Below are 57,671 nucleotides of genomic sequence, written 5' to 3'. Positions count from 1 at the left end.
TATAATTAACTTTTTCAAATATTCTTCTTCTTGACTTGTAAGTGATTCTAATGATTTCAGCACTATTTTTAATATTTGACTTTTTTTATAAAACTGAAATCTTAATAGTCTTATTTCTTTATTTTCTAAAATTTCATTCTTATTAATTTCTTTTGTTAATTGTTTTATAAAGTCTTGACTAATAAGAACCACTCTCCTCTCTAAAGAATAAATAGAGGGATTTTCATCCCCCTATACTTATTCTTATATTATAATGCTTAATTTATAAATCACAAAATATCCTTTTTATCTTCTAAACTAAATATTATTTATTTCTTCCATCAAAGCATTTATTAACTCTTCTTCTTTAACTTTTTTAATTATTTCGCCTTTTTTAAAGATGATTCCTTCACCTTTACCTCCAGCAATTCCAATATCTGCTTCTCTTGCTTCTCCAGGACCATTTACAACGCATCCCATAACAGCAACTTTAATATCTTTATTGCAATTTTCTAATCTTTTTTCAACTTCATTTGCTATCTTAATAAGATTAATTTGAGTTCTTCCACATGTAGGACAAGATACAAAGTTTACTCCACCTTTTTTTAATCCTAATGACTTAAGTATTTCTATTGCAACTTTAATTTCATCAACAGGATCACTAGTTAAAGACACTCTTATAGTATCACCTATTCCCTCAGCTAAAAGAGTTCCTATACCTATGCTTGATTTAATTGTACCTTTAGTTACAGTTCCTGATTCTGTAACCCCTAAATGAAGAGGATAATCACATTTATCTCCTATTAATCTATAACAATCTATCATCATCCTTACATCTGATGATTTTATTGAAATAACTATATCGTTAAAATCTAATCTTTCTAAAATCTTAACATGTCTTAGAGCACTTTCAACTAAACCTTGTGCTGTAGGTTTTCCATCTCTTTCTAATATATCTTTTTCTAAAGATCCAGAGTTAACACCTATTCTTATAGGTATGTTTTTTTCTTTACATTTTTCTGCAACTATCTTTACTTTTTCTTCACTTCCAATATTGCCTGGATTAATTCTTAAAGCAGATACACCACTTTCTATTGATTCAACTGCTAATCTATAATCAAAATGTATATCTGCAACTACTGGTATCGGTGATTTAGTTGTTATTTCCTTTAGTGCTTTTGCTGCATCCATATCTAATACTGCACATCTCACTATATCACAGCCAACTTTGTACAGTTCATTTATTTGATTTAATGTATCTTCCACATTTCTTGTATCAGTAGTAGTCATTGATTGAATAGTTATTGGTGCATCTCCACCAACATAAGTATTTCCGACTTTAACTTTCTTTGAAATTCTTCTTTCCATATTTTCATCTCCTAAAACTTAACAGGGAATATGATATCTTTAATAGTTACTAAAATCATAAGACCTATAAGTAACATAAATCCTACATAATTTAAATTTTCAACTATCTTATTTGGAACTTTTCTTCTTGTTATTAATTCAATTAATAGTATTACTGTCCAACCTCCATCTAAAGCTGGGAATGGTAACATATTAAACACAGCTAAACTAACACTTATAAAACCAACAAAATACATTAGATCCCAAATACCACTTTCAGCAGTTTTAGCTGACATTTTAATTATTGTAAGTGGACCTCCCACATCTGTCTTTAAATTTGATTTTCCTGTAAATATCATTTTAAGACCTTTAAATGTTTGAGACACTAAAGAAGCTGTTTGATTAACACTATGTTTCAAGCTAGCACCTATACTTGGATTAGTTTCTACTCCAAAACCTATACCTACGATATATTCATTTTCTTTATTTAATTTTGGCGTTATAGTTAAATTTTTAATTTCTTCTCCTCTTTTTACTGTAAGATCAACAGGCTCACCTTTTGCCATAATTATTCCAACTCTAATATCATCCGCTGTAAAAACTCGTGAACCATCTATTTTTAAAAATTTATCGCCTTCTTGTAAGCCTGCTTCTATTGCTGGATGATCCGGAAGAACAGTTGCTATCTCTGGCACTTTGTATCCAAATTTTCCTGCAATACACGCAAATATTACTATTGCCAATATATAATTCATTGCAGCTCCAGCTATTATAATACTTATCCTTCTAAGAGGCGATTTTTCTGAAAAACTCCTCTCATCTTGAACTGCCTCTTCTTCACCCATCATATTTACAAAACCACCAATAGGAAATAGACGTAATGAATATGTTGTTTCTTTTCCTTTTTTAGAAATCACCTTAGGGCCCATTCCTATAGCAAATTCCTCTACTCTTACTCCATTTAATTTTGCTAATGTAAAATGGCCAAGTTCATGTACAATTATTAAAACACTAAACGCTAAAATAGCCCCTAATATAGCTACTAGATTCATATTTTTTCATCCTTTCCTATTTCATATCTACTACATATTTTTTAACTTTTCTATCTATTTTAATTATATTCTCTAAAGTTAAAGGCTTTTTACTTTCTTCTTCAAATGCATTCATACAATTTTCTATAATATTAAAAATATCTAAAAACTCAATTTTTTCGTCTAAAAATAATGATACTGCCGCTTCATTAGCACCATTTAATATAGTTGGCATAAGTCCACCTTGTTTACCTGCTTTAAACGCTAATTTTAATGGCTTAAAAGTTTCTAAATCCGGTTTTTCAAAAGTTAACTGTGATACTTCATAAAAATCTAATGTTTTTGCTATTAAATTTTTTCTTTCTGTATAATTAAGAGCATATTGTATTGGCAGTCTCATATCTGCTGCTCCAAGTTGTGCTATTATACTTCCATCACAATATTCAACCATAGAATGTACTATGCTTTGAGGATGAATAACAACTTGTATATTATCATAATCACACTCAAAAAGCCAATGTGCCTCTATTACTTCAAGACCTTTGTTCATTAAAGTAGCTGAGTCAATAGAAATCTTTCTTCCCATATTCCACTTAGGATGATTTAAAGCATCATCGACACTTATATCATTTAAATCACATAATTTCTTACCTCTGAAAGGTCCACCTGATGCTGTAAGTATTATTTTATTTAAAGTATTTAAATCATTTCCTCTTAAAGATTGATAAATAGCACTGTGCTCTGAATCAACAGGAAGTATTTTAACATTATTTTTTTTAGCTTCACTCATAACAAGTTCACCTGCAACAACTAATGTCTCTTTATTTGCAAGTGCTATATCTTTTTTTGCCTTTATCGCTTCTAATGTTGGCTCTAAGCCTATCATACCAACTAAAGATGTCAAAACTATGTCAATTTCTTCTAGAGATGCTATTTTATTAAGACCCTTCATTTGAGATAAAACTATTGTTGGCTTATTTCTTTCTTTGCAGTATTTTTCTAATTTCTCTGCAGAAGTCTTATCCATCATACCTACATATTTAGGATTAAATTCTTCAATAATTTCAATCATTTTATTTACTGAAGAATTAGCAGTTGCTCCAATTAGTTTTAATTCTCCATTTGATTTTTTTATTACATCTAAGGCTTGAGTTCCTATTGAACCTGTAACCCCTAATATAGATAGCTTTTTCATTTCTTTCCTCCTAAAGTACATTATAAAATGCTACTAATTTTTATAAATTGTTTAACTAGAACTATATACTATTTCTTTTGCCAAAATACTGTACATAGGTCCAACTAGTATTCCTAAAATCCCAAATACTTCTACCCCAATATATATAGAAATTAATACAATTAAAGGATGTATATCTAGTTTATCACTTAAAAATTTTGCTTCTAAAATTTCTCTTATGACTTGAACTAATATATATAAACACATAAGTCCAAATGCAGTAAGATAATCTTTCATTACAATATTGTATATTATAATTGGAATAAATACAATTATAGTTCCTACATAAGGTAACACATCTAAAATACCACAAAGTATTCCTAATATAAAATAATTAGATACATTTAATATAAAGAATCCTCCTATAATCTCAAGTGTTGATATCAAAACTAAACTTATTTCTATCAAACACATTTGACTAAAATTTTCTTTTTGTTTTTTTATTTTTTTAATCATTTCACTTGGAAATAACATTAAAACTAAACTTTTTATTTTTTCCCCATCTACTAATATAAAGAAAGCACATATATTTCCTATAAAATAAGCTATTATTCCTTCACCTGTAGTTAGTGCCCCTCTTCTTATACTTTCTTGATTTATTATGGATATTACACTCTTACCCAAATCAAGCTTTTTTAATTGCAAATCAAGTTCTAATGAAATATCTTGTATAATTCTATTTATTGTGTTTACATTACTCAAATATATCTTTTGAAATACATTGAATATTTCATTTCCTAAATATAATATAATTAATATTAAAAATATATTAACTAAAACAATACTTAGAGCTCCTGAAATCTTATACGGAATATTTAATTTTATCATAAGCTTATATAGTGGAGCAGCTATTATCGATATAAATATCATTGCTAAAAAAGGTTTAAAATAATATTTTATAATATATGTAATTATAACTGTTATAAAAAGTAATACTGTTAAAGATATTATTTTTTTATATTTCTCAAAAATACTATACACCACCCTAAAATCACTTTTTATAATATATGCCCTAAGTAACAATTTAATTATTATTTATCTTTAACAAAATCTATATTTTTAAATTTTACAACAAAAAAATCTGCAGACTTAAATTTAAATCTACAGATTTTTTAATAAATATTAAATTCCAACTATAAAAGTTAAGTAATAAAATACAACTGTTGATGAAAAAATTATACTATCAAATCTGTCTAATATTCCACCATGACCAGGTATTAAATTGCTGTAATCTTTTATTCCTACATATCTTTTTATTGAAGAGGCTACTAAGTCTCCAAACTGGCTAAACACACCACACAAAGCTCCTATAATAAAATAATGATATAAAGGCATAACATATACATATTTATTAACTATAATTCCAAATATACCACAACATAAAATTGCGCCTAAAAGACCTCCGATAGATCCTTCAATTGTTTTCTTTGGAGAAACCTTTGGACAAAGTTTATGTTTACCTAAAAATTTTCCTGAGTAATATGCACTTGTATCTGTCATCCATGATCCTATAAATATAAGCCAAACTAAAAATTCTCCATGATGTTTTGCATTAACTAAATATACAAAGCTAAATAAAATACCAGCATATATAAAACCTAAAAATGTTAAAGAAACATCTATAAATGTATAATCTAAATTTATTACTGGAATAATCAACAATATAAACATGGCAAGAACTACTACATACATCATTATATTAAAATCATTATTTAAAAAATAATACATAATTAATAATGCATATCCAAAAACTGATATTGGATTAAAGTCCTTCTTTTTTAAAGCATTGTAGAATTCCCAAAGTCCCATTGCTGATAATAAAATAACAAATGATTTAAGATAAATTCCTCCAAGAAAAATAAATATTATAAATGGAGCAATCATAAGTGCACCTAAGTATCTATTATTAGATTTCAAAAACAGTCACCCCTTTACTTTACTCCACCAAATCTTCTATCTCTATTTTGATAGTCCAATATGGCTTTTTGTAAATCTTCTTCTTTAAAATCTGGCCAAGCTATATCTGAATACCAAAATTCTGAATAAGCACATTGCCATAATAAAAAGTTACTAATTCTTTGTTCACCAGAAGGTCTAATAATCAAATCTGGGTCAGGCATTCCTTTAGTATATATGTAATTTGATATCAAATCTTCACTAATATCTTCTTTTTTTATTTTATCGTCTTCTAAATCATCTATAATTAATTTCATAGCTCTAACTAATTCATCTCTACCACCATAATTTAGTGCCAGATTTAAATTTATTTCAGTATTATTATTTGTTATTTCTATAGCTTTATTTAATTCTTCCTTACATTCTGCTGGGAATTTTAACATATCACCCAATACATTGATTTTAACACCATTTTTGTTAAGTTCTGCAACTTCTCGCTTAAGATAAACTACTAGTAGCTGCATTAATGCACCTACTTCTTCTTTAGGTCTTTTCCAATTTTCAGTTGAGAAAGCATATAAAGTTAAATATTTTATTCCTAATCTTTTAGACTCTTTTACAATTTTTCTTATTGTTTCAACGCCTGCTTTATGTCCCATACTTCTTGGTAATTTTCTTTTTTTAGCCCAACGACCGTTTCCATCCATTATTATTGCAATGTGCTGCGGTATTTTATTCATATCTAGTACAACTTCATTTGTCGAATCTTTTTTTGACTTAAATATACTTAACAAATTTCCCATCCCCTCTCTCTGTTTATAATATAAATCAGCTTAAATATCAATTAAATGAACAAATTAAGGAAAAAAACCTGCTAAATAGCAGGTTTTGAGATTAAATAGCTAGAATCTCTTTTTCTTTATCAACTATTATCTTGTCTATATCTTTTATAATAGCATCTGTCTTCTTTTGAACATCATCTTCGCCTTTTTTAATTTGGTCTTCAGATACGTCTCCATCTTTCTTTAATGCTTTAATTTTATCATTAGCATCTCTTCTAATTGATCTAATTGCTACTTTAGATTCTTCCCCAGTTTTTTTAACTTTTTTAACAAGATCCTTTCTTGTTTCTTCTGTTAATTCTGGAATAACTAATCTTATTATTGAACCATCATTTGAAGGATTTAAACCTAAGTCCGATTTTAAAATCGCTTTTTCAATTTCTTTTAATAATTGCTTTTCCCAAGGTGTTATCATTAATACTCTTGGTTCAGGTGAAGAAATATTTGCTGCTTGTGATAATGGGCACATGCTTCCATAATAATCGATTTGAATTTTATCAAGCATACTTGGATTAGCTCTTCCTGCTTTCATAGTTCCTAACTCTGATTTTAATACAGTTACAGTTTTTTGCATTTTTTCTTCTGCATTCTTAATGATGTCCTTAATCATGATTATCCTCCTATTTTTTAGTTACTAATGTTCCGATATTTTCGCCAGTTATTGCTCTTTTAATATTACCTGGCTCATCTAAACCAAATACAAGTATTGGAATATTATTATCCATGCATAATGAAGTTGCTGTAGAATCCATAACTTGTAATCCTTGATCTAAAACATCTATATATGATAGTGTATCATATTTTTTTGCTTCTGGAAACTTCATAGGATCTTTATCATAAACTCCATCAACTTTTTTTGCTAGAAGTATTACTTCTGCTTCTATTTCTGCTGCTCTTAAAGCTGCAGTAGTATCAGTTGAGAAATATGGATTTCCTGTTCCTGCTGCAAAAATAACAACTCTACCTTTTTCTAAGTGTCTCATTGCTCTTCTTCTAATAAAAGGTTCTGCAACTTCTTTCATTTCTATAGCAGTTTGAACTCTAGTTTTTACGCCTACTTGTTCTAAAGAATCTTGTAGTGCTAATGCATTTATACAAGTAGCCATCATTCCCATGTAATCAGCTGTTGTTCTATCCATACCTTCGCCGCTTCTTCCACGCCAGATATTTCCTCCACCTACAACTGTTCCAACTTCTACTCCCATATCAACTAGTTCTTTAATTTCTAGAGCTATTCTTTTAGCTACATTAAAGTCAAGTCCAAAACCACTTACTCCAGCTAAAGCTTCACCTGAAAGTTTTAAAATTACTCTTTTATATTTACAATTTGTCATTTAAAACTACCTCCTAAATGTGGCATTAGAAGAAAACAATGCCTTATATTCTATTATTTTCTTTAAAAAAAGAGAACACAGAGTGTCCTCTTTAGTTTTTTATATTTTACTATTTTCCTAATTGTTTAGCAACTTCTTCTGCAAAGTTTTCTTCAACTTTTTCGATTCCTTCGCCTCTTTCGAATCTTACGAATCTATTTACTTTGATTGCAGAACCAGCTTCTTTAGCTTTTTCATCTATAAACTTAGTTATAGTCTTATCGCCATCTTTAACCCAAAGTTGTTCAAGAAGACAAACTTCTTTGTAGTACTTTTGGATTCTTCCCATAACCATCTTTTCAACTATCTTTTCTGGCTTTCCTTCATTTAAAGCTTGAACTCTATAGATTTCTTTTTCTTTTTCTATAGAATCTTGATCAACTTCTTCTTTAGATAAGAATAATGGGTTTGCAGCAGCTATTTGCATACAAAGTTCTTTTGCAACTTCTTCAACAGCTGGTGACTCTACATCACAAGCTACTTCTACTAAAACACCAATTCTTCCACCACCATGGATATAGCTTTTAACTACTCCATTATCTACTGCAAATTTAACAAATCTTCTAACAGTCATGTTTTCACCAAGTCTAGCGATTAATCCTGTTAAAGCTTCTTGTATTGTAGCTTCTCCGTCAAATTTTTCATTAACAAATTCTTCTACTGTTGTAACATTTGTTGATGTTGCTATTTTAGCTAAAGCTTCAGCAAAAGCAATGAAATCTTCATTTGCTGCAACGAAATCTGTTTCACAGTTAAGTTCAACGATAGCTCCGCTCTTTTTATCTTCTGAAATATATGTTTTAACTAAACCTTCAGCAGCAACTCTTCCTGATTTCTTAGCTGCAGCCGCAAGTCCTTTTTCTCTTAATACTTCAACAGCTTTTTCGATGTCACCATCTGTTTCTGTTAATGCTTTTTTGCAGTCCATCATTCCTGCGCCAGTTCTTTCTCTTAATTCTTTAACTGATTTTGCAGATATCATTATTAAATTCCTCCTCGATTATATATTGCATTTTATTAATCTATTATATTCATAATAAATTAACTATTTAGAAGAATTATTAAAAACTTAATATAAAGTATTAAATTTTTAATAATTATGGCTTCTAAGTTAGAAGACAAAACAAAATTGTTTTGTCTTCTATTAAAATAGTATATATAAACTATTCAGCTAATTCTTCGCCTTGTCTTCCTTCCATGATAGCATCAGCCATTTTAGCAGTTATTAATTTAACAGCTCTTATAGCATCATCATTACCAGGAATTACGTAATCAACTTCTTCTGGATCACAGTTAGTATCTACTATAGCAACTACAGGGATTCCAAGAATCTTAGCTTCTGATATAGCATTCTTTTCTTTTCTTGGATCAACTACGAACATAGCACCTATGTTGTCACAATCTAAGTTTTTGATACCACCAAGATTTTTTTCTAATTTTTCTAATTCACCCTTTAATTTGATAACTTCCTTCTTTGGAAGAACATCAAATGTTCCATCTTCTTGCATTGTTTCTATTTCAGAAAGTCTTCTTATTCTTTTCTTGATAGTAGAGAAGTTTGTTAACATTCCACCTAACCATCTATTGTTTACAAAGTGCATGCTGCTTCTTATTGCTTCATCTTTGATAGCTTCTTGAGCTTGTTTCTTTGTTCCAACGAATAATATATCTTTTCCTTCTGTAGCTACTTCTTTAATGAAGTTATAAGCTTCTTCAGCTTTTCTAACTGTTTTTTGAAGGTCTATGATATATATACCATTTCTTTCTGTGAAAATGTAAGGAGCCATCTTAGGGTTCCATCTTCTTGTTTGGTGTCCAAAGTGTACACCTGCTTCTAATAATTGTTTCATTGATATTACTGACATTTTGTTACCTCCTTGGTTTTTACCTCCATCATCTTCTTCTTGCAAATAATCCCTTAATAGGGCACCTAATTTACAAATTGGATGATGTGTGTATTTTGTTACCTTAAACAGTATAACATAAGGTATTTAACCTATCAACAAAAAAATTACTTTTTCTCTAAAAATAAATAGAAGAAACCAAATTTCTTGGTTTCTTCTATTTATAGCTCGTCTAATTTTGAAATAAAACTACTATTTTATTTTTTTTAATTCATCTAATAATTTTTCGTTTAATACTCTAATATAAGTACCTTTCATGCCTAACGATCTAGATTCAATAACACCAGCACTTTCAAATTTCCTTAAAGCATTTACTATAACACTTCTGGTTATTCCTACTTTATCAGCAATTTTAGAAGCAACTAATAAGCCTTCATTTCCATTTAATTCTTCAAAAATATGTTCTACTGCTTCTAATTCAGAATAAGAAAGAGTTCCTATAGCTAATTGAACAACAGCTTTTTTCCTAGTTTGCTCTGCTAAATCTTCTTGCATTGCTCTAAGCATTTCCATTCCAACTATTGTTGCACTATACTCAACTAAAACTAAATCATCATCAGTAAATTCTTTTCCAAATCTAGCTAATATTAATGTACCTAATCTTTCTCTACTACCTATTATTGGAATTATAGTTGAAATTTTATCTTTTGCCTTACAATCACCAATTTCTGCAAATACACATCTACCTTGATTATATAAGTTTGCTAATGTTTCATTACTTTCTAAAAGGGTAAGATTATAATCTTCCGGAAATTTTTTATCTTCTATAACTTTCTTTTTCATAGCTTCACATTCAAAGCCTGGAGAAAAAGTATATCCTAAAACTTTACCTCTTTTGCTTACTATATAAGCATTACATTCAAGAACTTCGCTTAAAAGTGTACATATATCTTGAAAAGCAACTGGCTCAGTCCCTGTCTTTTGCAAGATTTTATTTAGTCTTCTTGTTTTATTTAATAGAGATGACATTTCTTATCCTCCTTGTTAACCTCACAATAATCTCTGATTATACAAACAGAATATAATCTTTTTTTAGAAAATTCTTAATTTAATGAATTTTCTCTCATGTCTTGTTGATTTTAGTCTAACATATAAACTAGTGCTTTACAACAGTATTTTTTTTTATTTCGACACAATAGAACTGTTAAAATTCATAATTAAAATTATTCGCTTTTATCTTCTTTAAGTTCTTTAGTATAATCACACTCTCCATTAGAACACTTGATATATTTTCCTTTAGTTTTTGAATATTTAAGTACCATATAAGAATCACACTTGGGACATTTTTCCTTTACTGGTTCATACCAACTAACAAAAGTACATTCTGGATATCCTGAACATCCAAAGAATTTCTTTCCTCTTTTGCTTTTCTTAACAACTATAGTTTTTCCGCATTCAGGACATGGTACATCTAATTCTTCTACTATAGGTTTAGCATTCTTACATTCTGGGTATCCAGGGCATGCTAAGAACTCACCATATCGTCCTCTTTTTATTACCATCATGCGACCACATTTATCACACTTAACATCACTAACTTTATCTTCTATTACAACCTTTGATATTTCTTTTTCGGCTTTTTCTATTGCTACCTTTAGAGGTGTGAAGAATTCTTCTACTATTTTAGTCCAACTTTCACTTCCTTCTTCAACATTATCAAGCTTTTTCTCCATATCAGCTGTAAAATCTGCATCCACTATTTGAGTAAAGTATTCACTAACTATATTGTTTACTATAAATCCTAGTTCTGTTGGAATTAAGTTTTTCTTTTCACGAATAACATATGACCTGCCAACTAATGTAGATATTGTTGGTACATACGTACTAGGTCTTCCTATTCCTTTTTCTTCTAGCAATTTAACAAAAGATGCTTCTGTATATCTTGGTTGAGGCTGTGTAAAATGTTGTTTTTCATCTATAGATACAACTTTTAATTCTTCCCCTTCTTCTAAAACAGGTAATGTAACAGACTTTTCATCATCTTCATTTAAATACTCGTATATTTTCATGAATCCATCAAAATTTATTGTTGATCCTGATGCTTTAAATTTATATTCTCCATTTAGTATATCTATAGAATTTGTATTAAGTACACATGATGACATTTGACTTGCTACAAATCTATTCCAAATTAATGAATATAGTTTATATTGTTCTGAAGTTAAATTTTCTTTTGCTACTTCTGGTGTAATTTCTACGTATGTAGGTCTAATAGCTTCATGCGCATCTTGAATATTTTTCTTTCCTTTATATATTCTAGGAGCACTTGGCAAATACTCTTTACCATAAGTATTTTCAATAAATGTTTTTGCATTTTCTTGAGCTTCTTGAGATATTCTCATAGAATCTGTTCTCATATAAGTAATTAAACCAACAGTTCCATATCCCTTAATTTCTATACCTTCATAAAGAGCCTGTGCAATTGACATAGTTCTCTTAGTCATAAAATTCAACTTTTTGCTAGCATCTTGTTGAAGTGTACTTGTTGTAAATGGTGGTAATGGATTTTTAACCTTATTACCTTTTTTTATAGCCTTTATAATAAACTTATCATTTTCAAGTTCTTGTTTTATTTTATTAGCTTCTTCTTCTGTGTTAACTTCAATTTTTTTACTCTTATAAGTTGAAAGTCTTATTGGGAATTTCTTTCTATCTTTTCTTAATACACAATCAACAGACCAATATTCTTTAGGTATGAATGCTTTTATTTCTTCTTCTCTATCACAAATTAATTTTAATGCTGCTGATTGAACTCTACCTGCACTAAGACCCCATTTTACATTTTTCCATAAAATTGGGCTTATCTCATATCCAACAAGTCTATCTAATATTCTTCTAGCCTGCTGAGCATCAACTAAATCTAAATCTATACTTCTAGCTTGTTTTATAGCACCCTTTACTGCAGTTTTAGTAATTTCATTAAAAACTATTCTGCATTTTTCATTTTCAGGTATCTTTAAAATATTAGCTAAATGCCATGATATAGCTTCTCCCTCACGGTCGGGGTCAGTTGCCAAATATATTTTATCAGATTTTTTAGCTGCTTTTTTTAACTTATCTAATAATTCACCCTTACCTCTGATTGTTATATACTTGGGTGTATAATTATTCTCTATATCAACACCTAATTTGCTTTTAGGTAAATCTCTTACATGACCCATAGAAGCTTCTACAATGTAATTTTTCCCTAAATATTTACCAATTGTTTTTGCTTTTGCTGGCGACTCAACGATTACAAGTTTTTGACCCATATTTATAACTTCATAAAAAATTTTATGAAGTACTCACCCCCTAAATTTGTTTTAAATTATTTTTATATAGTAATTACCAGGAAGGCAAATTATCTCATTCTTTATTTGCATTTCAAATAATAACGCATATAAAGCCCCTCTGTCAACACAACTATTCTTAAATATGTCATCTATATGAATTGGTTCATCTGTAATCATATCTAATATTTCTCTTTTTTCTGGTCTAATTTTCATCGTTTCAATATTTATGTGATTTGTATTAAAGAATTTGTTTAAATCCTCTTTACTACTTAAAACATCACATCCATCTTTGATCAACATATTAGAACCTTTTGCTCCTTCATATAAAATAGAACCAGGCACAACCAATACATCTTTGTTTTGTTCTTGAGCTATTCTAGCAGTTATTAATGATCCACTTTTTTCACTTGCTTCTGCAACTATAACAACATCACTTAAACCACTTATTATTCTATTTCTTAATGGAAAATTATGCTTTAGAGGTTTAGTTCCTAATGGAAATTCTGAAATAATCAACCCATCTTCAATGGCTTTTGAAAATAGACCTTTATTTTCTGATGGATATACAACATCTATACCACATCCTAAAACTATAATAGTTTTTCCTCCATTTTCTAAAGCACATTTATGAGCTATGGAATCCACACCTCTTGCACCACCACTTATAAGCGTTATATTATTAGTAATAATCTCCTTTGTCAAGAGCTTTGTTACTGCTAATGCATAATTTGAACATTTTCTTGCTCCTACAATAGCTATAGATTTACCATTTATCAAATCAATATTTCCTTTATAAAATAAATAACATGGTGCTGGTGAAAGTTGCTTCAATCTCTCTTTGTATAAAGGATTAGAGTATGTTATATATCCTATACCTTCTTTATTTAATTTATTGTTTACAGATATAATTTCATAAACCAAATCATTCTTTTCAAAATTTCCAAGTTTTTTTTGTAATTTTTTATTTCTTTTTAATATATTTTCAAAATTGTTATATATATTTTCTTCTGTTTCATACTCATCTATCAAATTCATTTTTTCCTTATTGCTTATATCTAATAATATAAACCATAATTCATAGTTTAACATTTAGATTCTCCTTATATTTACTATATAATCTCTCCATCTATATTTCTTCTATAATTAAACGCTTCAATTATATGTTGCTCTAAAATTTCCTTACTGCAATCTATATCTGCTATTGTTTGTGCTAATTTAATAACTTTACTATATCCTCTCATTGATACACTAGATGTATTATAATAATGCTTTAAAATATCACTACATCCTTTACTCATCTTGCATATGTCAAATATATCTTTTCCTTTTATATCTGAATTATATTTATATCTTGTATTTTTAAATCTTTCTTCTTGAATCTCTCTAGCTTTAAGAACTTTTTCTTTCATAACTTTAGAATTGTATGAATCCTTTCTCTTTTCAATATCATCATATTTAAGTCTTGGAACAAAATTTAAGATATCCATTCTATCTAATAAAGCAGTAGAAAATTTTCTGAAATATTTTTTTGCATTATACCTAGAATATAAACCACCTTCTAATATGCTTTCATCTTTTTCTTCAATAGGATTAAATGCTCCAATAAGTAAAAAGTTGGCTGGCATTGTATAGTTCCCACTGATTCTGTCTATATTTATTTCTTTTTCTTCTAATGGCTCTCTTAATGATTCTAAAGCATCCTTTTTGAACTCTAATACCTCATCAAGAAAAAGCACTCCATTATGCGCTAAAGTTACTTCTCCAGCCTTTACTTCTTTTCCTCCTCCAATCAAAGCACTTTTAGTTGTAGTATGATGTGGAGATCTAAAAGGACGATTTATTAAAGTATTTTTTTCCATAAGACCAGATGCACTATATATTTTAGCTATTTCTAATAATTCTTTTTTAGATAGTGGTGGTAATATTGATGTTATAGCTTTAGCAAGCATTGTTTTACCACATCCTGGTTCTCCATATAATAAAATATTATGTTTCCCTGCCGCTGAAATCTCCAGGGCTCTCTTTGATGAGTATTGTCCTATTATTTCACCAAAATCCAAACTCTCTAAAATATCTTTTCTTTCAATATCACTTTTAGAAATTCTGCACGGTAATAAGTCTTTGTATGTGACATATGATATTACTTCTTTCAAACTTCTAAATGGATAATATTCGCCTTCATCGAAATAATAACTCTCTTCTAAATTTTCATAAGGAAATATAAACTTATTTTTTCTTTCTTTTATTCCTTCAATTATTATAGGTATACTTCCTTTTACTGCTTTTAATTCTCCTGATAACGATAATTCTCCAAAAATTATATAATCGTTTACTTTATTGCATTCTATTTGATTAGATGCCATAAGTATTCCTAATGCTATAGGCAAATCTAAAAGAGATCCTATCTTTCTTGTATCTGCTGGTGCTAGATTAATAGTTATTCTTCCTAGCGGAAAATCATATCCGCTATTTAAAATTGCTGATCTCACACGCTCTTTAGATTCTTTAACAGAAGTATCTGCAAGACCAACAATAGAAAATGATGGTAAGCCTTTTGATATATCAACTTCTACTTCTATTAATAATCCTTCTAAGCCATTTTGTGTGGCACTTATTATTTTTATAGACATATTAAATCACCCATTAACATTATAGACATATAAACTTTTATTAATCCTTTTAATAAAAATGATTTATTTTTTTAATTCATGTCAATAATCTTTACTATATTTTGTATATTATTATTCTTAACATAATTTTTATATTACATTTAATAAAAATTTATATATTTAAGGAGCTTATATTAATGAAAAAATTTAATAAAGACATAGGAACTTATTGCGAAAAATTATCATGTAACTACCTAATAAAGAATAATTTTAAAATACTTGAATGTAACTTTAAAAATTTTCTAGGAGAAATAGATATTATATGTATAAAAAATTCTATATTAATAATAATAGAAGTTAAAGGTAGATATAATTATGAATTTGGAGTTCCAAGAGAATCCGTATCTATAAACAAACAAAAAAACATTATAAAAGTTACAAAATCCTATATAAATTATAAAAAACTTTACAATTTTAATGTACGTTTTGATGTTATAGAAGTATATCTTAATAAACTTGATTCATCTTATAAGATTAATCATATAAAAGATGCTTTTAGAACTTAAAAATACCTTGTAAAATAATTGCCCCATTATTTTACAAGGTATTTGTCATAATATATTATTTAAAAAACTATTTCTATGTATTTCACATTTTCCATATTTTTTTAATCCATTTATATGTTTTTGAGTTCCATAACCCATATTATTTTCAAAATCATAATGTGGGTATTTAATTGAATATTCCTTCATCATATTATCTCTGTATACTTTTGCCAATATAGATGCAGCTGCAATACTTGCACTTTTAGTATCGCCCTTTATTACAAATTTATTATCTATATCTATATTCTTTACTAAGTATCCATCTGATAATACTAATTCTGGTCTTACGCTTAAATTATTGCACGAATCTAAAAAAACATTATTATTAGCAAATGCTATTCCTCTTTCATCTATTTCTTTGTTTGATGAAAGAGATATCTGATATGCCAATGCTTTTTCTTTAATTATCTCTGATAATTCTTCTCTTTTTGTATAATTTAATTTTTTAGAATCATTTAAATATAATATTAAATCTTCATCAATAACATTTAGATCTAAAATCACTGCACATGCTACAATAGGTCCTGCTAATGGTCCTCTTCCAACTTCATCAACACCTGCTATATATTTGAACTTTCCAAAAGATTTATCAAAGTCATACATAGATTTTACTCTATACATTTCTTTTATATATGAATCCAAGTGTTTTTGCATGCTCTTTCCTAAAGATGATACATTTTTTCTTTTATCATCTAATAATTTATTAATTATCATCTTTAATTCTTCAGACTTATAGCTATCTGAAATTGATATTTCTGAAGTTTTTTCTTTTATAATTTTATATGATAATTTATCTATATCTAAATCAAGTAAACTATTCATTTATTTTACCTGGACGTTCTAATGAAATTTTTCCTATTCTTCCAGCTCTAAATTCATCTAATAGTATAACAGCTATTCTATTGTAATTAATTTCTCCGCCTGAAACTAATGTACCTCTTTTTTTAGCTATTGCATTTAAAGTTTCTAATGGATCTTCAGAAACTTCATCTATTTTATATCTTTCCTTTAAATTATCTTTATAAAAGCTTTGTAATCTTTCAACAAGCTTATATGAAAGTTCTTCTATATCCATTATTTCATCTTTTATAGCACCTGTAAAAGCTAAATTTAATGCTGTTTCTTCATCTTCAAATCTAGGCCATAATACACCTGGTGTATCTAAAAGTTCTATGCCTATTGATGTTTTTATCCATTGCTTGCTTTTAGTAACTCCTGGTTTATCTCCTGTTTTAGCAATACTATTTCTAGCCATTTTATTTATAAATGTAGACTTACCAACATTAGGAATTCCAACAACCATAACTCTAGTTGTTATATTTACCATGCCCTTTGCTCTTAATCTATCATGTTTTTCTTTAAGTAAAGATAATAGCATTGGTTTTATTGCTTTTAATCCGTCTCCTTTTAAACAATTCACCTCTAATACTTTAACATCATCTTTAGTTAAATGTTTAATCCATTCTTTTGTTACTTTGCCTTCTGTTAAATCACTTTTATTTAAAAGTATTATTCTTGGCTTACCTTGTAATAAACTATCTATATCCGGATTAGCAGAACTTCTTGGTATTCTAGCATCTCTTATTTCAATAACCGCATCTACTAATTTTAAATTTTCTTTTATTTCTCTTTGAGTTTTTTTCATATGTCCTGGAAACCAGTTAATTGCCATTTCATTTCCTCCTTATGCTTATTTTTTTCTATATTAAAAGAAAAGAAGCTTAAGCTTCTAATTAATTTATTATAGAAAAAAAGAGGACTGAATCAGTCCACCTTTTAATCTAATTATCTAGTTAATAATTCTTTAACCTTTGCAGCCTTACCAACTCTATCTCTTAAGTAGTAAAGTTTAGCTCTTCTTACTTTACCTCTTCTTGAGATTTCAATCTTTTCGATTATTGGTGCATGCATTGGGAATGTTCTTTCAACACCGCATCCATAAGCAACTCTTCTTACAGTGAAAGTTTCTCTTAATCCACCGTTTTGTTTCTTAATTACAGTACCTTCAAACATTTGTACTCTTTCTCTTGTACCTTCTGTAACCTTAACATAAACTTTTACATTGTCACCAATTTTAAAGTTTGGTAGGTCAGTTCTTAATTGTTCAGCTTCAATAGCTCTTATTATTTCGTTCATTGTGCATTCCCTCCTTAAAGATAATTTGACGTTCTTAACAAAATATATATGCATGACAGAGGAACGCCCGTACTAGCACGTTTTTAATCATAACATATTTTTTTATTTGTTTCAATAAATTTTATTTGTTTTTTCTTCCCAAAAGTTTTTTATCTTCTTTTGTTAAAATAACATTTTTATATAAATCAGGTCTTCTCTTTTTAGTTAGGTCCAAAGATTGTAGTCTTCTCCATTTTCTTATGTTCTCATGATGGCCTGATAAAAGTATTTCTGGAACATGCTCCCCCTCAAACTCATATGGCCTAGTATATTGAGGATATTCTAATAAATCATCAGAAAAAGATTCATCCATAAAACTTTCTTCTTTTCCCAGTACCCCTGGTATCAATCGTAAAATAGCATCTATCACTGGAATTGCCGCCATTTCTCCTCCTGTAAGAATAAAATCACCTAATGATACTTCCATATCAATATGCTTATATACACGTTCATCTATTCCTTCATAATGCCCGCATAAAAATATCAAATTTTCTTCTTTTGAAAGATTCATTGCCATTTTTTGATTAAATGTTTTCCCTCTAGGTCCTAAGAAAACTACTTTACCATTATTACTTTCCTTAGCTTTTCTTATAGTATCTATAATTGGTTGAGGTGCCATGACCATTCCAGCGCCTCCACCATAAGGATAATCATCTACCTTTTTATGTTTATCTAACGTATAATCACGTATATTAAATAATTCTAATTCTACTATATTATTTTCCTGAGCTCTACCAATTATACTATGATTAAAAATTGAAAACATTTCCGGAAAAAGAGTAAGTATACTAATCTTCATCTTGCCACTGCCTAACTGGTTTTATTACTATTTTTTTATTATCTATATCAATATTTAAAACAATATCTTTTAAAACAGGAATTAATAATTCTTTAGGTTCCTTTATCCAATATACATCATTGCTTGGCGTACTAATAACATCAAATATTTTTCCAAGTTCCATATTATCAGTGTCATATACCATACAACCTACTAAATCAACAACATAATGAGTGTCTGCCTCTAATGCAGGAGCACTGCTTCTAAATATCTCAATATATTTTTGTTTATAAGTTTCAGCATCATTCATAGTGTCTATTCCTTCTATTTTTAAAATAACTCTATCTTTTTGGAATTTAACACTTTGTATATTTCTTTCTTTTCCATCAATTAAAACGTTTTTTAATTTTTTAAACTTATTAACATCCTCAGTTAATGGATATACTTTTACTTCACCTTTAATTCCATGAGTATTTATGATCTGCCCTACTTTAAATATCTCTTCCAAAAAATTCACATCCTTTACATAATATTTTATTTTAAATATTTAAAAAGAGTTAGGTGTAACCCTAACTCTTTTTTTTTAAATGATTTCTACTATAACTCGTTTATTTTGTTTAATGGCTACGGCTTTTACAACAGTTCTAATTGCTTTGGCTATTCTCCCTTGTTTGCCGATAACTCTACCCATATCTTCAGGAGCTACTTTTAGCTCTAAGATTATTGATTGTTCCCCAATTATCTCATTGATACTAACGGCTTCTGGATTATCAACTAGAGATTTAGCTATAAACTCAACTAATTCTTTCATAAACCTCTATAATTAATATGTACTAATTATAGAACTCACCTCCACAAAATTACTTGCTAAGACCTGCTTGAGTGAAAAGCTTCTTAACTACATCTGTTGGTTGTGCACCATCTTGTAACCATTTATTAGCTTTTTCTTCATTGATTTTAACTTCAGCTGGTTCAGTTATTGGATTGTAGTAACCAATTTCTTCGATGAATCTACCATCTCTTGGGCTTCTTGAATCAGCAACAACTATTCTATAGAAAGGTGCTTTTTTAGCTCCCATTCTTCTTAATCTAATTTTAACTGCCATTTTAATTTCACCTCCTTCAAAAGATATTATTTATTTAAAAAGGTAGTTTTCCAAACAAACCTTTTTTAGACTGCTTTTGAAGCGACTTCATTTGCTTCATATTTTTCTTCATCATATCATAACTTTTTACAAGTTTATTAACTTCTTGTATTGTTGTACCTGCTCCTCTTGCAATTCTTTTTTTTCTTGAGCTTGCAGTATTACCTGATGTAAGTAAATGAGGATTATTTCTTTCTTTTTCTGTCATAGAATGAATAACAGATTTTGTTTTGTTAATTGCATCTTCACCTTTAGATAAATCTACATTTTGAAATTCTTTAGAATTCATTCCTGGAATCATTTCTAAAATTTTATTTAGAGGTCCAAGTTTTTTCATTTGCTCTATAGCTGTTAAATAATCATTAAAATTAAATTCTTGATTTAACATTCTTTTACCTAAATCAGCTGCTTCTTTTTCATCAATAGCTGATTGAGCTTTTTCTATAAGAGACAATACATCTCCCATACCAAGAATTCTTGATGACATTCTATCAGGATGGAATACTTCAAAATCACTTAGTTTTTCGCCAGTACCTATATACTTTATTGGCTTTTCAGTGATGCTTCTTATTGAAAGAGCTGCTCCACCTCTTGTATCACCATCTAGTTTGGTAAGTATTACACCTGTTACATCTAAGTCCTTATTAAAACTTTCTGCAACATTTACTGCATCTTGACCTGTCATTGAGTCAACAACTAAAAGTATTTCAGATGGATTAACATTTTCTTTTATATCTTGAAGTTCTTGCATTAAAGCTTCATCAATATGAAGTCTTCCTGCTGTATCTATTATTATAATATTATTCCCATTATCTTTTCCATGAGCTATTCCAGCCTTTGCAATATCAACAGGATTAACTTTATCTCCCATTGAAAATACCGGAATTTCAATTTGCTTTCCAACAATCTCTAATTGTTTTATAGCTGCTGGTCTGTAAATATCACATGCAACTAATAATGGTTTCTTATTGTTTTTCCTAAGTTCAAGTGCAAGTTTACCACACATTGTAGTTTTACCGGCTCCTTGCAGACCTACTAACATAATTACTGTTGTTCCTGAGCTAGAGTAATTTATTTTACTCTCACTTCCACCCATAAGATTAGTAAGTTCTTCGTTAACTATTTTTATAACTTGTTGTCCTGGCGTTAAGCTTTCAAGAACTTCATTCCCAACACATTTTGAACTAACAGTTGAGATAAATCCTTTAACAACTTTATAGTTAACATCTGCTTCTAATAAGGCAAGCTTTACTTCTCTCATGGCTTCCTTTATATCTTTTTCAGTTAACTTTCCTTTACCTTTTAACTTTCTGAAAGTCTCCTGTAATTTTTCGCCTAAACCTTCAAAAGCCATGTTTAATTACCTCCCTATAAATTTTCTAGTTTTTCTTTAAACATTAAGTAATCTTTATCACTAACAGAATACTTCTCTTTTAGTTCTTCTAAAAAATTCATAATATATTTTTCTCTTCTCATACTCTTTTGAAGTAAGTTAAGCTTACTTTCATATGATAGAAGCTGTTTATCGCATCTTTTTATTAAATCATGAATTGCTTGACGACTTGTTTTGTTTAATTCTGCTATTTCAGCTAATGACAAATCATCATCATAATATAATGCCATAACGCTACGTTGTTTCTCTGTTAATAATGAACTGTATAAATCCATTAACATTGAAATTTCAACTCGGTCTTCCATAAGATCACCTTACCCACAAAAGAGATTTTAACAGGATTTTATATAGCTGTCAAGTATTTTTACTTAACAGTCATATTTTTTTTATTTTATTATTAAATTATTGCCTCTGCAAAACTTTCAGCATCAAATTTTTGAAGATCATCAATACCTTCTCCAACACCTATATATCTAACAGGTATATTTAAACTTTGTTTTATTGAAATTACAACTCCCCCCTTTGCAGTACCATCTAATTTAGTTAGGATTATTCCATCAATAGGACATACCTCCATAAATTGCTTTGCTTGTATTACTGCATTTTGACCTGTTGTAGCATCTAATACTAATAAAGTTTCTTTTTTAACTCCATCTAACTCTCTGTCAATAATTCTATTAATTTTTTCTAATTCATTCATTAAATTTTTCTTATTATGAAGTCTTCCTGCTGTGTCGCATATCAATAAATCTGTATTTCTTGCTTTCGATGCTTCTATAGCATCAAATACAACCGCTGCGGGATCTGATCCTTCTTGATGTTTTATCAAATCAACCTCTGCTCTTCTACTCCACACTTCTAATTGATCTATTGCTGCTGCTCTAAATGTATCTGCAGCAATAAGTAATACTTTTTTGCCATCTCTCTTATTTTTTGCTGCAAGTTTACCAATAGATGTAGTTTTTCCAACTCCATTAACTCCTATTACAAGCATTACTTTCTTTTCATCATCATTATCTTCATAATTGCCTTCTAATAATATTTCCTTTATGACTTCTTTTAATGCAGGTTTCACTTCTTGAGGATCATTAATCTTTTCTTTACGAATTTTTTTTCTTAATCTCTCAATAATATCCATTGTAGTGTCCATACCTATATCAGATGTTATTAATATTTCTTCTAATTCCTCATATAAATCTTCATCTATTGTTATAGCTATTTTTAAAGCTTCATTTATTTTATCAGTTAGTCCATCTCTTGTCTTAGTTAATCCATCTTTTAGTTTATTAAATAAATTTCCAAACAAATTTAATTCCTCCTAAAATTTTAAGTTTATATATTTCTATTATCTAATAACATCTGTAATATTTCCACCCTTATAATTATAAATTAATCACTTCTTAAGTATATAATAATGATTTAAATTTATAAATAATAAGTTTAAAGTTTTATATAAAAACATTCTTTTAAGCAAAAACACTATCTTTTATTAAGCAACCTTAGCTGGCAGTTAAATCTACTGATACAACTTTAGATACACCTTTTTCCTCCATAGTAACACCATAAATTACATCACTTACTTCCATGGTACCCTTTCTATGAGTTATAACTATGAATTGAGTGTTTTTAGAAAATTTAGTTAAGAATTCTGCATATCTATATACATTTGCATCATCTAATGCAGCTTCTATTTCATCTAATATACAAAATGGTGTTGGCTTCATCTTTAGTATTGAGAATAGTAATGCTATAGCAGATAAAACTTTTTCTCCTCCTGATAGCAAGTTTATGTTTTGAAGCTTTTTACCTGGTGGTTCAACATTTATATCAATATTAGCAGTTAACTCATCACCATCACACAAAATCAATTCAGCACTACCACCCTTAAATAACTCTCTAAAAGTTTCATTAAAAGTTACATTTAACATTTTAAAATTTTCTTTAAATAGATCTTTTATTTTAATAGTCATTTCGTAAATTACAGAATTTAATTCTTCTTTAGCACATTCTAAATCTTTTTCTTGAGAAGACATAAAATCAAATTTTTCTTTAACTTCTTCATATTCTTGAATAGATGCTAAATTTACTGTCCCAAGTGCTGTTATTTGCATCTTTAATTTCTTAGTTAATTCTTTAATTTCTTCTTCATTTTCAATTTCTTCTGCTATATCTAAAGCTTCTACATATGTCAATTCTAATTCTTCATTTAATTTTTTATAATAATTATCTTTTTCAATCTCTTTTTTAGCTTTAATAACTTCTTGTTTATTTATATCTCGTTCCTTTAAATTTATCATCTCAAACATATTAGTTATTAAGTTATCTTGTTTTAAAGAACTTTCTTTTAATTTTTCTTTTTCTAATTCCTTATATTTTAACTGTTTTTCTAGCGCCTCTATTTTAACATTATTTTCATTAGTAGCAGTCAATTTACTTTTTATATCATTTTCTAAATTTATAAGATTTTCATTACTATTATTATTTTCAATTAAAAGCGCTTTTTCTTTCACTCTTAATTCATTTAATTCTTTTTCTAATCTAATAAATTGATTTTTTTCATTTTGAATAGTTTCATCTAATGTTGCCTTATTAATTTTTATTTCCGTAATCTTATTTGTATTCTCATCTATCTCGTTATTCTTTTCTTTAATAGATTTTTCTAATTTTAAATATCTATCTTTATTGAATGTATTTTTATCTTCGATAACTTTAATTTCAGACTTTTTGTTTTCAAGATCAGAATTTAATTTATCTATATCTTTTTCAACTCTTTGGAATTCGTTTTTAGTTATCTCTAGATTATCTTTAAATTTATTAGTATCATTTTTTAATCTCTCAGCTTCACCTTGTTTTTTAGTTATTTCAATATTTTTATAGTGAACCTCATCTCTTTTATTTAATATTTCCTCATCTAATTTTTTTACGTCTTCTCTTACTTTTAAAATTTCTTTTTCTACAATAACACAACTTTTTTTAGTTGTATCAATTTTTAATAATATCTCTTCAATTTCCCTTTTTCTTCCTAATACATTACTGTGTTTAGTATATATACTTCCTCCAGTAAGTGCACCTCCAGGGCTTATAACTTCTCCCTCTAATGTAACTATTTTATACCTGTAATTCCCATTTTTAGCTATCTGCAATGCTGAATTCATATCTTTTGCTATTATTGTTCTACCTAGTACATGATCCAATATATTTGTATATGTTGATTCATAAGAAACAATTTCACTAGCAATACCAAGATATCCTTCAATTTTAGTAATACTATTATCTAAAATCAGCTTTTTACCTTTTATTATATTTAAAGGTAAAAATGTTGCTCTACCTAAATGATGTTCTTTTAAATATTTTATTAATTTTTTAGCATTTTCTTCATTTTCAGTAATAATATTAGAAATTATTGAACCTAACGATATCTCTATTGCTATCTCGTATTTCTTATCAACTTTAAAAACTTCACCAAGAATTTTAGTATTTTTAACACTATTAATTAATCCTTTATTAATAGCTTCCATTAAATACTTAACAGATTTATTATAACCCTCATATTGTTTTTCTAAATTTTCTAATATGTTTTTATTAGCCTCTAACTTAGTTACCAAATTATTCAAATTAGTTAATTCTTTTTGCTTATTAGTTAATTTAGTCATCAATGAAGTCATAGAACTTTTATCTTTACTTATTTCTTCTTCTAATAAACCTATCTCTTTTTTATCATTAATTATCTTATTTAATAAGTTTTGATAAGTAACTCCATTTATAGCTACGTTATGCTTTATAAATTCATATGATTTTTCTAATTCAGATTTTTTCTCTTCTTTTAATAAAATTTCTTTATTTATTAAAGTTATAGAGTTCTTTGTTTCAGAATTACTTCTTAATAATTCAAATTCATCTTCTTTAAGTTTAGAAAGCTCTTTTTCCATATCATCTTGTTTTTTTGAAAGAGTTAATTTTATTTTTTCTAGACTAATAATAGCTTCATTTTTTTCCTTTTGATCTTTTAAATAATTTTCCAAATAACTATTTAAATTAGTTTTAGCTTCTTCTAATTCTTTAATCTTTAATATTACAATTTCTATTTCTTCATCGTTCTTTGAAATTTTTTCTTTCAAATTTTTAATTCTTTCCTTATTTAATTCTATATCCTTAGAATTTTCACTAATTAATTCTTTTAATTTATAATAAGCAGTTTTATCTTGTTCTGTTTCTTTTTCTAATAAATTAATGTTCTCTTCTAAAAATTTCAATTCTTCCTTAAGTAAATTTAATTCTCTTTTTTTTTCATTAATAAACGTAGTCTTATTTTCTAATTCATTATCAAATTCTTTTAACTCTTCTTCTTTTATTTTTATATACTTAACTAATAATGAAACTTCGTTCTTCCTTAAATCTTCAGAAATTAAATTAAATTTCAAAGCCTTTTCTCTATCTATTCTCAATGGTTCTATACGATCACTATATGTAGATATTATGTCTCGTATTCTAACCAAATTACTATCTGTATTAGCTAACTTTTTTTCTGCCTCTTCTTTTCTACTTTTAAATTTAACTATACCTGCTGCTTCTTCTAAGAGTGCTCTTCTCTCTTCTGGTCTTCCACTTAATATAGATTCTATCTTTCCTTGTCCTATTAATGAGTATCCTTCTTTACCTATGCCTGTATCCATGAAAAGATTTATCACATCTTTAAGCCTACATTTTTTGTTATTTATTAAATACTCAGATTCCCCAGATCTAAATATTCTCCTTGACACAGTGACCTCATTATACTCTGTTGACAATTTTTCATCACTATTATCTAAAGTTAAAGACACTTGAGCTAATCCTACAGGCTTTCTATATTGAGTTCCTGCAAAGATTACATCCTCCATTTTTCCGCCCCTAAGAGTTTTAACGCTTTGTTCGCCTAAAACCCATCTAACAGCATCAGAAATGTTACTTTTCCCACTACCATTTGGGCCTACTACTGCAGTTACTCCATCGTTGAATTTTAATTCTGTCTTATCTGCAAAGGACTTAAATCCTCTTATATCTAGGGATTTTAAAAACAAGTACACCACTCCTTATAAAAATACTGCTGGTAATAATCCTATAATAAAAATTAAAATAATAAAAATAGCCATAAAAATTTTTAGCTTTTCTCTAGTTTTCTTCTTCATAAACAACACTCCTTATTTGTAATAATTTTATCTTAAAGACACGTAAATATCAATGTAATAAAATTTTAAATAAATATCAATTAAAAGGCTTTTTTATTCTTATATATTATAAACTTTTTAAAATTAAGAAATTTCATCATTTCTCATAAAAGGCTCACAGAATAAAAAGCGAGAGTTTCCTCTCGCTAATATGCAATGTTAATATTTTCTTCTTTAGTTATTAATTTTAAATTTCCTCTTGAAACTTCAAAATCTTGCTTAACTATAATATTCTTGTTTTTTATGCTATTGAAATATTTTTTCTTATTAGCATATAGTTTACTTATATCTCTAGGATTTATTCTTAATTCAACTCTTTCTTTATCTTTCACATTAGAATTAATTAAGTTTGCTATTAAGCTGCTCTCAACTAGTTCTCTAAAAGCTGGATGGAACGGGCCACTTACTATATCTGCGCCTTCATTTATGCTTTCAGTTGGTTGTAGTCCTATTCTAATTACTTGAATATTATTTTTAGTATACAATTGATACATAGATTTACTTATATCAACTGCTTCGTCTAAAGTATATGGTATATATGAACCTAATTTATACATTTTTTCCATAGGTGTATCTTTTATTACTAATGCAGGATATATTCTACAAATATCTGGTTTCATTTTTATAGATAACTTTGTTGTTAAAATATCTTTTTCAAAAGTATCACCTGGTAACCCTGGCATTATTTGATGCCCTAAAACAAAACCATATTGTTTTATTAGAGATGATGCTTTTTCTACATCTGAAACATAATGACCTCTACCTGATTTTTTTAATATTTCATCATCTAAAGATTGTACCCCAAGTTCTATTATATCAACTTTGTATTCCTTTAAATAAGTAAGTATATAGTCATCAATTGCATCAGGTCTTGTAGAAAGTCTTATTTTATCAATTAAGCCTTTATCTTTATAACCTTTGGCTATTTCTAAAAAAGCTCTTTGCTTTTCTTCTTTTACTGCTGTAAAGGTGCCACCAAAGAATGAAACTTCTATAATAGCATCTTTATTTGTTATTGTTTCTAAATAGTCATCTATTGTTTTTATTACTATATCAGTAGTTACTATATCTTTAAGTCCTGTTATTCTGTCTTGATTACAAAATACACATTTATGTGGACATCCTTCCTGCGGTACAAATATAGGGATAATATAATAATTTTTACTCATACTTTTTTTCTAACCTCTTTAAAGCTTCTCTTGCTGCATTTTGTTCAGCTTCTTTTTTGCTATATCCTTCTCCTATCCCCATAACCTTTTCATTTATAATTACATTAGTGAAAAATTTTCTTCTATGAGGCGGACCTTCATACTTTACTAAATCATATTGAATTAAAATTTCTCCATCCTTTTGTAACAACTCTTGTAATTTAGTTTTAAAATCTAATACTATTTCATTATTTATTGCTTTATTTATTATTTCTTCAAAATGAAGTAATATAAAGTCATTTACAAAACCTATTCCCTTGTCTAAATATACTGCTGCAATTACTGCTTCAACAGCATCTGCTTGTATAGACATTCTTTCTCTTCCACCAGTAAGTTCTTCACCCTTACTCATTCTTATATATTCTCCAAGACTTAACTTCTTTGCTATTTCGTAAAGTGAATTTTCGCAAACTATTAAACTTCTAATTTTAGTTAATTCACCTTCTGATTTATCTTTAAATTTATTAAAAAGATACTCTGTAATACAAAGCTGTAATACAGAATCTCCTAAAAATTCTAATCTCTCATTATATTTAGCATCTTTGAATTGATTACCAAATGAACTATGTGTTAATGCAGTCTTAATTAATGAAGGATTATTAAAATAAACTCCTAAGCGGTTTTCTATATCATTAAATTTATATCTATTCATTTATATCCACTCCTTGAAGTTTATTCTTCAACTTGCTAAAAATAAAATTTAATAAAAACATAACAAATTCAAGAATAAACTAGTTATAAAGAAAATCCCGCTAACTTGCGGGATTATGTTATTCATCGTAATGAGCTTTTACGTAATTAACAACGTCGCCAACTGTCTTAAAGTTTTCAACATCTTCATCTGGTATTTCCATATCTAATTCATCTTCTAAGGCCATTATAAGTTCCACTATATCTAATGAATCCGCATTTAAATCTTCAATAAATGATGATTCCATAGTAATACTTCCTAAATCAATACTTAATTTATCTGCTACAATATTTTGAATTTTTTCAAACATTTATTTCACCTCCCAAACTCTACAGTTAGATAATAGTATATATTTTTTCCATAGTCAATATTAATTTAAATAACTTTATAAATAAGATTTAATTTTTATTTTCAAACTCTTTTTTTATCTCATCTAAAACATTATTTTCATAAAAAATCTTTGTTTGTCTAATTGCATTTTTAAAAGCCTTCCCATCAGAGCTACCATGTGCTTTTATACAAATACCGTTTACTCCTAAAAAAGGTGCTCCACCGTATTCCTTGTAGTCAAATTTCTTCATAATTTTCTTTAAGAAAGGTTTTAGCAATACTACACCTATTTTACTTTTTAAATCAGCTTTTAATACTTCATCTTTTATCATACCTAAAATATTAGTAGCTGATCCTTCGTACATTTTTAAAGCTGTATTTCCTGCAAAACCATCACTTACTATAATATTAGTATCTCCAGTTGGAATATATCTTGGTTCTATATTGCCTACAAAATTTATAGAATTTTCTTCTTTTAATAACTTATAAGTTGCTTTTGTAAGATCATTTCCTTTTTCTTCTTCTGATCCAATATTTAATAATCCTACACTTGGATTATCAACATTAAATACATTTTTATAATATATACTTCCCATTTTACCAAATTGAACTAAGTATTCAGGTTTACTATCTACATTAGCACCTGCATCAACAATCATAAAGTTTCCTCTTCTGCCAGGCATTATAGGACCTAATGATGGACGTTCTACGCCTTTAATCCTTCCTACAATCAATGTACACCCAGCTAAAAAGGCCCCAGTACTTCCTGCTGAAATTATACCATCACAAGTTCCATCTTTAACTAAATTTAAAGCTTTAACAATACTAGAATCCTTTTTTCTTCTCAATGCCATAACGGGATGTTCATTTGTTGATATTACTTCTTTTGCGTCTATTATTATAATTTTTTCCTTTGGGTAGTCGTATTTTGAAAGTTCTAATGATATTTTATCTTCTGGTCCTGTAATATAAAAAGTTATTTCATTATATTCTTTTAATGCTGATACTATACCTTCTAAAACTGCGCTAGGTGCATTATCTCCACCCATTCCATCAATCGCTATTTTCATAAACATAACCCCTCTTTTTCTATAAATGATAAAAAAATAGATTAATTAAAAATATTAATCCTAATAAATTTAATTAATCTTAAAGTATTTTTAATTAAATTACATTCATATATCAAAATATTTTACTTAATAATATTCTAATATAAAAATAAAAGAAAGTCTAAAGACTTTCTTTTATTTTTCTGAAGATACAACTTCTCTATTCTTGTAGAATCCACAGTTTTTACATACTCTATGAGCAAGCTTCATTTCATGACATTGAGGACACTCAACTATGCCAGGTAAGCTAGCTTTAAATGTTTGAGCTCTTCTTGAATCTCTTCTTGCGCTACAACACTTTCTTGCAGGATTTCCCATAACTACACCTCCTTATTGTCAAAAAAACCTTTTAGAACATCAAATCTAATATCTACATCTTGTTTATTACAAGAGCATGGCTGCTTATTAAGGTTTGAACCACATTCTTGACAAAGTCCTTTGCAATCATTCTTGCAAAGTCTTTGAATTGGTAAACTTGATATTATATTGCATTCAGCTATTTGACTGATGTCTAAAATGTCATCAAGCACAATAACAACCTCTTCTTCTTGAAGATCATTATTATTGGCAAACCTCTCTTCTATATCAATATCTATTGGATAGATAAAGGTATCTAAACATCTTGCACAATTCATTTCTAAAGTAACTTTTACTTTAGCTTTCATTATTACAATATCTTTATCAGATGTTATTACTCCTGATACTTCGCACTTACTTACCGGAGTGATTACATCTCCTTCAAATTCAAATTTAGGTATTTCAAATTTGTAGTCAATTTTTTTACTTCTTTCTTTTCTTGAAATAAGATCTGAAACTCGTACTTTCATAATCAGTAGAACTCATTTATTTACAATAAGTCCTTTCTCACTCCTTAAACATATTATATTTGTTAAGCAAACACAATTTATTATATAAAGTGTGTCGATAAAAGTCAAGAAATTTATTATTAAATTGCTTTTACACTAATGCTAAAGTTTCTTTTGCTATCATCAATTCCTCATTAGTAGGAATAACATAAATTTTTACTTTAGAACTTTCCTTTGAAATTAAAATACCTTCACCTATATCATGGCTGTTATTCTTTTCTTCGTCAAGTTCTATTCCTATAAATTCAAGACCCTTTAACGCTCTTATTCTAACTTCTGGAGCATGTTCTCCTATCCCTGCTGTAAATACTATTGTATCAATTCCACCCATTATAGCTGCATATGCGCCTATTTGTTTCTTTATTTGATAGCCAAAAATATCTGTTGCAAGAATTGCTCTTTTGTTATTATCTCCTATAGCACTTCTTATATCTCTAAAATCAGTTCCTACTCCTGAAACTCCTAATATACCTGATTTTTTATTTAATATATCATTTACTTCATCAGCTGAGTAACCTTTTTCTTTAATTAAATACGTAACTATTGCTGGATCTATATCTCCACATCTTGAACCCATTATTGTACCTGCAAGTGGAGTAAATCCCATTGTAGTATCAATTGATTTTCCACCATCTACTGCTGTAATACTAACTCCATTTCCTAAATGACAAGTTACTGTTTTTAATTCACTTGAATCTTTTTTCATAAATTCTGCAACTTTATTAGCTACATACTTGTGAGATGTTCCATGGAAACCATATTTTCTTATATGATCTTCAGTATAATATTCATATGGTAATGGATACATATATGCTTTTTCTGGCATAGTTTGATGGAATGCAGTATCAAATACACATACCATAGGAGTATTTGGCATAAGTTCTTCACAAGCCTTTATTCCTATTATATTTGGTGGATTATGAAGTGGTGCTAATTTAATACATTCTTCAATGTTTTTCATAACTTCATCATTTACCAATACTGATTTTGAATACTTTTCTCCACCATGAACTACTCTATGCCCAACTGCACTTATTTCATCCATTGATTTTATAACACCATGATTTTCATCAATTAAACTCTTTAATACTAATTCAATTGCATCTTGGTGATCTTTTAAAGGTTGTTCTACTATATACTTTTCTCTACCTTTAACTTTTTGAGTTAATATTGACCCATTAATTCCAATTCTTTCTACAAGTCCTTCTGCTAAAGCGTCTTCTGTTGTCATATCAATTAGTTGATATTTTAAAGATGAACTTCCACAATTAATTACTAATACTTTCATTTTTTTCCTCTCCTCTTTCAGCTAATTAAACTTCTTGTGCTTGAACTGCTGTTAACGCTACAACATTAACTATATCATCAGCACTACACCCTCTTGATAAATCATTTATTGGTTTTGCAAATCCTTGACAAACAGGTCCAATTGCATCTGCATTGGCAAATCTTTGTACTAATTTATATCCTATGTTTCCTGCTTGTAAATCTGGGAAAACTAACACATTTGCTTTTCCTGCAACTTTGCTATTTGGAGCTTTTTGAGCAGCTACTTTTTCAATTATAGCAGCATCTAATTGTAATTCTCCATCTATCATTAGATCTGGTCTTAAGGCATTGGCTTTAGCAGTAGCATTTCTTACTTTATCTACAAGTTCATTATCAGCACTTCCCATTGTTGAAAATGATAGCATAGCTACTCTTGGTTCCATTTTACAAAGCTTCTTTGCTGTTTCTGCTGTTGCAATAGCTATAGCTGCTAATTCATCTTCATTTGGATTAGGATTAACTGCACAGTCTGCAAATATTAAAGTTCCATCAGTACCAAATTCTTTGCCTGGTACATTCATAATAAAGAAACTCGATACTATTGACACTCCTGGCATTGTCTTTATAATTTGTAATCCTGGTCTTAATAAATCTCCTGTAGTATGAATTGCTCCTGAAACCATTCCATCTGCATCATCTAATTTTACCATCATAGTTGCAAAATAAAGAGGGTCTCTTACTATCTTTTCTGCCTTGACCATAGTCATTCCTTTATTTTTTCTAAGTTCATAGAAATTTTTTGTATAATTTTCTAGTTTGTCCGAATCATTAGGATCTATTATTTCTACATTTTCTAGGTTTATATTTATTTCATCTGCTTTTTTTAACACTTCTTCTCTATTCCCAATTAAAATTGGATGTGCTAATCCATTATCTACTATTTTTCTGGCAGCAGTTATATTTCTTTCTTCATTTCCTTCTGGTAATACTATTTTCTTTTTATCAGATTTGGCTCTAAGCCACATTTTTTCCATAAGTTGCATAAGTGATTCTCCCTTCAATTGACTTCCTATATTTTATAATATACTCCTATACATATGATCTTTTCAACCAATTTTATCAATAAAATAGAAGTCTTTAGATTTGCAATAATCTGAATAATCTGATAACACTTTTTTATCTTTTACTCATATTTTTATATTAATATTATTAATTTGTATTTTTTAGTGTATTTTTTTTGCAATATTGATAATTGTTTAACAAACAATTCTTATGGATTCAATTGTGTTATAATAACATAACAAATTCATTTATAAGGAGTGTTTTTATTATTATGGTGACAGGAATAATTGCTGAATATAATCCATTTCACAAAGGACATCAATATCATTTAAGTCAAGCTAAAATAAATGCTAATGCCGATAGTATAGTTTGTGTTATGAGCGGAAATTTTATGCAACGTGGTATCCCAGCTATGGTAGACAAATGGACTCGTACTGAAATAGCTCTTAAAAATGGAGTTGATTTAGTAATAGAATTGCCTTTAGTATATTCTTTATCTTCTGCAGAACATTTTGCTTTTGGATCAGTTTCTTTGCTTAATTCTTTAAACATTGTAGATAATTTATATTTTGGAAGTGAAGAAGGTAGCACAAAAATTCTCGAAGATATAACAGATGTATTAGTAAAAGAGCCTGAAAATTACAAAATTGTGTTAAAAAATTATTTAAATTTAGGTCTTCCATTTCACCTAAGTAGAGCTAATGCATTAAGCGATTTTTTTAAATCAAATCATATTTTGGACTGTATTTCAAATTCAAATAATATTTTAGGTATAGAATATATTAAAGCTTTAAATTTACTAAATAGTAAAATAATACCTTTAACTTTAAAAAGAGAAGGTTCAAAATATAATGATGACTCCCTAAATACTACTTTTTCTTCAGCAACATCTATAAGAAATCATTTGAAAAATAAAAATTTAGAACATTTAAAAGACTTTTTACCCCAAGAAAGTTACAATATATTGAATAAATTATCCTTCGAAAATTATCCTTTTATATTCGAAGAAGATATATTTAAATATGTTAAATATAAACTTATAACTGACGGTAGTTTACTAAAAAATCTTCCTGATATATCAGAAGGATTAGATAATAAGATATTAAAAGAAGTGTTAAAATCAAATTCTTTAGATGAATTAATACTAAACTCTAAAAGTAAAAGATATACCTATACTAGATTAAATAGAATCTTAACTCAGTTTTTTATAGGTCTTGAAAAATATAATTTGTTAAAATTATCCAAAGAACCTTGTCCTTATTGTAGGATTCTAGGTTTCAATTTAAAAGGAAAGGAACTTTTAAAGAATATAAAAAAGAATAGTACTGTTAATTTAATAACTAAAATTCCAAAAAATAATATTAATGAATGTTTAGAAATAGATCTTCTTGGAACAAAAGCTTATTCTATTTTAAATCCTAAAATAAATCCTATGCAAGATTATTTAACTAGCCCAATCATATTATAAATACATTTAACATAATCATAAGAATATAAATAAATATAATATACAACTTTATTTCTATTCTAAGATTTACAAAGAGTATATTTTTACGCTCTTATAAATCTTTAAAATTGGAGTGATTTAATGAGTTATACTATTGTTTTCTTATGGTTATTAATAATATTACTAACTATCATTTTAATAAAATCATTAAATATAAAAAGTAATATTTTATTTTGTATAATATGTTCTATATTTATAGTATTATTTATATTAAATATAAAGCAGTGTACAATTGCAGCTATTGACGGATGTAAATTATGGTACAGCGCTGTTTTACCTGTAACATTTCCTTTTTTGGTTATTTGTAATTTATTAATATCTTATGATGGAATCTCACTGTATTCTAAGATATTAGGTCCATTAATTTGTAAGCCTCTAGGCTTATCTAAAAACTGCTCATTTCCTATAGTAGCTAGTTTTTTATGTGGATATCCTTTAGGAGCAAAATACTCCATTGATTTATGGTCTCTAGGAAGTATAGATGATAAAGAATGTCAAAGGCTTTTAAATATAGCTTCAAATGTAGGGCCTTTATTTTTAATTGGCTCTGTAGGAACAGCACTTTTAAATAATACTACATTAGGCTATATACTACTTATAGCTAATTATCTTTCTGTTATATTTATTGGTATAATTACAAAAAAAAATAGAACCTTAAGAAAACCGATTTCTAAAAGTTCTATAAATGAAAAAAAATTAAATTTTGGTCAAGCAATAAAAAATGCCGTTGGAAATGGTGTAAACACAATATTATCAATTTGTGGATTCATCGTTATATTTTCCGTAATAATATCTCTTATAAAAAATAGTGCTTATATAAATAATATATTTGATTTTTTAGAAAATTTATTTCATATACAAAGTGGTACCTTGTTCTCTATATTCTTAGGAAGTATAGAAATGACAAATGGTTGTAATTTAATTTCAAACTTAAATATTTCACTTTCATTAAAATTAGGAATTATAAGTTTTTTGTGTTCTTTTTCTGGATTATCCGTAATAGCACAAATAAGTTCATTTATGAATGACTTTAACATTTCCTATTTTAAATATATATCTTTAAAGTTAGTTCAAGGAATATTCAGTTTTGTAATAACATATTCATTAGTAAAAATTATACCTACAAGCATTGTTACATCTAATTTCCCAACAGCTTGTACTATAAATTCCTTTATGTATTTATTACCAATGTTTTTACTTTTAATTTTAACAATAATACTTAAAATAATATATAAATTATTTTTTCATTCCTCTTAACTCTTTTATATTTTCTCTTATGGTTAGGCAGGCAGTACTTAAATTATCATCTATATCTTTAGCTACTATTTCAAAACTATTTTGAAGACCCTTAATTAAAGCTTCTTTTTTAGCTTCTAGCTCTCTATCAAGTTGTGATAAAATTTCATCTGAATAATCCCTAGAACCTAATCTTATAGCTTTAGCATCTCTTTGTGCTGAAGCTATAATTTCTTGTGCTCTTAACTTAGCTTCTTTCACTATATCATGACTCTCAACATTTTGTCTCATAATCATCATAGTTTCTTTTTTCACTGTATCGTATTCTTTTTTAGCTTCTCCAAGTATTCTTTCTCTTTCATTCATAACCCATTGAGCTTTTTTAAATTGATCGGGTAAATAATTTATAATTTGATCTACCACTTCAAGAACTTCTTTTTTATCAACTACAACCTTACCACTTATAGGAACTTTAGGTGAATTATCTACCAAATCTTGCAGATACTCTAACAATTCCATTATATTCACATCCATCTTTTCCATAATACCACTCCTTAAATTTTACTCCTTCTAATAACATCAGATATAATTTCTTTTGGTACAAGTCCTTCAATGCATCCTCCAAACTTAGCAACTTGCTTTACTGAAGATGAACTTAAGTATGAATATTGTGCAGAAGTCATCATAAATACTGTCTCAATATTAGGATCTAATTTATTATTCATAAGTGCCATTTTAAATTCATATTCAAAGTCTGATACCGCTCTAAGTCCTTTTAAAATAACATTAGCATTATTTGCTTTCAAAAAGTCTATTAATAACCCATTAAAACTCAGAACTTCAACATTTTTTATATGCTTTGTAACCTTTTTTATAAGCTCAACTCTTTCTTCAATTTCAAAAAGTCCTTTTTTATCAACATTAACCAAAACGCCTATGATTAGTTTATCAAAAACCTTTGATCCTCTTTCAATTATGTCCAAATGACCATTTGTTATAGGATCAAAGCTTCCTGGGTAAACAGCTACCTTCATAGTTAGTCCTCCTTATACGCATAAAAACACACTGTAGTGTTACCATATTTTCTACTTCTTGTTAAAATTATATCTTCATATCCATCATAAATCTCTTCTATAGTATCAATTTTAGTTACAATTATTCCATTTTCATTTAAAACATTATTTTCTTTTATAATTTTAATAGCTTCTGGAATCATTTCTTTACAATATGGTGGATCTATAAAAATCAAGTCAAAAACTTTTCCTTGATTTGATAACTTTCTTAATGCTTCATATGAATCCATGTTCAAGGCAAAACAAAAATCATCAAATTTTAAATTTTTTATATTTTCTTTTAATAACGGAAAGGTTTCAGAACTTTTATCTATCAAATAAACTTCTTTAGCACCTCTACTAGCTGCTTCTAGTCCAAGGCTTCCTGTTCCAGCAAAAACATCTATAACATTAGAATCTGGTATATATCCTTGTATCATGCTAAACATAGCCTCTTTAACTCTATCTAACGTTGGCCTTGTTTCCATACTTGCAGGAGGTATTAATTTACGTCCTCTTGCTTTTCCTGATATTATTCTCAAAATTCTTCCTCCTTAATGGCATATATTAAGTATATTAACATATTTGTATATAATAATTCAAATTAATTAAAACAAATGTATTTACTATTGTTTTCTAAACTTTTTTTCATTTCACTTATAAGCTTAATATTTTCTTTATAATTGTTATGCAGTATATCAATTGCTTCATGTTTAGCAGCCTTTAATATACTAATGTCATCATATAGATCTGCTAAAATAAACCCTGCATCTCCACTTTGTTTTCTACCAAACATCTCACCTGATCCTCTTAGTTTCAAATCCTCTTCCGAAATAAAAAATCCATCATTTGATTCTGTCATAATCATCATTCTTTTTTTAGTTACATTGCTCTTTGCTTTAGCAATCAAAATGCAATATGATGCATACTCTCCTCTTCCAACACGCCCTCTTAATTGATGTAGTTGTGCTAATCCAAACCTCTCAGCATTTTCTATAATCATAACTGATGCATTAGGTACATTAACCCCTACCTCTATAACTGTTGTAGATATTAATACTTTAAATTCATTATTTTTAAATCTACTTATTATATCTTGTTTTTCAATTGCCTTCATTTTACCATGAAGTATTTCAACTCCTATATTTTTAAATATACCATTTTTCAACTTAGCATATAAAGTTTCTACAGAATTTAATTCTTCTTTTTCATCTTCATCAATAAGTGGACAGACTATATATACTTGCCTTCCCTTATTTATTTCTTCCAAAGCCAATTCATATCCAATACCTCTATTATTTTCTTGATAAAATCTAGTATCTATTCTCTTTCTTCCTGGAGGTAATTCATCAATTATTGAAACATCTAAATCTGAATATAAATAAAGAGCCAAAGTTCTAGGTATAGGTGTTGCTGTCATCACTAGACAATCTGCTTTCTTACCTTTATTAATAAGCTTACTTCTTTGTTCAACGCCAAATCTATGCTGCTCATCAGTTATTATAAGTCCTAATTTATTAAAAATAACATCATCTTGAAATAATGTATGAGTACCTATAAGCAACATTGGATTTTCCTGTTTTATTTTTTCTTTTATTCTTCTTTTTTCTTTTAGCGAAGTACTTCCAGTTAATATCTCAATATCTATATCAAAATTTTTGAATAATTTTTTAGATTCTTCATAATGCTGATTAGCAAGTATTTCTGTTGGTGCCATAAAAGCACATTGATATCCATTCTTTATTACATTAAATATAGAAATTAATGCAACTATAGTCTTTCCACTCCCAACATCCCCTTGAACTAATCTATTCATAGGTTTTTGAGATTTTTGATCTCTTAAAATTTCTCTAACAACTTTTGTTTGAGCATTTGTTAAAAAATACGGTATGCTATCTTTTAATGTCTTAAGTTCATCATCCCATTCAAAACATATTCCATCTTTATTCTTATTAAGCTTATGTTTTACTAATAATAATTTTAATGAATAAGTAAACAATTCTTGAAATTTTAATCTAACAATAGCTTTTTCTAATAAATCTTTATTCTCTGGAAAATGAATTGACCTTATTGCATCATTTAAAGATATAAGATTATATTTATTTAACATATCTAAAGGAAGATTTTCTTTTATACTTATTGAAGAAATAACAAGATTAATTAACTTTTCTATAATCTTATTACTTATATCTCCTTTTAGAGGATATTTAGGTAAAATGCTATTATCTAATGCTTCTTCACATACAACTGTAGGATTAGTTACTTCAAGGGTCTTACCTATTCTTTTAAATTTGCCCATTAAATTATATGTTTTGTTAATATAAAAGGTATTTTTTATATATTTTTGATTAAACCATTTTCCATAAGCTTTACATCCTTTATAGTCAAATTCTATTGTTGTTAATATTTTTCCAGTTTTGGTTTTTATATCACTTTTTATTCTTATAACTTTACATCTTAAAATTTGTTTTTCTTCACCACTTATTTCTTCCAATAATATATTAGAGTTAACAAATTCATAATCTCTTGGAAAGTATAATAAAAGATCTAAAATATTAAATATACCACATTTATTTAATTTCTCTGTTAATTTAGGACCTACACCCTTCAATGAAGAAATATCACTATATATATCCATTAAATTTTTCCTCCAAAAAAAGCACCAATTAAGGTGCTTTTCAATTATATAATATTAGTAAATTTTATTATTCTACTGACATTAAGAAGTAGTACAAAGGTTGATTTCCTTTATATGCTTGAATATCTAAATCTTCAAATTCAGTCTCTAATTCTTCTACAAATTCATTAACTTTGTCTTCTTCGATTTCTTCTCCATAATAAATAGTTATTAGTTCGCTATCATCGTCTAACATATCTTTAAGAACTTGTTTAGCAACGGAAATTTTATCTTCCCCTACTTCTTTAATTTTTCCTTCTACTAATCCTAATATATTACCTTGTTTTATTTCTTTTCCATCAATTTCAGTATCTCTAACAGCATAAGTTATTGATCCTGTCTTTACTGAATTTATAACATCATTTAACTCTTCAACATTTTCTTCTGCTTCACATTCAGGATTAAACATAGTTATACAAGCTATTCCTTGTGGAATAGTTGTTGTAGGAATTACAATTATATGCTTATCTGATATTTCTGCTGCTTGATTGGCAGCCATAATTATATTTTTATTATTTGGCATAACAAAAATATGATCTGCATTTAATTTATCTATACAATCTAATATGTCTTGAGTAGATGGGTTCATTGTTTGACCACCTTCAATAACATAATCAACACCTGAATCTTTAAATATTTTTACGATTCCATCCCCCATAGCAACTGTTATAAATGCATATTTTTTATGATCTGCTTCATCAGTTGATACCTCATCCATTGGTATATTTTCATTTGATTGTAATTCTGTTAATAACTCTCTATGTTCTTCTCTCATATTATCAATTTTAATTTTTGATAATTCTCCTATTTTTACGGCATGAGATAGGACTAAACCTGGATCATTTGTATGAATATGAACTTTAATGACATCTTCATATCCAACAACAATCATAGAATCGCCAAGTGGTTCTATTGTATTTTGAAATTCCTTTGCTTTTTTTGCATCACCAAGAATAATAAATTCAGTACAGTATCCAAATTTAATATCAATATCTTCAGTAGATTGTGCTCCTACCTTAGCTTCTGGTGAGCTTATCTTTATTTCTTGAATTTTAGCTTGTATTCCTTCTTTTAATGCTTCAAGCATACCTTGAAGTATAATATAAAGTCCCATACCACCTGAATCAACTACTTTTGCTTTCTTTAACGCTGGTAATAGCTCAGGAGTTTTATCAAGCATTATTTTAGAAGCTTTATTAACTTCCTCTAATAATGTTATTACATCTTTTGTTTCACACTCTACTGCGCATTCTGACGCTGCTCTTATTACAGAAAGTATTGTACCCTCTGTCGGTCTCATAACAGCCTTATAAGCTGCATTAGAACCCTCAAAGAACGCTACTGAAAGTTCAGTTCCGTCAACTTCTTCTTTTCCTTCTAAGCCTTTAGAAAATCCTCTAAGTATTTGTGATAAAATTACTCCAGAATTTCCTCTGGCCCCCATTAAAGCACCTTTTGCTAATTTTTTAGATATTTCTCCTATTGAATTAGAATTTATATTTTCTATTTCTTTAACTGCAGCCTTAAATGTCATTGACATATTAGTTCCAGTGTCACCATCTGGAACAGGAAATACATTCAAAGAATTTACAAATTCACTTTGTTCCAATAATCTATTACTAGCATTTACAACCATGTTATAAAAATCATGGCCATTTATTTTTTTAAATTCCATCTAATTTTAACCTCCTAGACTCTTACCGCTTGAACATTTACAGTTATTGATGAAACTTTTAATCCTGTGTAATTTTCAACGCTATAACGAACTTTTTGAATTATGTTGTTAGCTATAACCGATATTTTAGTTCCATATTCAACCATAACAAATAATTCGATTTGTAATCTATCTGTTTCTATAAGTTTTAGTTTTACACCTTTACTTAAATTTTCTACACGCATAAGTTCCCAAAAACCATCAGTAGCATTTTTAGAAACCATGCCAACAACTCCATAACATTCCATTGTTGATAACCCAACAATCTTAGCTAAGACTTCTTCAGAATAATTTATATTACCATTTTCATTTGAAAATCCAACCATAGCTATTCCTCCTAAAATACATTCCTTATTGTATATTCTATATTAGAAAGATATTTTATTCAAGAAATATATGTATAATAATCTTAATAATATCTTTTCTTTTATAAAATTAGCTTGCATATATAATATATTCTGTGTTATAATTCAATCTGTCCTATTGAAGATAATTATCTTTAGAATATAAGGAGGTGTTTTCTAGTGGCAAGAAGATGCGAAATTTGTGATAAAGGCGTTGTAGCAGGTGTACAATTCAGCCATTCACATCGTCAATCAAAGAGAACTTGGGCTCCTAACATAAAGAAAATAAAGGCTTTAGTTAATGGAACACCAAAAACTGTTCGTGTATGTACAAGATGCCTTAGATCTGGTAAGGTTCAAAGAGCAATATAGTTCAAATAAAAAATGCAATTATGATATGAATTGCATTTTTTATTTTTTACCTTTTATTTTAGAGTTGTATGTATCACTCTATTATTTTTTTCTAAAAAATTTTATTATACTAGAAAAAAACTTCGGTAACTTAATTGCTATTATTTTCATTAATAACCCTCCTGAAAATTAATATACAAAAATTTTAGATTACTATATTAGTATTCAAGAGTACTAGAAAACGTTCCTATTTTTTATATTTTATTTCAAAATTACTTTATTAATCAACAGAATGTAATATTAATACCTCACCTTTATCATATTCTATATTTATACATGTATCTAAAAATTCATTACATATTGCCCTTGGATCTAATAAATTTATATTCTTTCCATTTGGTATATTATATTTAGCCCCTGTAATTTTAAAATTTTTAACAACATCAGATAATGCGTGAAAAGAAATATTTTCACCTCTTTCACCATTTAAAACCATTTTATTTTTAGCTAAATATACTTTATTATTATTGTCTATTATTTCTAAATCTATTCCTTTTTTCTTATAGGATAAAAGTAAACCTATATTTCCTAACGTATGATCCATTCTAGTACCAGTAGCACCAAACAAATAGATTTTTTCCCCGCCTTTTTTTACAGCTTCCATTAAAGCCATCTCTGTATCTGTATAATCTTTTTCTGGCGGGAATTTTAATACCTCTTTTACTACCTTCTTTAATTCATTTAAGCTTTCTTTGCTCATTGAATCAAAATCTCCAATGAGCAAATTAGGAATAATATTATATTTAAGAAGATATTCTCCACCTTTATCAGCTGCAATTATAAAGTCAACTTTTTTAATATATTGATTTATTAAGCTTTCTGATGGTGGATTTCCCCCACTTACAATCATTACTTTCATTTTATACTTATCTCCTTAAAGCTTTTATGTTTTCTTCTATATTTCCTCCTTTAAATACTGCTGATCCAGCAACTATTACATTAGCACCTGCTTCTACAACATCACTAATATTGCTTGAATCAACTCCTCCATCTACTTGTATTAATAATGATGAATTTGAATCTTTACTCATTTCCTTCACTTCTCTAATTTTTTCTAATGAATACGGTATAAATTTTTGTCCTCCAAATCCAGGATTAACAGACATTATTAAAACCATATCTAATTGAGCTATTAAATCTTTTAAAACCATAGTTGGAGTACCTGGATTTAAAGCAATTGCCGCTTTTTTACCTTTTGATTTAATATATTGAATTGTTCTATCTATATGTCTATCTGCTTCATAGTGAACAGTTATTAAATCAGCTCCTGCTTCTATAAAGTCATCTATATATTTTGATGGATTTTCTATCATTAAATGAACATCAAAAACTTTGTCAGTTTTATTTCTTATTGATTTCATTATTGGAAATCCAAATGATATGTTAGGTACAAAAGATCCATCCATAACATCTATATGAATAAACTCTGCTCCTGCTTTATCTACTCTTTCTACGTCCTCTCCTAATTTTGAAAAATCTGCTGATAATATTGATGGTGCTATTTTTACCATTTATTTTTTTCCCCCTCTATTATTTCTTCTAATGTTTTTATATAAAATTGATATCTATACTTATTAATTTTACCATCTTCAACGTCCTCTTTTATAGCACATTTTGGTTCTTTATTGTGTAAACAGCCTCTATATTTGCAACTTTCATTATGCTCTTCAAATTCTGGAAAACAATATTTAAGATCTTCTTTATTCATAAGATCTTTTATTTCTAGGGTTGAAAATCCAGGAGTATCAACTATATATCCATTTGAAACTTCTATAAGTTCACTATGTCTTGTAGTATGTTTACCTCTTCCTATTTTCTCACTTACAATTCCAGTAAGCATATGTTCTTTATCTGTAAGCTTATTTATCAATGTAGATTTACCTGCTCCAGACGGGCCGCATAGTACTGTTATATTGCCATTAATTTTTTCTTTAAGTATATCTGTTCCTAATCCTTCTTTTGCATTTATGTACAAAACTTCATATCCTATATCGTTAATTCTTTTTTTAACATTTTCTCTTTCTTCTTCTGAAACTAAATCTACTTTATTTAAACAAACAATTGCCTCTATATGATTATACTCACATAACACTAAAAATTTATTTAATAAATCAAAATTTATATCAGGACTTTTAATTGCAAATACCACAAAAGCTAATGAAATATTAGCTACAGCTGGTCTAAGTAATTCAGAACTTCTTTTTTCTATAGATTCAATAACGCCCTTACCATTTTCAACCTGTATTACTACATTGTCTCCAACCATCGGTTTAACATCTTTGTGTCTAAACTTTCCTCGAGCTTTACATTCTATTAAATTTTCTTCCACTTTTACATAATAAAATCCAGCTATACCTTTTATTATTTTTCCTTTCATACATTCCTCCATAATTAAATTTCCTATCTAATATAATAAACAAAATCATATTAAAAATGCAACTTATTTTTTAAATAAATAAACTATAAAAAACCATCTTAAAAAGTAAATTGAATTACTTTTTAAGACAGTCTCTTAATTATTCTACCTTTGGCGCTTTTGCACTTGGATGTTTTGCAGTTGCATCAACATTGCCTCCACCCTCATCAACAGGTGGTTTGGTAGGTGTTTCTGTGTCTCCAGGATTTGTAGGTACTTGATTGTTATTGTTATTGTTATTTTCATTATTGTTATTATTTCCATTATTGTTGTTATTGTTATCCCCTGGATTTGGAGTAGGTGCTACAGGCGCTACATACTTACCTACTGTTATAGTAACTGAAGTCCATTGTTCTACCTTACTTCCCTCTATAGATTGTGATAATACTTTTCCATTCTTAGATTCATCATTTGTTTCTTTTTCTACAATAGAAATCTTTAATTTTGCATTATCTAATCTATTCTTTGCATCATCTAATGTTAATCCAATAACATTAGGTACAGTTGAAAGTCTAACTTGTGCACCTTTACTTACTACTACACTTATTTTTGTTGTAGTATCTATTTCTGTATTTTTTGAAGGAGTTTGACTTATTATTTGTCCCTTTGGTACATCATCACTATACTCCTCAGTAACATTATCTATTTTTAAGTTAAGTGATTGTAATATTTTATTTGCAGTATCAGTATCTTCTTCACGTAAATCAGGCATTTTTACTTTTGATTGACCAGAACTTAAAATTACCCTAATTTTACTTTTTGCCTTTACAGAACTTCCAGCCTTAGGATCACTTTTAATAATAGTACCTTCTGGTTCATCACTCTTTTCTGAACCAGCATCAACTAAAGTTAATTCCATTCCTTCAAGCTTAGATTTAGCTTCATCCAAAGTCATTCCAATTATATTAGGTAATTCTACCTCTTTGTTTGATCCTGAAGAAAACAATGTAAATATTCCTACACATAATAATATTAAGAATATTCCGCCTCCAACGCCTAATAAAATCTTTTTAGTTTTCTTACCATTAAATTTCTTTTCTTTAAAATCATCATCGTCATCATAATCATCATAGTCATCATCATAATCATAATCGGCATCATCATTTGTTGATACAGCTTTAATTGGTGATTGTTTTGCTATTTCTTCTGTAACTGCTGACATTATTATAGTATGTTGATCATCACAAACTTGATCTATAATAGCATTAGGATTTTCTTTTATCTTTTCAAGGTCTTTTATAACTTCTTGTGCAGTTTGATATCTTTTATTAGGCTCTTTTTCCATACATTTTAAGATAAGCTTATTTAAACTATCAGGAATTCTAGTGTTTATATTCTTAGGTGGTACAACTTGTTCCTGTAAATGCTTTAATGCAATAGTTACTGCTGTATCTGCTTCAAAAGGTAATGTTCCTGTAACCATTTCGTATAAAACTACTCCTAGTGAGTATAAATCTGTTCTATAGTCAATAAATCCACCTTTTGCTTGTTCTGGAGAAAGATAGTGAGCCGACCCCATTATAGTACTAGTATTAGTAATAGTTGAAGAGGATGTAGATTTAGCAATTCCAAAATCAGTAACTTTAATTACTCCATTATCTGCTACTAAAATATTTTGTGGCTTTACGTCTCTATGAATTATTTTATTTCTATGAGCACAGTCTAAAGCTTTCGCTACTTGAATTGCTGAAACTATTGCTGACTCATAATTCATTTTACCTGTCTTTTGAATAATTTCTTTTAAGGTTTTTCCATCAACTAATTCCATAACAATATAGTTTATATCATCTTGTGTACCCACATCTAATATATTTACTATATTGCTATCATTTAATTTAGCAATAGCTGTTGCTTCTCCCTTAAACTTTTCAACTATTTCTTCATTATCGCAAAATTCTTTTTTAAGAATTTTAACTGCTACAAATCTATTTAATTTATTACATCTTGCTTTAAAAACTTCAGACATGCCACCTTCGCCTATTTTTTCAAGCAATTCATATCTATTTCCTAGTATCACACCATTCATACTACATCTCTCCTCCAAACAACAATACAGTTATGTTATCTCTTCCACCTTTTTCTTTGGCTAAACTCACTAATTCGTTAGCTGCACTTATATAATCATTTTCCACCTTAATTATATTTAATATTTCATAATTTGTTAATTCATTTGTTAACCCATCTGAACATAATAAATATTTATCATATTTAGAATTTTCTAATGTAAAAACATCAACTTTTACATTTTCACTAGTTCCTAATGCTCTTGTTATTATATTTTTCTTAGGATGATTCAATGCATCTTTTTCCGTTATGCTTCCACAATCAATTAGCTCTTGTACTAATGAATGATCTTTGGTTATTTTAACAATTTCATTGTTCTTTATAGCTAAACATGAACTATCACCAACATTTGCAATGTGAATAAAATTTTTAGTTATTAAACAAGCTGTTACAGTAGTTCCCATTCCATTTAAGCTTTCATTACTTTTAGAATATTTAAAAACTACCTTGTTAGAGACTTTAATAGCATCTTCTATTAAAGTATCCTTTTCTGCGGAATTAAAATTTTTTTCTACATATTTTACAATATGTTCAGCAGCCATTTTGCTTGCTACTTCTCCAGCATTATGTCCACCCATCCCATCTGCAACAACATATAGTTTAAACTCATCTTTTTCTAAATAAATTGCAAAATCTTCATTTAAAACTCTTCTTAATCCTACATCACTAACTAATCCAACCATTTTATTCCCCCCTTGTTTCTTGGGTCTTTATATAACTTCTCCTAAGTTGTCCACAAGCTGCATTAATATCGCTTCCCATTTCACGTCTAACAGTTACTTCTATTCCTAAATTACTTAATATGTTTGCAAAATCTTGTATTGTTTCTTTAGATGATTTCTTAAATGTACGTTCTTTTATTTCATTTACAGGTATTAAGTTAACATGACAAAGCATTCCCTTTAACAATTTACCTAAAGCTCTTGCATCTTCTTTAGAATCATTAATATCCTTAACTAGCGAATACTCAAAAGTTATTCTTCTTTTAGTCTTATTTATAAAATACTTACACGCATTTAAAATTTCATCAATACTATATTTATTAGCTATTGGCATAATCTCTTTTCTTTTTTCATCACTAAATGCATGTAATGAAATAGCAAGAGTTATGCTAAGTTCTTTATCTGCAAGTTCATATATCTTAGGTACAATACCACAAGTAGATAATGTTATATGTCTTTGGCCTATATTTAGTCCATACTCTGCAGAAACTACGTCTAAAAATTTTATTACATTCTCATAATTATCTAATGGTTCACCACTCCCCATTAAGACAACATTTGAAATTCTCTCACCTATATGATTTTGAACCACTAATATTTGAGATAATATTTCACCTGTAGTTAAATTTCTAATTCTACCATCTATTGTTGAAGCACAAAATTTACATCCCATCCTACAACCCACTTGAGTAGATATACATATAGAATTTCCATGCTTATATCTCATTAAAACACTCTCTATTAAATTTCCATCAGAAAACTTAAATAAAAACTTTTCTGTACCATCAAGTTCTGATTTATATATTTGCTCAATTTCTGGCAGTACTATTTCAAAATTTTCTTCAAGCTTTTTTATTAAAGATTTAGGCATATTTCTCATATCATTAAAATTTCTAACATTTTTGTATATCCAAGACATAATTTGCTTAGCTCTAAAAGAACTTTCATTGTTTTCTTTCATCCATAATGTTAGTTCTTCTAAAGTATAATCTAATATGTTTTTCATTTATTCACCTACTATTATTGCTTTTCTAGTTTTGCAACAAAGAATCCATCCATTTTTGCATTTGGAAGTATTGTTAATGTACCATTTTTATTGTAAATTAAGTTATCTTCTTTTCCTATGAATATAGTTTTTAATTTACAATCTTTATGAGTATTTAAGAACCATTCTATATTTTCTTCATTTTCTTCTTTATTAAGAGTGCAAGTTGAATATATCATAATTCCACCATTTTTTAAGTATTCCCATGCATTATTCATTATTTCTCTTTGAACAGGAATTATTTCTCTTAAATTTTCTCTTGTTTTATTCCATTTTATTTCAGGTTTCTTTCTTATTATACCTAAGCCTGAACATGGAACATCTATAAGTACTCTATCAGCATATGAAATTAATTCTGCATTTAGTTTTGTTGCATCACCTAATTCAATTTTCACATTATTTAAATCAAGTCTTTCACAATTTTCTTTTATTAAACCAAGCTTAGATTCATGTACATCAAATGCTCTAACTTCGCCTGTGTTTTGTAATAATTCAGCTATATGAGTTGTTTTTCCTCCTGGAGCACTACATAAGTCTAACACTTTCATATCATTTTCTAATTCAAGTAAAGGTGCAACTAACATAGCACTTTCATCTTGAACAGTAATTTCACCATCTTTGAATAATGGATTTTCTTGTATTGAACTTCCACCTTTTATTAATATAGCTTCTGGACACATAAATCCTTCTTCAACACAATATTCCATCTCTTCTAATTTTTCAAATACTTCATCATACTCGCACTTAGTATCATTAACTCTAACAGTTGTTTGTGGAATTTGATTTAAACCAACCATTATTTTTTTAGCAAGATCTTCCCCATATTGTTTAATTAGAAGTCTTATCATCCATGGTTCAAAAGAAAATTTATATGCATACTCATTTATTTTATTTCCATTAATAGTTATATCATCTGGATCTTTTGAGAAGTTTCTAAGGATACCATTTACAAGTTTGCCTGCTTCTGGTGATACTTTTTTTGCTTCATCAACAGCTTCATTACACGCTGCATATGTTGGTACCTTATCTAAGAATGTCATTTGATATATAGCTACTCTTAAAATATTTAGTACTTCATGATCCATAAGTTTTATATCTCTTACAAAATTAGCTATTATAAGATCTAATGTCTTCTTTCTTCTTAAAACACCATAAACTATTTCTGTTAATAATGCTCTATCTCTTTCTTCTAAGTTTGCTTCGTTTAGTTCATTTGAAAGAATAATATTTGAATATGCTCCTTCATCAATAACTCTTTTTAATATTTTTACTGCTAAATTTCTACAATTCATACGCTACCTCTTTTTTCCTAATCTCTATCGCTTATCGCAATAAGTCTAATTAATTGTGATATTGCCATTAATGCTGCTGCTACATAAGTCATTGCTGCTGCATCTAAAACCTTTGCTGCGCCTTTTACTTCATCACCATATAAAATATTTCTTGATTTTAATATATTTAACGCTCTACTTGAAGCATTAAATTCAACTGGTAATGTTATTAATTGGAATATTACCGCCGCAGAAAATAGTATTATTCCTAAGGTTACTAAACTTTTTAATCCCATCAGTATTCCTGCAAAAAACAATATCCATGAAAAATTGGAACTAATATTTACAGCAGGAACTATTGAATTTCTTATTATTAAAGGTTTATAAGCTTCTTTATGCTGGATTGCATGACCTACTTCATGGGCTGCAATACCTGCTGCTGATATTGTCTGACCTCTATATACTTCTGGAGATAATCTTAAAACTCTATTTGATGGGTCATAATGATCTCCTAGTTTTGTATTTACTAGTTCAATTCTTATATCATAAAGTCCTGCTTCATCTAACATCATTCTTGCAATTTGCTCTCCAGTGTATCCATTCATAGCACTTACTTTACTATATTTACTATAAGCTGAATTAACTTTTGTTTGTGCCCAAAAAGCTATTATTATTGCAGGAACTAATATAATCATCGTTGGATCAAAATAAAACATAAGCTTTCCTCCTATTCTCTAAATTATACCTTTTTATATGTTATTCACCTAATATTATATCCTTATCTATACTATGACCATTTATATACTGCTCTATAGTAAGTGGTTTTCCATTAGGGAATTGTACCTTTTCAATTATTAATACATTTTTGCCACATGCAACCTTAACACCATCTTTGTTAACTTCTATTATTGTGCCTGGCTTATTAGAAACTTCTTTATATAAAACTTTTGTTTTATATAATTTCATTCTTTCGCCTTTATATTCAGTGTAAGCAATAGGCCAAGGATTTAAACCTCTAACAAGATTATGAATATCATAAGCATCCTCATTCCAATTTATATGTGCTAATTCTTTATCAAGCATTTTAGCATAGAAAGTTTCTCCTTCTTGCTTTACAGGCTTTATACTTCCATTACATAATCCTTCTATTGTTTTTAGTAAAAGTTCTCCACCACTTATCATTAAAATATCATGTAATTCTCCAGTTGTCATATCTTCATGGATTTCAACTTCTTCTTTTAATAACATGTCACCTGTATCTAAACCTACATCCATCAACATAGTAGTATTTCCCGATTTTTTTTCACCTTTTATTATAACCCAATTTAATGGTGCTGCCCCTCTATACATAGGCAATAATGAAGCATGTAAATTTATACAACCATATTTAGGTATATCTAATACTTCTTTAGTTAATATTTGACCAAATGCAACTACTATAATAAAATCAGGATTTATTTCTTTTAATTTTTCAATTATTTCTTTATCATCCTTTAATTTTATTGGTTGATACACAGGTATATCATGCTTTAAAGCTTCTTCTTTAACTTGAGAATATGCAAGCTTTTTTCCTCTTCCTTTTGGTTTATCTGGTTGAGTAAGAACTGCCTTAACTTCATGTTCTTCTACTAATTTTTTTAAAGATGGAACTGCAAATTCTGGTGTTCCCATAAATACTATTTTCATTTATTAAGGCCTCCTATTTTTTAGTAGTTCTGTCGATAAATAGAGTTCCATTTAAGTGATCATATTCATGTAAAATAGCTCTTGCTAAAAGTTCTTCAGCTTCTATTTCAAACTCTTCTCCCTTTTCATTTAAAGCTCTAGCTTTAACATAATTAGGTCTCATAACAGGTTCTGTTTTACCTGGTAAACTTAAACAACCTTCTTCATCAACTTGTTTTCCATCAGTATCTAATATTTCAGGATTTATAAATACTAAAGGACCTTCTCCAATATCTACAATAAATAATCTCTTTAATATTCCAACTTGTGGTGCTGCAAGACCTACTCCATCTGCATCATACATTGTTTCAAGCATATCTTTAATTAGTGTTACTAATCTTTCATCTATTTTTTCAACTTCTCTACATTTTTTTCTTAAAACAGAATCTCCATATTTTCTTATATTTCTTAATGCCATCTAAAATTCCCCCTATGTCATATTATTAGGATTTATATCAATACTAATCCTTATTTCATTATATACACTCTTATTTAATAGATAAAGTGTATCTTTTACTTTTTTACTAAATTCATCACTAAAATTACCTTTTATTATTATCTGCCATCTATATTTATCCTTTAACTTGGTAATTATACAAGGCACTGGACCTAACAATATAAGCCCCGTTCCTATTATTAACTTTTCCAATTCCTTCTGTAAATTATACATAAATATTTTCAATTTTTCCTGAAATTTAGAAGTTCCATTAATTATTAATATCTTTGTGAAAGGTGGATTATCCATAAGACTTCTAAATCTAATTTCTTCCTCAAAGAAAGACTTATAGTCACCATTTTTAGCATGTATTAAACTATAGTGATTAGGAGTATATGTTTGAACTATTACTAATCCATCCTTTTCTCCTCTTCCTGCTCTTCCTGCTACTTGAGTTATAATTTGAAAAGTTCTTTCTCCACATCTATAATCTGGAATATTTATAGAAATATCAGCTGCTAATACTCCAACCAGTGTTACATTTGGAAAATCCAATCCTTTGGCAATCATTTGAGTACCAATTAAAATATCTCCCTCTCCATTTTTAAATGAATTATATATAGATTCATGTGAATTTTTATGTCTAGTAGTATCAACATCCATTCTCAATACTCTAGCTTTGGGAAAATATTTTTTCACTTCTGTTTCTACTCTCTCAGTACCTGCACCAAAATACTTCACATATTTACTTTTACATTTTGGACATATTTTTTGTTCTCTTTCTGCTCTTCCGCAATAATGACATATCAAATATCCATTTTTATGATAAGTCATTGAAACATCACATTCTGGACATTTAAAAACATATCCACAACTTCTGCAAGAAATAAAAGTTGACATTCCCCTCCTATTTAAAAACAAAATAGTTTGATTTTTATTTTTAAGATTTTTATCAATTTCATTATAGAGAGCCTTACTAAATAAAGATAAATTATTTGATTTTAATTCTTCTCGCATATCTATTATATCAAACTTTGGCATATCTTTTTTATTCACTCTTTTATTCATCTCTATCAGCTTATATTTACCTTCCAAAGCTTTATAATAACTTTGAATACTTGGAGTAGCAGAACCTAATATAAGCTTACATCCTTGCATTTCAGTAATGAATTCTGCAACTTCAATAGTGTTATACTTAGGATTTTGTTCTGATTTATAAGTTGTTTCATGCTCTTCATCTATTATAATTAACCCCAAATTTTGCATTGGTAAAAAAAGAGCACTTCTAGCTCCTATAACTAGTTTAGATTTACCTTCTTTTATTCTAAACCATTCATCAAATCTTTCTCCCTCAGAAAGTCTACTATGAAAAAGAGAAATATTGCTTCCGAATCTTCCTTTAAATCTTTCAATCATTTGAGGCGTTAATGCAATTTCTGGCACCAATATTATACATCCCTTGTCTTGCTTTAACATATCTGCTACTAAATGCATATAAACTTCCGTTTTTCCTGAACCAGTTACTCCTTTTATGAGGTATTTTTTTTCATTTCCATTTACAATGGTATCAAAAGCTTTTTGTTGTTCTAATGTTAATGTTTTAGAAGAATATTCAGAATAACTTTTAATATTATATCTAAAAACTACTTGCTCTTCACATTTCAAAATTCCTGCTTCTATTAATTTATTTAAAGAATAACTTGAAAATCCATTGTCTTTTGTTATTTCACTTTTGGTAAATGAGCCCTCATTTTGTGATATAAATTCATACAACTTTATATAATTATCTTTTTTAAATTTTTCATCTTCCAATTGTTTGTCTGTGTATATCACACGTCTTTTTTTATTCTTTAAACCTTTCATAATTCCAACAGGTATTAAAAGTCTTATTCCATCTATATATTTACAAAGATATTTATTTCTCAAAAAATTAATAAGATCAATATCTGCTTTTGTTAAAATAGGATAGTCTTCACAAACATCTACAATATATTTAATCCTGTATTTAAATTCCAACTCTTCAGTTAAAATTTTAAATACAAAGCCATCAACATTTCTATTTCCTTTTCCAAAAGGAACTTTTACTCTATATCCAATACCAACTTTATCAATGAATTCATCTGATATTTTATATGTAAATGGTCTATCTACTTCATTTGCATCACTATTTATAATTATTTCAGCATAAATGCTCATATAAATTCACCCTTTTTAAGATACCTTATTAACATATACTTGTATAATAAGAAGAAAGCGCATTTAGCGCTTTCCAATAATATCAAATAATTTGCTAGCAATCTCATTTTTGCTTGTTTTATCTATTGGGATCTCTTCATCTTTATTAGATAAAATAATTACTCTATTATCTTCAGAAGCAAAACCAGTATCTTCACTTGTTATATCATTTGCAACTATATAATCCAAATTTTTACTTATAAGCTTTTTTTTAGCATTTTCTTTTAAATTTTGACTTTCAGCAGCAAACCCAACTAAAATTTGATTTTTCTTTTTGCGTCCTAGTTCCATAAGAATATCATTATCTCTAGTGAAAGCTAATTCTAAATCTCCATCACCTTTTTTTATCTTCTGACTACTATATTCTTTTGCTTTATAATCAGCTACAGCAGCTGATTTTACAACTACATCAGAATTATCAAAATACTTGTTTATTTCTTCTTTCATTTCACTATTAGTAGAAACTCTAATAAAATTAATATTTGTTGGTATTTCTAATGAAGTTGGACCAGAAATCAATGTAACATTAGCACCTCTATCTCTGGCTTCTTTAGCTATCGCATATCCCATTTTCCCAGTTGATCTATTAGTTATATATCTAACTGGATCTATTGGTGATATTGTAGGACCTGCTGTAACTAAAACATTTTTATTAGCTAAATCTTTTTTAGTAAATTGTGATATCACTCTATCTACAATTACTTTTGGATCTTCAAGTTTTCCTTTTCCTATGTCTCCACAAGCAAGTCTACCACATGCTGGTTCTATAAATTCATATCCTAAACTCTTAAGTTTTTCTATATTTCCTTGAACTATTGGATTTTCATACATATTAGTATTCATGGCTGGTGCAAAAATTACTTTTGCTTTAGTTGCCATGATAGTTGTTGATAACATATCATCAGCTATTCCATTTGCAACTTTGCCAATTATATTAGCTGTTGCTGGTGCTACTAAAAAAACATCTGCTTTCTCAGCTAAACTTATATGCTGAATTTCCCATGCTTTTGGTTCAGAAAACATATCATATATAACCATATTTTGACTAAGTGATTGAAATGAAAGTGGAGTAACAAATTCAGTAGCTGATTTTGTCATTATTACTCTAACTTCAACATCTTGCTTTCTAAGTAAGCTTACTACTTCTAAAGCTTTATAAACAGCTATTCCTCCGCTTACGCCTAATACCACACACTTTTTCATAATACTCAAATCCCTTTATATTATTCTTGATATTTTACAACATCTTCATTTACTTCATTAATTGCAATTGTTAGTGGTTTGTGAGAATCTACTTTAACTAATGGTTCTGCACCTTCAATTATTTCTCTAGCTCTTTTTGATGTTAAAATTACTAAAGAATATCTGTCCCCCACCTTTGTTAATAAGTCTACTATTGATGGATTAATCATAGAGTTGTTCATGTATTAAGTCCTCCTTTGAATCTAATATACTATGTTTTAACCTATCTACCCTACATTTTTCAGCTAATATTACTGCTTCTAACTTTTCTACTGCAACGTTAACTTCATCATTAACTACTGCATAATTATATTTAGAAACAAAATTTATTTCTTTATAGGCAGATTTAAATCTCTTCATAAGAGATTCCGGGGTTTCACTTCCCCTTTTAATAATTCTTTGTTTTAATTCTTCCATAGAAGGTGGTAATATAAATATAAATACACCTTCTTCTGTATTTTCTTTTACTTTTAATGCACCTTGTATATCTATTTCTAAAATTACATCTCTACCACTATCTAACATTTTATCAACATTTGATTTAGGTGTTCCATAGTAATTTCCATATACTTCTGCATGTTCTAAAAAGTCATTCTTTTCTATTCTTGTTATAAAATCCTCTTTAGATAAAAAATGATAATTAATACCATCTACTTCACCATTTCTTGGTGATCTAGTTGTTGCTGAAACTGATAATAATAAATTATCGTTTTTTTCAAGTAACTCTTTGCATATCGTACCTTTTCCTGCACCTGATGGTCCCGATATAACAATTAACAGACCTCTTTTTTTATCATTCATTATTCATCGACCTCTTCAACAACTTCATCTTTAGTAGATAGTCTATGAGCAACTGTTTCAGGTTGTACTGCTGATAATATAACATGATCACTATCTGTTATTATTACAGCTCTTGTTCTTCTTCCGTATGTCGCATCTATTAACATACCTCTATCTCTTGCTTCTTGAATTATCCTTTTTATTGGTGCTGATTCAGGACTTACGATAGCAACTAATCTATTAGCAGAAACTATATTACCAAAACCTATGTTTATTAATTTTATTCCCATATTTTTCCTCCTATTATTCTATATTCTGTACTTGCTCTCTTATCTTCTCTATAGTATTTTTTATATCTATAACTTTATTTGTCATACAAATATCTACTGCTTTAGATCCAATAGTATTGGCTTCTCTATTCATTTCTTGAATTATAAAATCTAATTTTCTTCCTATTGGTTCTTCTAATCCTAACGTTTGTCTAACTTGATTTAAGTGACTTTTAAGTCTTACAATTTCTTCATCAACAGCCGCTTTATCAGATAAAATTGCAATCTCTTGAGCAATTCTTGATTCATCTAAATCTATATCAGTTAATAATTCAGATAATCTCTCTTCAAGTTTTTGTTTATAATTTTTAGGAATTTCATCTGCTAATTTTTCTATTTCTATTACAAATTTTTCTATTGTATCTATTTTCATTAAAATATCATTTTTTAACTTTTCCCCTTCTCTTATTCTCATATCATTCATTAAATCAATAGAATTTTCTATCAAAGGCAATAGTTCTTTTAATATTTCTTCTAAATTTTCTTCTTTTTCAACTAAAGTTAGTACATCAGGCAATCTTGATATCTTAGTAGTTGTTATATCATCTACTAAATCTAATTCTTCCTGTATTAACTTCAAGCAATCATAGTATTTTTTAGCCAACTTAATATCAACTGTAGGCTCTATATTTTCTTTTGAATAGCTTTTATAGTTTATAAAAACGTCCACTTTACCCCTATTTAGTTTACTATTAATTAGTCCTCTAATCTTTTCTTCTAGAGATAGCATAGTTTTAGGCATTCTAATATTAATATCTAAGTATCTATGATTTACGCTCTTCATTTCAACTGAAAAAACCATGCCACTATTTTTATCACTTTGAGCACGCCCAAAACTTGTCATGCTTTTAACCATTTTAGCACACCTCCTTCATTTATAAGAAGTAATTCTTTAATTATAATAATTAATTTGCTATGTTAAGTCAACTCTTTGTTCATATTTTATTCATAATTATTTTTTTATTTATTTATAAATAAATAAAGCATGTATCTAATGTTCAATAGTAAACATTAGATACATACTTTTAATTATCCCTTTAAAACTTTAATCCATAGCTGAAAGTTCGCTTTATTTTAAAATAAGGCTCTGTTTAAAATGTGTGTTGATATATGCAATAGGTGAAGTGGCATTGTAATTGGACT

61 protein-coding genes (1 of these 61 running past the window's edge) are annotated in these 57,671 nt (G+C 28.0%); 4 read left to right on the top strand and 57 right to left on the bottom strand.

The genetic code is table 11. From position 1 onward, the window contains the following. The 15 genes from NG918_RS11615 to NG918_RS11545 form a co-directional block, all read right to left on the bottom strand. On the bottom strand, positions 1 to 192 hold the start of the coding sequence (locus NG918_RS11615) for a PolC-type DNA polymerase III (RefSeq protein WP_502800120.1). It extends 4,167 nt beyond the left edge of the window; 192 of the gene's 4,359 nt are visible here — the first part of the coding sequence; its start codon is at positions 190 to 192; the stop codon falls past the left edge of the window. Positions 193 to 297: 105 nt separating this feature from the next. Beyond that, a complete protein-coding gene (gene ispG / locus NG918_RS11610; RefSeq protein WP_252226286.1) occupies positions 298 to 1,347 on the bottom strand; it encodes a flavodoxin-dependent (E)-4-hydroxy-3-methylbut-2-enyl-diphosphate synthase in 1,050 nt (349 codons plus the stop codon). A gap of 11 nt (positions 1,348 to 1,358) precedes the next feature. Then, entirely contained in the window at positions 1,359 to 2,378 is a 1,020-nt protein-coding gene (locus NG918_RS11605; RefSeq protein ID WP_252212858.1) for a M50 family metallopeptidase, read from the bottom strand. A 16-nt stretch (positions 2,379 to 2,394) separates the two neighbouring features. Then, positions 2,395 to 3,552 carry a 1-deoxy-D-xylulose-5-phosphate reductoisomerase gene (dxr, locus tag NG918_RS11600; protein WP_252226284.1) on the bottom strand — a complete coding sequence of 386 codons (1,158 nt, stop codon included), beginning with the start codon at positions 3,550 to 3,552 and terminating at the stop codon, positions 2,395 to 2,397. A gap of 51 nt (positions 3,553 to 3,603) precedes the next feature. Continuing rightward, entirely contained in the window at positions 3,604 to 4,572 is a 969-nt protein-coding gene (locus NG918_RS11595) for an AI-2E family transporter (protein WP_252226282.1), read from the bottom strand. A gap of 141 nt (positions 4,573 to 4,713) precedes the next feature. After that, complete coding sequence (locus NG918_RS11590) at positions 4,714 to 5,508, bottom strand: phosphatidate cytidylyltransferase (protein ID WP_252226280.1); 795 nt, start codon at positions 5,506 to 5,508, stop codon at positions 4,714 to 4,716. 14 nt (positions 5,509 to 5,522) lie between these two features. Beyond that, complete coding sequence (uppS, locus tag NG918_RS11585) at positions 5,523 to 6,281, bottom strand: undecaprenyl pyrophosphate synthase (protein ID WP_286673995.1); 759 nt, start codon at positions 6,279 to 6,281, stop codon at positions 5,523 to 5,525. A gap of 100 nt (positions 6,282 to 6,381) precedes the next feature. After that, positions 6,382 to 6,939 (bottom strand): ribosome recycling factor, encoded by a 558-nt coding sequence (frr, locus tag NG918_RS11580; RefSeq protein WP_252212863.1) that lies wholly within the window; start codon positions 6,937 to 6,939, stop codon positions 6,382 to 6,384. Positions 6,940 to 6,949: 10 nt separating this feature from the next. Beyond that, positions 6,950 to 7,663, bottom strand: a complete 714-nt coding sequence (gene pyrH / locus NG918_RS11575) for a UMP kinase (RefSeq protein WP_012425060.1) — start codon at positions 7,661 to 7,663, stop codon at positions 6,950 to 6,952. Between the two features lie 109 nt (positions 7,664 to 7,772). Next, positions 7,773 to 8,684 carry a translation elongation factor Ts gene (gene tsf / locus NG918_RS11570; protein WP_252212864.1) on the bottom strand — a complete coding sequence of 304 codons (912 nt, stop codon included), beginning with the start codon at positions 8,682 to 8,684 and terminating at the stop codon, positions 7,773 to 7,775. 181 nt (positions 8,685 to 8,865) lie between these two features. Next, complete coding sequence (gene rpsB / locus NG918_RS11565) at positions 8,866 to 9,567, bottom strand: 30S ribosomal protein S2 (protein WP_252212865.1); 702 nt, start codon at positions 9,565 to 9,567, stop codon at positions 8,866 to 8,868. Positions 9,568 to 9,798: 231 nt separating this feature from the next. Then, complete coding sequence (gene codY / locus NG918_RS11560; protein WP_252212866.1) at positions 9,799 to 10,575, bottom strand: GTP-sensing pleiotropic transcriptional regulator CodY; 777 nt, start codon at positions 10,573 to 10,575, stop codon at positions 9,799 to 9,801. A 194-nt stretch (positions 10,576 to 10,769) separates the two neighbouring features. Continuing rightward, positions 10,770 to 12,857 carry a type I DNA topoisomerase gene (gene topA, locus NG918_RS11555; RefSeq protein ID WP_252212867.1) on the bottom strand — a complete coding sequence of 696 codons (2,088 nt, stop codon included), beginning with the start codon at positions 12,855 to 12,857 and terminating at the stop codon, positions 10,770 to 10,772. Between the two features lie 51 nt (positions 12,858 to 12,908). Further along, positions 12,909 to 13,967: a DNA-processing protein DprA gene (gene dprA / locus NG918_RS11550; protein WP_252226277.1), complete on the bottom strand. Its 1,059-nt coding sequence runs from the start codon at positions 13,965 to 13,967 to the stop codon at positions 12,909 to 12,911. A 20-nt stretch (positions 13,968 to 13,987) separates the two neighbouring features. Continuing rightward, entirely contained in the window at positions 13,988 to 15,508 is a 1,521-nt protein-coding gene (locus NG918_RS11545) for a YifB family Mg chelatase-like AAA ATPase (RefSeq protein WP_252226275.1), read from the bottom strand. A 176-nt stretch (positions 15,509 to 15,684) separates the two neighbouring features. Here NG918_RS11545 and NG918_RS11540 point away from each other — a divergent pair, with 176 nt between their 5' ends. Further along, positions 15,685 to 16,053 carry a YraN family protein gene (locus tag NG918_RS11540; RefSeq protein ID WP_252212870.1) on the top strand — a complete coding sequence of 123 codons (369 nt, stop codon included), beginning with the start codon at positions 15,685 to 15,687 and terminating at the stop codon, positions 16,051 to 16,053. Between the two features lie 45 nt (positions 16,054 to 16,098). On the opposite strand, the gene rnhB is transcribed toward NG918_RS11540, so the two are convergent. From rnhB to pta, 20 genes are all read right to left on the bottom strand, one after another. Continuing rightward, a complete protein-coding gene (gene rnhB, locus NG918_RS11535) occupies positions 16,099 to 16,914 on the bottom strand; it encodes a ribonuclease HII (RefSeq protein WP_252226273.1) in 816 nt (271 codons plus the stop codon). Continuing rightward, the gene (gene ylqF / locus NG918_RS11530) at positions 16,907 to 17,764 is read right to left on the bottom strand and encodes a ribosome biogenesis GTPase YlqF (RefSeq protein ID WP_012424674.1); all 858 of its coding nucleotides are present in this window, start codon (positions 17,762 to 17,764) and stop codon (positions 16,907 to 16,909) included. The genes rnhB and ylqF overlap by 8 nt, the downstream gene beginning before the upstream one ends. A 113-nt stretch (positions 17,765 to 17,877) precedes the next feature. Next, positions 17,878 to 18,228, bottom strand: a complete 351-nt coding sequence (gene rplS / locus NG918_RS11525) for a 50S ribosomal protein L19 (protein WP_003371296.1) — start codon at positions 18,226 to 18,228, stop codon at positions 17,878 to 17,880. Positions 18,229 to 18,349: 121 nt separating this feature from the next. Further along, positions 18,350 to 19,066 (bottom strand): tRNA (guanosine(37)-N1)-methyltransferase TrmD, encoded by a 717-nt coding sequence (trmD, locus tag NG918_RS11520; RefSeq protein ID WP_252212872.1) that lies wholly within the window; start codon positions 19,064 to 19,066, stop codon positions 18,350 to 18,352. After that, entirely contained in the window at positions 19,056 to 19,553 is a 498-nt protein-coding gene (rimM, locus tag NG918_RS11515; RefSeq protein ID WP_252212873.1) for a ribosome maturation factor RimM, read from the bottom strand. Before rimM ends, trmD begins: the two co-directional genes overlap by 11 nt. Before the next feature lie 75 nt (positions 19,554 to 19,628). After that, positions 19,629 to 19,856, bottom strand: a complete 228-nt coding sequence (locus NG918_RS11510; RefSeq protein ID WP_003371032.1) for a KH domain-containing protein — start codon at positions 19,854 to 19,856, stop codon at positions 19,629 to 19,631. 49 nt (positions 19,857 to 19,905) lie between these two features. Then, positions 19,906 to 20,151 carry a 30S ribosomal protein S16 gene (gene rpsP / locus NG918_RS11505; protein WP_252212874.1) on the bottom strand — a complete coding sequence of 82 codons (246 nt, stop codon included), beginning with the start codon at positions 20,149 to 20,151 and terminating at the stop codon, positions 19,906 to 19,908. Positions 20,152 to 20,185: 34 nt separating this feature from the next. Continuing rightward, on the bottom strand, positions 20,186 to 21,544 hold the full coding sequence (gene ffh / locus NG918_RS11500; protein WP_252226269.1) for a signal recognition particle protein: 1,359 nt from the start codon (positions 21,542 to 21,544) through the stop codon (positions 20,186 to 20,188). 14 nt (positions 21,545 to 21,558) lie between these two features. Continuing rightward, the gene (locus NG918_RS11495) at positions 21,559 to 21,888 is read right to left on the bottom strand and encodes a putative DNA-binding protein (protein ID WP_252226267.1); all 330 of its coding nucleotides are present in this window, start codon (positions 21,886 to 21,888) and stop codon (positions 21,559 to 21,561) included. A gap of 92 nt (positions 21,889 to 21,980) precedes the next feature. Then, the gene (gene ftsY / locus NG918_RS11490; protein WP_252226265.1) at positions 21,981 to 22,889 is read right to left on the bottom strand and encodes a signal recognition particle-docking protein FtsY; all 909 of its coding nucleotides are present in this window, start codon (positions 22,887 to 22,889) and stop codon (positions 21,981 to 21,983) included. 193 nt (positions 22,890 to 23,082) lie between these two features. Continuing rightward, positions 23,083 to 26,640 carry a chromosome segregation protein SMC gene (smc, locus tag NG918_RS11485; protein ID WP_252226263.1) on the bottom strand — a complete coding sequence of 1,186 codons (3,558 nt, stop codon included), beginning with the start codon at positions 26,638 to 26,640 and terminating at the stop codon, positions 23,083 to 23,085. Between the two features lie 12 nt (positions 26,641 to 26,652). Next, positions 26,653 to 26,748, bottom strand: coding sequence for a hypothetical protein (locus NG918_RS11480; RefSeq protein ID WP_017826126.1), 96 nt, complete (start codon positions 26,746 to 26,748; stop codon positions 26,653 to 26,655). A 185-nt stretch (positions 26,749 to 26,933) separates the two neighbouring features. Beyond that, positions 26,934 to 27,956, bottom strand: a complete 1,023-nt coding sequence (locus NG918_RS11475; protein WP_252212879.1) for an elongator complex protein 3 — start codon at positions 27,954 to 27,956, stop codon at positions 26,934 to 26,936. Next, positions 27,949 to 28,647 (bottom strand): ribonuclease III, encoded by a 699-nt coding sequence (gene rnc, locus NG918_RS11470; RefSeq protein WP_252212880.1) that lies wholly within the window; start codon positions 28,645 to 28,647, stop codon positions 27,949 to 27,951. The genes NG918_RS11475 and rnc overlap by 8 nt, the downstream gene beginning before the upstream one ends. A 118-nt stretch (positions 28,648 to 28,765) precedes the next feature. Next, complete coding sequence (acpP, locus tag NG918_RS11465) at positions 28,766 to 28,996, bottom strand: acyl carrier protein (protein ID WP_252212881.1); 231 nt, start codon at positions 28,994 to 28,996, stop codon at positions 28,766 to 28,768. An 88-nt stretch (positions 28,997 to 29,084) separates the two neighbouring features. Continuing rightward, on the bottom strand, positions 29,085 to 30,086 hold the full coding sequence (gene plsX, locus NG918_RS11460; protein WP_252212882.1) for a phosphate acyltransferase PlsX: 1,002 nt from the start codon (positions 30,084 to 30,086) through the stop codon (positions 29,085 to 29,087). Between the two features lie 174 nt (positions 30,087 to 30,260). Further along, positions 30,261 to 30,443, bottom strand: a complete 183-nt coding sequence (gene rpmF / locus NG918_RS11455) for a 50S ribosomal protein L32 (RefSeq protein WP_003372794.1) — start codon at positions 30,441 to 30,443, stop codon at positions 30,261 to 30,263. 2 nt (positions 30,444 to 30,445) lie between these two features. Then, positions 30,446 to 30,952, bottom strand: a complete 507-nt coding sequence (locus NG918_RS11450) for a YceD family protein (RefSeq protein WP_252212883.1) — start codon at positions 30,950 to 30,952, stop codon at positions 30,446 to 30,448. A gap of 130 nt (positions 30,953 to 31,082) precedes the next feature. Next, a complete protein-coding gene (locus NG918_RS11445) occupies positions 31,083 to 32,279 on the bottom strand; it encodes an acetate kinase (protein WP_252212884.1) in 1,197 nt (398 codons plus the stop codon). A gap of 25 nt (positions 32,280 to 32,304) precedes the next feature. After that, on the bottom strand, positions 32,305 to 33,303 hold the full coding sequence (gene pta, locus NG918_RS11440) for a phosphate acetyltransferase (RefSeq protein WP_252212885.1): 999 nt from the start codon (positions 33,301 to 33,303) through the stop codon (positions 32,305 to 32,307). Between the two features lie 290 nt (positions 33,304 to 33,593). Between pta and NG918_RS11435 the strand changes: the two genes are divergently transcribed. Together NG918_RS11435 and spoVV are read left to right on the top strand one after the other, a co-directional pair. Next, on the top strand, positions 33,594 to 34,790 hold the full coding sequence (locus NG918_RS11435) for a nucleotidyltransferase (protein ID WP_252226259.1): 1,197 nt from the start codon (positions 33,594 to 33,596) through the stop codon (positions 34,788 to 34,790). 120 nt (positions 34,791 to 34,910) lie between these two features. Further along, a complete protein-coding gene (gene spoVV, locus NG918_RS11430) occupies positions 34,911 to 36,086 on the top strand; it encodes a dipicolinic acid transporter SpoVV (RefSeq protein WP_252212887.1) in 1,176 nt (391 codons plus the stop codon). Here the strand turns inward: spoVV and NG918_RS11425 are convergent. The 6 genes from NG918_RS11425 to NG918_RS11400 form a co-directional block, all read right to left on the bottom strand. Beyond that, positions 36,066 to 36,608, bottom strand: coding sequence for an ATPase (locus NG918_RS11425; protein WP_252212888.1), 543 nt, complete (start codon positions 36,606 to 36,608; stop codon positions 36,066 to 36,068). The genes spoVV and NG918_RS11425 overlap by 21 nt on opposite strands. Positions 36,609 to 36,619: 11 nt before the next feature. Further along, entirely contained in the window at positions 36,620 to 37,099 is a 480-nt protein-coding gene (gene coaD, locus NG918_RS11420) for a pantetheine-phosphate adenylyltransferase (RefSeq protein WP_252212889.1), read from the bottom strand. Between the two features lie 2 nt (positions 37,100 to 37,101). Further along, on the bottom strand, positions 37,102 to 37,659 hold the full coding sequence (rsmD, locus tag NG918_RS11415) for a 16S rRNA (guanine(966)-N(2))-methyltransferase RsmD (protein ID WP_252212890.1): 558 nt from the start codon (positions 37,657 to 37,659) through the stop codon (positions 37,102 to 37,104). A 62-nt stretch (positions 37,660 to 37,721) separates the two neighbouring features. Further along, positions 37,722 to 39,755, bottom strand: coding sequence for an ATP-dependent DNA helicase RecG (gene recG, locus NG918_RS11410; RefSeq protein WP_252226256.1), 2,034 nt, complete (start codon positions 39,753 to 39,755; stop codon positions 37,722 to 37,724). A gap of 67 nt (positions 39,756 to 39,822) precedes the next feature. Beyond that, the gene (locus NG918_RS11405; RefSeq protein ID WP_252212892.1) at positions 39,823 to 41,469 is read right to left on the bottom strand and encodes a DAK2 domain-containing protein; all 1,647 of its coding nucleotides are present in this window, start codon (positions 41,467 to 41,469) and stop codon (positions 39,823 to 39,825) included. Positions 41,470 to 41,483: 14 nt separating this feature from the next. Further along, the gene (locus NG918_RS11400) at positions 41,484 to 41,834 is read right to left on the bottom strand and encodes an Asp23/Gls24 family envelope stress response protein (RefSeq protein ID WP_012424803.1); all 351 of its coding nucleotides are present in this window, start codon (positions 41,832 to 41,834) and stop codon (positions 41,484 to 41,486) included. Positions 41,835 to 42,032: 198 nt separating this feature from the next. On the opposite strand from NG918_RS11400, the gene rpmB reads away from it, so the two are divergent. Next, positions 42,033 to 42,224: a 50S ribosomal protein L28 gene (rpmB, locus tag NG918_RS11395; RefSeq protein ID WP_003373388.1), complete on the top strand. Its 192-nt coding sequence runs from the start codon at positions 42,033 to 42,035 to the stop codon at positions 42,222 to 42,224. A 259-nt stretch (positions 42,225 to 42,483) separates the two neighbouring features. Here rpmB and NG918_RS11390 read toward each other — a convergent pair whose 3' ends face one another. The 16 genes from NG918_RS11390 to NG918_RS11315 all read right to left on the bottom strand — a co-directional run bounded on the left by NG918_RS11390 (position 42,484) and on the right by NG918_RS11315 (position 57,384). Then, positions 42,484 to 43,122, bottom strand: a complete 639-nt coding sequence (locus NG918_RS11390) for a thiamine diphosphokinase (protein ID WP_252212893.1) — start codon at positions 43,120 to 43,122, stop codon at positions 42,484 to 42,486. 7 nt (positions 43,123 to 43,129) lie between these two features. Beyond that, entirely contained in the window at positions 43,130 to 43,774 is a 645-nt protein-coding gene (rpe, locus tag NG918_RS11385) for a ribulose-phosphate 3-epimerase (protein WP_252212894.1), read from the bottom strand. Continuing rightward, the gene (gene rsgA, locus NG918_RS11380) at positions 43,768 to 44,640 is read right to left on the bottom strand and encodes a ribosome small subunit-dependent GTPase A (RefSeq protein ID WP_252212895.1); all 873 of its coding nucleotides are present in this window, start codon (positions 44,638 to 44,640) and stop codon (positions 43,768 to 43,770) included. Before rsgA ends, rpe begins: the two co-directional genes overlap by 7 nt. A gap of 139 nt (positions 44,641 to 44,779) precedes the next feature. Continuing rightward, positions 44,780 to 46,705, bottom strand: coding sequence for a Stk1 family PASTA domain-containing Ser/Thr kinase (pknB, locus tag NG918_RS11375; protein WP_252212896.1), 1,926 nt, complete (start codon positions 46,703 to 46,705; stop codon positions 44,780 to 44,782). Position 46,706: 1 nt separating this feature from the next. Next, positions 46,707 to 47,426, bottom strand: a complete 720-nt coding sequence (locus NG918_RS11370; RefSeq protein WP_252212897.1) for a Stp1/IreP family PP2C-type Ser/Thr phosphatase — start codon at positions 47,424 to 47,426, stop codon at positions 46,707 to 46,709. Position 47,427: 1 nt separating this feature from the next. After that, positions 47,428 to 48,471, bottom strand: coding sequence for a dual-specificity RNA methyltransferase RlmN (rlmN, locus tag NG918_RS11365; RefSeq protein WP_252212898.1), 1,044 nt, complete (start codon positions 48,469 to 48,471; stop codon positions 47,428 to 47,430). Between the two features lie 14 nt (positions 48,472 to 48,485). Then, positions 48,486 to 49,802 (bottom strand): 16S rRNA (cytosine(967)-C(5))-methyltransferase RsmB, encoded by a 1,317-nt coding sequence (gene rsmB, locus NG918_RS11360; RefSeq protein WP_252212899.1) that lies wholly within the window; start codon positions 49,800 to 49,802, stop codon positions 48,486 to 48,488. Positions 49,803 to 49,819: 17 nt separating this feature from the next. Further along, positions 49,820 to 50,497: a zinc metallopeptidase gene (locus NG918_RS11355; RefSeq protein WP_252212900.1), complete on the bottom strand. Its 678-nt coding sequence runs from the start codon at positions 50,495 to 50,497 to the stop codon at positions 49,820 to 49,822. 40 nt (positions 50,498 to 50,537) lie between these two features. After that, entirely contained in the window at positions 50,538 to 51,467 is a 930-nt protein-coding gene (fmt, locus tag NG918_RS11350; protein WP_252226251.1) for a methionyl-tRNA formyltransferase, read from the bottom strand. 13 nt (positions 51,468 to 51,480) lie between these two features. Continuing rightward, positions 51,481 to 51,924, bottom strand: a complete 444-nt coding sequence (gene def / locus NG918_RS11345; protein WP_017352899.1) for a peptide deformylase — start codon at positions 51,922 to 51,924, stop codon at positions 51,481 to 51,483. A gap of 12 nt (positions 51,925 to 51,936) precedes the next feature. Next, positions 51,937 to 54,138: a primosomal protein N' gene (gene priA, locus NG918_RS11340; protein ID WP_252226249.1), complete on the bottom strand. Its 2,202-nt coding sequence runs from the start codon at positions 54,136 to 54,138 to the stop codon at positions 51,937 to 51,939. A 63-nt stretch (positions 54,139 to 54,201) separates the two neighbouring features. Next, positions 54,202 to 55,380 (bottom strand): bifunctional phosphopantothenoylcysteine decarboxylase/phosphopantothenate--cysteine ligase CoaBC, encoded by a 1,179-nt coding sequence (gene coaBC, locus NG918_RS11335; protein WP_252212903.1) that lies wholly within the window; start codon positions 55,378 to 55,380, stop codon positions 54,202 to 54,204. Positions 55,381 to 55,400: 20 nt separating this feature from the next. Next, positions 55,401 to 55,601, bottom strand: a complete 201-nt coding sequence (gene rpoZ / locus NG918_RS11330) for a DNA-directed RNA polymerase subunit omega (protein WP_252212904.1) — start codon at positions 55,599 to 55,601, stop codon at positions 55,401 to 55,403. After that, the gene (gmk, locus tag NG918_RS11325) at positions 55,582 to 56,220 is read right to left on the bottom strand and encodes a guanylate kinase (RefSeq protein ID WP_252212905.1); all 639 of its coding nucleotides are present in this window, start codon (positions 56,218 to 56,220) and stop codon (positions 55,582 to 55,584) included. The genes rpoZ and gmk overlap by 20 nt, the downstream gene beginning before the upstream one ends. Continuing rightward, on the bottom strand, positions 56,220 to 56,489 hold the full coding sequence (gene remA, locus NG918_RS11320; RefSeq protein WP_252212906.1) for an extracellular matrix/biofilm regulator RemA: 270 nt from the start codon (positions 56,487 to 56,489) through the stop codon (positions 56,220 to 56,222). The genes gmk and remA overlap by 1 nt, the downstream gene beginning before the upstream one ends. 13 nt (positions 56,490 to 56,502) lie before the next feature. Beyond that, complete coding sequence (locus tag NG918_RS11315) at positions 56,503 to 57,384, bottom strand: YicC/YloC family endoribonuclease (protein ID WP_252226245.1); 882 nt, start codon at positions 57,382 to 57,384, stop codon at positions 56,503 to 56,505. Positions 57,385 to 57,671: the final 287 nt, after the last annotated feature.

It is taken from the genome of Clostridium sp. ZBS2 (assembly GCF_023845855.1).
Classification (GTDB): domain Bacteria; phylum Bacillota; class Clostridia; order Clostridiales; family Clostridiaceae; genus Clostridium; species Clostridium aquiflavi.
Note: the sequence above shows the minus strand (reverse complement) of the source record. Positions and strands in the feature narration are given on the sequence as shown.

What these genes read in the sequence shown, in the direction of transcription:
- ispG (WP_252226286.1), bottom strand. Translation starts at nt 1,347, where the DNA reads ATGGAAAGAAGAATTTCAAAGAAAGTTAAAGTCGGAAATACTTATGTT.
- NG918_RS11605 (WP_252212858.1), bottom strand. Translation starts at nt 2,378, where the DNA reads ATGAATCTAGTAGCTATATTAGGGGCTATTTTAGCGTTTAGTGTTTTA.
- dxr (WP_252226284.1), bottom strand. Translation starts at nt 3,552, where the DNA reads ATGAAAAAGCTATCTATATTAGGGGTTACAGGTTCAATAGGAACTCAA.
- frr (WP_252212863.1), bottom strand. Translation starts at nt 6,939, where the DNA reads ATGATTAAGGACATCATTAAGAATGCAGAAGAAAAAATGCAAAAAACT.
- pyrH (WP_012425060.1), bottom strand. Translation starts at nt 7,663, where the DNA reads ATGACAAATTGTAAATATAAAAGAGTAATTTTAAAACTTTCAGGTGAA.
- tsf (WP_252212864.1), bottom strand. Translation starts at nt 8,684, where the DNA reads ATGATATCTGCAAAATCAGTTAAAGAATTAAGAGAAAGAACTGGCGCA.
- rpsB (WP_252212865.1), bottom strand. Translation starts at nt 9,567, where the DNA reads ATGTCAGTAATATCAATGAAACAATTATTAGAAGCAGGTGTACACTTT.
- codY (WP_252212866.1), bottom strand. Translation starts at nt 10,575, where the DNA reads ATGTCATCTCTATTAAATAAAACAAGAAGACTAAATAAAATCTTGCAA.
- topA (WP_252212867.1), bottom strand. Translation starts at nt 12,857, where the DNA reads ATGGGTCAAAAACTTGTAATCGTTGAGTCGCCAGCAAAAGCAAAAACA.
- dprA (WP_252226277.1), bottom strand. Translation starts at nt 13,967, where the DNA reads ATGTTAAACTATGAATTATGGTTTATATTATTAGATATAAGCAATAAG.
- NG918_RS11545 (WP_252226275.1), bottom strand. Translation starts at nt 15,508, where the DNA reads ATGTCTATAAAAATAATAAGTGCCACACAAAATGGCTTAGAAGGATTA.
- NG918_RS11540 (WP_252212870.1), top strand. Translation starts at nt 15,685, where the DNA reads ATGAAAAAATTTAATAAAGACATAGGAACTTATTGCGAAAAATTATCA.
- rnhB (WP_252226273.1), bottom strand. Translation starts at nt 16,914, where the DNA reads ATGAATAGTTTACTTGATTTAGATATAGATAAATTATCATATAAAATT.
- ylqF (WP_012424674.1), bottom strand. Translation starts at nt 17,764, where the DNA reads ATGGCAATTAACTGGTTTCCAGGACATATGAAAAAAACTCAAAGAGAA.
- rplS (WP_003371296.1), bottom strand. Translation starts at nt 18,228, where the DNA reads ATGAACGAAATAATAAGAGCTATTGAAGCTGAACAATTAAGAACTGAC.
- trmD (WP_252212872.1), bottom strand. Translation starts at nt 19,066, where the DNA reads ATGAAGATTAGTATACTTACTCTTTTTCCGGAAATGTTTTCAATTTTT.
- NG918_RS11510 (WP_003371032.1), bottom strand. Translation starts at nt 19,856, where the DNA reads ATGAAAGAATTAGTTGAGTTTATAGCTAAATCTCTAGTTGATAATCCA.
- rpsP (WP_252212874.1), bottom strand. Translation starts at nt 20,151, where the DNA reads ATGGCAGTTAAAATTAGATTAAGAAGAATGGGAGCTAAAAAAGCACCT.
- ffh (WP_252226269.1), bottom strand. Translation starts at nt 21,544, where the DNA reads ATGGCTTTTGAAGGTTTAGGCGAAAAATTACAGGAGACTTTCAGAAAG.
- NG918_RS11495 (WP_252226267.1), bottom strand. Translation starts at nt 21,888, where the DNA reads ATGGAAGACCGAGTTGAAATTTCAATGTTAATGGATTTATACAGTTCA.
- NG918_RS11480 (WP_017826126.1), bottom strand. Translation starts at nt 26,748, where the DNA reads ATGAAGAAGAAAACTAGAGAAAAGCTAAAAATTTTTATGGCTATTTTT.
- NG918_RS11475 (WP_252212879.1), bottom strand. Translation starts at nt 27,956, where the DNA reads ATGAGTAAAAATTATTATATTATCCCTATATTTGTACCGCAGGAAGGA.
- rnc (WP_252212880.1), bottom strand. Translation starts at nt 28,647, where the DNA reads ATGAATAGATATAAATTTAATGATATAGAAAACCGCTTAGGAGTTTAT.
- acpP (WP_252212881.1), bottom strand. Translation starts at nt 28,996, where the DNA reads ATGTTTGAAAAAATTCAAAATATTGTAGCAGATAAATTAAGTATTGAT.
- plsX (WP_252212882.1), bottom strand. Translation starts at nt 30,086, where the DNA reads ATGAAAATAGCGATTGATGGAATGGGTGGAGATAATGCACCTAGCGCA.
- rpmF (WP_003372794.1), bottom strand. Translation starts at nt 30,443, where the DNA reads ATGGGAAATCCTGCAAGAAAGTGTTGTAGCGCAAGAAGAGATTCAAGA.
- NG918_RS11450 (WP_252212883.1), bottom strand. Translation starts at nt 30,952, where the DNA reads ATGAAAGTACGAGTTTCAGATCTTATTTCAAGAAAAGAAAGAAGTAAA.
- NG918_RS11445 (WP_252212884.1), bottom strand. Translation starts at nt 32,279, where the DNA reads ATGAAAGTATTAGTAATTAATTGTGGAAGTTCATCTTTAAAATATCAA.
- pta (WP_252212885.1), bottom strand. Translation starts at nt 33,303, where the DNA reads ATGCAACTTATGGAAAAAATGTGGCTTAGAGCCAAATCTGATAAAAAG.
- NG918_RS11435 (WP_252226259.1), top strand. Translation starts at nt 33,594, where the DNA reads ATGGTGACAGGAATAATTGCTGAATATAATCCATTTCACAAAGGACAT.
- spoVV (WP_252212887.1), top strand. Translation starts at nt 34,911, where the DNA reads ATGAGTTATACTATTGTTTTCTTATGGTTATTAATAATATTACTAACT.
- NG918_RS11425 (WP_252212888.1), bottom strand. Translation starts at nt 36,608, where the DNA reads ATGGAAAAGATGGATGTGAATATAATGGAATTGTTAGAGTATCTGCAA.
- coaD (WP_252212889.1), bottom strand. Translation starts at nt 37,099, where the DNA reads ATGAAGGTAGCTGTTTACCCAGGAAGCTTTGATCCTATAACAAATGGT.
- recG (WP_252226256.1), bottom strand. Translation starts at nt 39,755, where the DNA reads ATGGATATATATAGTGATATTTCTTCATTGAAGGGTGTAGGTCCTAAA.
- NG918_RS11405 (WP_252212892.1), bottom strand. Translation starts at nt 41,469, where the DNA reads ATGGAATTTAAAAAAATAAATGGCCATGATTTTTATAACATGGTTGTA.
- NG918_RS11400 (WP_012424803.1), bottom strand. Translation starts at nt 41,834, where the DNA reads ATGGTTGGATTTTCAAATGAAAATGGTAATATAAATTATTCTGAAGAA.
- NG918_RS11390 (WP_252212893.1), bottom strand. Translation starts at nt 43,122, where the DNA reads ATGAAAGTAATGATTGTAAGTGGGGGAAATCCACCATCAGAAAGCTTA.
- rpe (WP_252212894.1), bottom strand. Translation starts at nt 43,774, where the DNA reads ATGGTAAAAATAGCACCATCAATATTATCAGCAGATTTTTCAAAATTA.
- rsgA (WP_252212895.1), bottom strand. Translation starts at nt 44,640, where the DNA reads ATGAAAGGAAAAATAATAAAAGGTATAGCTGGATTTTATTATGTAAAA.
- pknB (WP_252212896.1), bottom strand. Translation starts at nt 46,705, where the DNA reads ATGAATGGTGTGATACTAGGAAATAGATATGAATTGCTTGAAAAAATA.
- NG918_RS11370 (WP_252212897.1), bottom strand. Translation starts at nt 47,426, where the DNA reads ATGGTTGGATTAGTTAGTGATGTAGGATTAAGAAGAGTTTTAAATGAA.
- rlmN (WP_252212898.1), bottom strand. Translation starts at nt 48,471, where the DNA reads ATGAAAAACATATTAGATTATACTTTAGAAGAACTAACATTATGGATG.
- rsmB (WP_252212899.1), bottom strand. Translation starts at nt 49,802, where the DNA reads ATGAATTGTAGAAATTTAGCAGTAAAAATATTAAAAAGAGTTATTGAT.
- NG918_RS11355 (WP_252212900.1), bottom strand. Translation starts at nt 50,497, where the DNA reads ATGTTTTATTTTGATCCAACGATGATTATATTAGTTCCTGCAATAATA.
- fmt (WP_252226251.1), bottom strand. Translation starts at nt 51,467, where the DNA reads ATGAAAATAGTATTTATGGGAACACCAGAATTTGCAGTTCCATCTTTA.
- def (WP_017352899.1), bottom strand. Translation starts at nt 51,924, where the DNA reads ATGGCATTAAGAAATATAAGAAAATATGGAGATTCTGTTTTAAGAAAA.
- priA (WP_252226249.1), bottom strand. Translation starts at nt 54,138, where the DNA reads ATGAGCATTTATGCTGAAATAATTATAAATAGTGATGCAAATGAAGTA.
- coaBC (WP_252212903.1), bottom strand. Translation starts at nt 55,380, where the DNA reads ATGAAAAAGTGTGTGGTATTAGGCGTAAGCGGAGGAATAGCTGTTTAT.
- rpoZ (WP_252212904.1), bottom strand. Translation starts at nt 55,601, where the DNA reads ATGAACAACTCTATGATTAATCCATCAATAGTAGACTTATTAACAAAG.
- gmk (WP_252212905.1), bottom strand. Translation starts at nt 56,220, where the DNA reads ATGAATGATAAAAAAAGAGGTCTGTTAATTGTTATATCGGGACCATCA.
- remA (WP_252212906.1), bottom strand. Translation starts at nt 56,489, where the DNA reads ATGGGAATAAAATTAATAAACATAGGTTTTGGTAATATAGTTTCTGCT.
- NG918_RS11315 (WP_252226245.1), bottom strand. Translation starts at nt 57,384, where the DNA reads ATGGTTAAAAGCATGACAAGTTTTGGGCGTGCTCAAAGTGATAAAAAT.